Origin of the sequence: Bradyrhizobium sp. Arg237L (assembly GCF_029990105.1) — a bacterium.
In the GTDB taxonomy this organism is placed as follows: Bacteria; Pseudomonadota; Alphaproteobacteria; order Rhizobiales; family Xanthobacteraceae; genus Bradyrhizobium.
Genome location: NZ_JAQMIL010000061.1, coordinates 1 through 57278, shown reverse-complemented (window position 1 = coordinate 57278; position 57278 = coordinate 1). Strand labels below are relative to the sequence as shown.

Genomic DNA, 57278 nt, shown 5'->3' with positions numbered 1-57278 from the left:
ATAATAGAGCGGCAGGTGCACCGTCAGCCCGACGATCGCGCCGAGCGCGCAACTGCCTGCGACGATCGCGAAAGGAACGACCGTTCCGCTCAGGAGCGACAGCGGCAGGAACGGCTCGTCCGCCCTGCCCGCGTGCCACACGAAGCTGGCGGCGAGCACAAACGACGCGCCGACCATCGCCATGATCACTGGCGACAGCCAGGCAAACCGGCTGCCGCCCCAGGTCAGCACCAGCGTGACCATGACGGCGGAGGCCATCAGGAGGATGCCGCCAAGCCAGTCGACCTTGCGCTTGCGGTGGAACACCGGGATCTTGCCCATCCTCGGCAACAGCAGCGCGAGTGCGGCAAACGACAGCGGCAGGTTGATCCAGAAGATCATCGACCAGTGCAGATGCTCGGCGAACACGCCGCCGATCACCGGCCCCGCGATGCCGCCGGCCATCCAGACGCCGCTGAAATAGGCTTGGTATTGGCCACGCTCGCGCGGGCTGACCACGTCGGAGATGACGGTCTGCACGACAGGCAGGATGCCGCCGCCGCCAAGCCCCTGCAGGCCGCGCGCCAGGATCAATACCGGCATGTTGGGGGCGATCGCGCACAGGATCGAGCCGACGATGAACAGGCTGAGCGAGGTGATGATCATGGCGCGCCGGCCATAGATGTCGCTCAGCGTGCCGAATACCGGCGCAACCGCGGTCGATGCCAGCAGATAGGCCGTAATCACCCAGGACAGGTTGGAGACGTCCTGGAACTGGCGGCCGATGGTCGGCAGCGCGGTCGCCACAATGGTCTGGTCGAGCGCCGCCAAAAACATCGTCAGCATCAGGCTGATCACGATGGTGCGGACTTCGTCAGGGGCAAGCGGAGCCGGCGGCGCCAGCGGTGGCGCGTCGGTGAGGTCGATCACCTCGGTCGGCAGGCGGGACAGCTCTTCGGCTACGTCTGCAGGCAACGCCTGTCGGTCGGCAGGTTTGCTGCTCTGCCGTTCGAACTTGTTCATCTCGGGCGTAATTTCTCGCTGCGGCGCAACGCCACAATGGAATCGTTCTATGAACTGCAATGTAGGCAGCAAATTCCTGTTGAGGCAGGCGGCTCAGCGCATAGGCGCATTCCGAGGCCGCGTCATCCCAATGATGTGATTTTCGCGCTTGGACAAGACGTTACGATTTCGGCCGGTTTTTCAGCCGCGCCCGCTTCGGCAGCAGCGCCGGCCACCGCACGATGTGGTCCTCGAGCTCGGCATCGGGGATCTCGTCCTCGGTGCCCTGCACCCGGCCGCGCACAGAGACACCGGCCTCGTGCACGGTGTTCGGGTCGCCGGAAATCAGCGGATGCCACCAATAGAGATCGCGGCCCTCCGCGACCAGCTTGTAGCCGCAGCTCGGCGGCAGCCAAGTGAGGGTACGGACGTTCTCCGGCGTCAGCCGGACACAGTCCGGAACCTTGTCGGACCGATTCTGATAGTCCTTGCAGGCGCAGCGCCCGGCATCCAGCAGTTTGCAGGAGACGTGGGTGAAGTAGATTTTTCCGGTGTCCTCGTCCTCGAGCTTCTCCAGGCAGCAGCGCCCGCAGCCGTCGCACAGGCTTTCCCATTCGACATTGGACATTTGCTCCAACGTCTTGGTTTTCCAGAAAAATCCCTCCTGGCTAGAGGCACGTTTGGGCGGTGCGGTCATGAAATCGGAGAATTTGGTTTAAGTCGGTTCGCAACCCATCTAGGGGCTGTAGTGGCAGGTACGCAAGCGGGCCCATCTGCGGGCCAGCGAACGAGTTCACAAACAGGTTCAGCCTGACATTAAAATCGCAAGCAACACCATTGGTTTATAGCCCCCGCTCAGATAGAAACGATAACCGAGTCTCCCACTTGGCGCGAGCAGCGCCTTGGGTTTGCCACAACATGGAATCAAGACGCTCGACCGGTGCCCAAATGGATGGGCACGCGAGCGGTTTCTAACCGAGCAAGGGCCCCGGTGCGCCAGATCCTACCGCCGCAGTGGACGACCAAGCTCCGGAACTTCTTTCTGGACCTGGATGCGCGCATCGACTCCACGCTGTTCTCCTCCGGCAGGGGCTTGCGCGAGCTTTATGAGCGCTATTCCACCTTCATGGACAACTTCTATGTCGGCCGCTGGAAGCGCTGGGTGTTCATCGAGCCGCTGTCGGAGGCCGCGACCATGGGGCTCGGCGGCATGGTCGTGCTGCTGGCGCTCGCGATCCCGGCGTTCCGCGAAACCGCCGATGACGACTGGCTGAAGAAGTCCGATCTCGCGGTGACCTTCCTCGACCGTTACGGCAATCCGATCGGCAGTCGCGGCATCAAGCATAACGACTCGATCCCGCTGGAAGACTTTCCCGACGTCCTGATCAAAGCCACCCTCGCCACCGAAGACCGGCGCTTCTACGACCATTTCGGCATCGACATCGCCGGCACCGCACGCGCCCTCGTCACCAACGCGCAGGCCGGCGGCGTGCGCCAGGGCGGCTCCTCGATCACGCAGCAGCTTGCCAAGAACCTGTTCCTGAACAATGAGCGCACCATCGAGCGCAAGATCAAGGAAGCATTCCTGGCGATCTGGCTCGAGCACCGCCTCAGCAAGAACGAGATCCTCAAGCTCTATCTCGACCGCGCCTATATGGGCGGCGGCACCTTCGGCGTCGATGGCGCCGCGCATTTCTACTTCAACAAGTCGGCGCGCGACGTCAACCTGGCGGAATCCGCGATGCTCGCCGGCCTGTTCAAGGCGCCGACCAAATACGCGCCGCACATCAACCTGCCGGCCGCGCGCGCCCGCGCCAACGTCGTACTCGACAACCTCGTCGATGCCGGCTTCATGACCGAGGGCCAGGTGTTCGGCGCCCGCCGCAATCCCGCGGTCGCGGTCGACCGACGCGACGAGAATTCGCCGAACTACTATCTCGACTGGGCGTTCGACGAGATGCGCAGGCTGGTCGACACCTTCCCGAAATCCTATACCGAGCGCGTGTTCGTGGTCCGCACCGCCATCGACATGAACGTGCAGCGCGCCGCCGAGGAAGCGGTCGAGAACCAGCTCCGCCAGTTCGGCCGCGACTATCACGCGACCCAGGCGGCAACCGTCGTGTCCGATCTCGACGGCGGCGTGCGCGCGATGGTCGGCGGCCGCGACTATGGCGCCAGCCAGTTCAACCGCGCGACCGACGCGTACCGGCAGCCCGGCTCGTCGTTCAAGCCTTATGTCTACACCACGGCGCTCCTGAACGGGTTCACGCCGAACTCGAAGATCGTCGACGGCCCGGTGTGCATCGGCAATTGGTGCCCGCAGAACTATGGCCACTCTTATTCCGGTTCGGTGACGCTGACGCAGGCGATCACGCGCTCGATCAACGTCGTGCCGGTGAAACTCTCGATCGCGCTCGGCGGCAAGGAAGGCCCGAAGGCCGGCCGCGCCAAGATCGTCGAAGTGGCGCGCCGTTTCGGCCTCAAGGCGCCGCTGCCCGATACGCCATCGCTGCCGATCGGCTCCGACGAAGTCACCGTGGTCGAGCATGCGGTCGCCTACGCGACGTTCCCGAACAGGGGCCGGTCCGTCACGCCGCATGCGGTGCTGGAAGTCCGCACCGGCGCCGGCGACCTGGTCTGGCGCTGGGACCGCGACGGGCCGCAGCCGCGGCAGGCGATCCCGGCCTCCGTTGCTGCCGACATGGCGGGGATGATGAGCCATGTGGTGAGCGAAGGCACCGCGCGCCGTGCTGCGCTCGACGGTATTCCGACCGCCGGCAAGACCGGCACCACGAACGCCTATCGTGACGCCTGGTTCGTCGGGTACACAGGCAACTTCACCTGCGCGGTCTGGTACGGCAATGACGACTACTCGCCGACCAACCGCATGACCGGCGGCTCGCTGCCGGCGCAGACCTGGCACGACATCATGGTTGCCGCGCATCAAGGCGTCGAAGTGCGGGAAATTCCCGGCGTCGGCATGGGCCAGAAACTGCCGAAGGAGCCGGCGACGCAGGCGAACGCTGCCGCGAACGCCGCGCCCAAGATACTCGAGACCAAGCCCGGACCGCCGCCGGTGCTGACCAAGCGCGGCGCCGATATCCTGGTGCGGGTCGAGAAAATGCTCGACGATGCCGCCAGGACCTTGGGCAAGACGTCGTCCAACGCGCCGGCGAAATCGGACAAGCCGTCATCCAGCGCACTGGCCTTCCCCGAGAATTACGTCACGGCGGCCGGCGACCAGGCGGCGGCACCGACGCCGCGAAAAAACTGATGCCGGTGATCGCTTCGGAGCTGTAGGGCCGTGCGGCTGATCCTCATCACCTTGCTCGCGCTGATCGTTGCTGCCGGGATCGGGCTCGGCTCGACCTATGTGGCCGCGACGCGCGGCACCAATATCGGGACGCTGAAGATCGGCGCCTGGACCGCGCGGCCGAGAAACGGCACATCCGACATCGATCCTTACAACCGTGCGACCATCGCCCGCTCCGGCGAATTGCCTGTCGGCACCGGCGACGGCATCGGCTTCACCGCCACCACCGATGACAAGAAGAAGCCGCTCGACGGACGTTGCGACGTCGTCGTCAGCGGCGTCACCCCGCCGGCGCGGTTCTGGACGCTGACGCTGTTCGACAGCAAAGGCCGTCTGGTGGCGAATTCGCTGCAGCGCTACGGCTTCACCAGCCAGGAGATCATCCGCGGCTCCGATGGTACGTTCGAGATCCGCATCGCCTCCCGCTCGCGGGCCGGCAACTGGCTGCCGACGGGCGGCATCGAGCGTTACGCGCTGATGCTGCGGCTCTACGACACGCCGGTCGGGGTGGCGACGCGGACCCAGCGCGATGCGCCGATGCCGATGATCTCGACGGTGGGCTGCCCATGATCCGCCTCGCCTTCACGATCATCGCCGGCGTGCTGCTGGGCGGCGTGGTGCATCTCGTCAGCGTGCTCGCCTTGCCGCGGATCGCTTCGCAGGACGCCTATTCGCGGCTGACGCCGATCACGCAGCTCAACGCGGTCACGGCACTGCCATCAGCGGATCCCGGCAATTCGCTGATGCCGTTCATGGACCCGGCATTCGCGATGGCGATCTGCCGCTACGATCTCTCGACCGGGCCGATCAAGCTCACGGTGCCGGTGAGCCAGGCCTATACCTCGGTGTCGTTCTACACCCGCAACGAGCTCGCCTATTACGCCATCAACGACCGCTCCGCAGGCAAGAAGGTGATCGAGCTCGATTTGATGACCGAGGCGCAGCACAACGAGCTGCCGGAGGACGAGGACATCACCGCCGCCGACCGGCTGATCATCGATTCCCCGACCACGACCGGCCTGATCCTGTTGAAGGCGCTGGCGGCCGAGCCCGGCCTGATGCCGCAGGCACAGGCCTCGCTCGCGGCCGCAAGCTGCAAGGTGCAGACCGAGCCGCCGGCGCCCAAGCAGGCCGAAATCCCGCTCCCCGCCCCTGCGCCCGCGGCACGGCCTTCGAAACGCTAGCCCTTGACGACCGTGGCGTGCCCGATCACCGGCGGCTGCGCGGCGACCGGCGGATTGGCGGTCAGCACGGCGAGCTCGCCGATCAGGCGATCCGCGTCAGCCGCGACATTGTCCGGGGCCTGGATCACCAATCGCTCCAGCGCCCAGCGATAGGACGAAATCCGCCGCTCCAGGCATTGCTGGACCCATTGCACGATCAGCGTGTTCTCCTCCATCCGGGCAATCGCGTCAGCGCGCTCCCGCGGCGACAGGTCCGACACCATGCCGAGGCTGGCATTGCGCTTGCGGTCGAGCTCGATGACGCGCCAGGCGGTCGCAAAGAACGGCTCGAAGCGTGTGATGTCGTCGCGCACGTCGTCGATCAGTTGCATGTAGCGGGAGGTGTGCGCGCGGTGCGGCTCGTCGATCAGCGCCCGTCCGTAGGCGGTGCGGTCGAACACTACCTTCTGCCGCCATGGCGAGGGCAACGGCTGATAGTCGCCGAACACGCTCTTCCAGGCCGGCCGCGAATGCGGCGGCTCGATCAGGGGATAGGCGAGATCGCGGAGCTGGCGCTCGTTTTCGGTAAGCTCGAATTGCGAGGGCCTCATGCCGATGCTGCCAGTCGCTTCCGCGCCGAGCCAGCGGTGCATGTCGTCGTTACGGAAGTCGGCACGCGTGCGGCCGAAATCGCCGCCGCTGCAGCCGCCGAGCGCCGCGCCAATCAGCAGCAGCGCCAACGCCGAGCGTGAACGCCGGCGTCCGGTGCTCCGGCTCGGAAGACACCCCTCCCGCATTTCAAACGTCCAATCGTCAGGTGCGCCGACGGCGACGGCGACGAGGCGCTGTACCTTCTGCCGGCCCGCGTCCACCGTCGCTCTGCTCGATTACGCGCTCAATCCGGATAACGGGAAGGATCAGAACAGTCCCCATGCCATCGCTTGCAGCGCCACCCATGACCGCGCCCGGCCGCCGCGATGCCGCATCCGCCGGAAACTCAATGATGGTGCCCATTTCTGTTCTCTCTGCCTGCCGCGCGGTGATGATTTGCGAGGCGACGTCCGGATTAAGAACCGCACGTGGTTAATGACCTCTTAATCGGAGCCGCCGGTCGGTTACCGATGTGGCGAGTGTGCCTTATTCGCCAGATCGCTTCCGTCAGATAGTTCACATTTTAACGGATGCCTTCACGGCTCGTTTTCCTTAACCGGCTCTTAAAGCCGCCGACATAGGCTGGCGTCCGAACGTTTTGCGCATTTTCGAAAGTCGCGTACGCCTTCCCATGAGCGCAGCTCCAGTCATTCCAGGCCTCGATGGGCTGATGACCCTGTCACGTCGCGAGGGCGTCGACATTCGCCCGACGCTGCTGCGCGTACTCACCGACCTCTATGTGCAGGCCAAGGCTCATTCCGCCGATGAGGAGCGGCAATTCGTCGAACTGGCCTCGCGCCTGATCGACCAGGTGGACGATGCGACGCGCGCAGCGGTGCGGGCGCGGCTCTCGGTCTATCCGGCAACGCCGGAGGAGCTTCTTGGCAAGCTTAGCCTGCGGCGCACCGACCCGGACCAGCCGTTGCCGGCCGCCGCTGAAATCGCTGGGCCGCCGTCTCCGCCGCCATCGGTCAAGCCCCCGACCGAGGCGCAGCTTCGGATGGCAGCGAGCCTTGCAATGCGGCCCAACGATGCCGCAGAGATCACCGACATGTTCTTTGCCGCGACGGCCAGCGAGCGGGTCCAGATCCTGCAGAACATTGTGCAGACGCCGCTCAAGGCGTCGGTGCGGATTCCTGCGCCGCGCGCCGCGCGCGCCATCGAGATCCTTGAAATGGCGGCCTTCGCCGAAGACATCGAGAATTTCGCGCGCGAAGTCGGCGAAGCGCTGATCCTGCCGTCGCGCATTGCCGAGCAGGTGGTGAATGATCCCAGCGGCGAGCCGCTGGCCTGCGCGGCGAGAGCGCTGAACATGCCGAGCCCGGTGTTCCAGCGGGTGCTGATGTTCCTCAATCCGGCGTTGGGTTCATCGGTGCACTACGTGTTTCGCCTGTCGCGCATGTACGATCGGCTGAGCGAACGGACGGCGCTCATCATGCTGGCGGCGTGGCGAGGCTCGACCATGGCGGTCGCGCGTGCCAAATATCGCCCCTCGCTCTACGATGACGAGCGCCATCGCGCGCGCTCCACATCCGCTGAGAGGCGGCCGACCGGTCAGCCGGGTGATGCGCCCGCGATCCGCTCGCAGAGTTCCGGACGCTAACTCTTCGCCAGGTCCAGAAAGTGCCGCCCGGCCTTGTCTTCGGTCTCGACGACCCAGACATCGGGATCGAAGCGGATTTCCTTGGCAAGCCGTTGCTCCACCGATGATTCCGGCACCGGCTCTTGCGTCATCGGCACGAAGATGCGGTCGAACGGCCGGCTGTCTTCATAGGCTGTCTGCGGCGCGGGCGTGTAAAGCATGGCGTTGCCGTCGAGCAACGCCACCTTGACGAACACCGCCCCCGCCTCCTCCGCACCGCGCCGGCGCACCGCACCGAACACGCCTTCCTTCTGGCAGCGCCGCAGATATGCGGACACCCAGATGCTTGATTTCAATCGCATTGCATAACGATAAGCCGGCCGCGAGATCAGCGCCAGTGCCTCTCCGCGCGCCTTGTGCGAGGCATCCAACCGGACCGGACGGGCCGGCAGCGTCGCAAGAGCCGACCGAATTGCCAACTTTTCCACAAGACGTCAGCACTCCGCGACTCTTTGTCACGCAATTCGAACCAGCTCAATTTCCAGCGAAAACTGGCACGATCCGCCGCGGATGAGCGAACTCTTCGCCGCAACGATTGCAACTTCATCCCGATGTCGCGCGACCGTCACGGCCGCTTGGTTAACGGACCGGGCTACGATCCATTATCCAGGGGAAAGCAATGTCAGGACGTCATCAACACAATCACACACATCACCACGGCGGTCCGTTCGGCAAGAAGCTGTTCGGAACGACCAGCGACGACGATCTTTTCGGGTCGGACCGCAATGACATCATCTTCGGCCTTCGGGGCGACGATCTGATCGATGGAGGCAAAGGCAACGACACGCTGTTCGGTGGAAGGGGCAACGATGCTCTGATCGGTGGCGAAGGCAACGACCGCCTGTTCGGCGGCCCCGGACGGGATCTGCTGCTGGGCGGCGCCGGTCGGGACGAACTCAGCGGCGATGACGGCAACGACAAATTTCTGTTCCGCAAGGGCATGGGCGTCGACACGATCGAGCATCTCGATCGCGGCGACCGCATCGATATCCGTGACTTCCAGGTCGCCTCTTTTCAGGCGCTGATCGACTCCGCCCGACAGGTCGGTCACGACGTTCAGATCAGCTTCGGCAATGGCGACAAGCTCGTCATCGAGAATACGCGCATTTCGAACCTTCACTCCGAACAGTTCATCATCGCAGATGAGGTCAAGGGTCCGTCAAGCTCACAGACGCCCTACCTCCTCAGCAGCGATTCCCATGTCTACACTCAGTCACTGCTGACGGCGGGTGACAGCGTGGGCGGCTACAAGATGGCCGGTATTCCCGACGGCCTTGGCGCATTCGACAATGGCGACGGGACCTTCACCGTGCTGATGAACCACGAACTCGGCGGAAACCTGGGCGTTGCGCGCGCTCATGGCGCCACAGGCGCGTTCATCTCGGAATGGGTGTTCGACAAGACCACGCTGCAGGCGGTGTCGGGCAAGGACCTCATCCACGACGTCTGGCTCTACGACGCGACGACCAACAGCTATGTCGACCACAACGCCAGCAACAGCCCGGTGTCGTTCAACCGCTTCTGCTCCGCCGACCTTGCCGATCAGGGCGCGTTCTACAGCGCGGAAACCGGTCTCGGCTTCAACGGCGGCAGGATCTATCTCAACGGTGAAGAGTCTGGTGTCGAAGGGCGGGCATTCGCCCATATCGTGGGCGGCGCGCAGGACGGCAATAGCTACGAACTCGCCGGGCTCGGCAATATGGCCTTCGAGAACGTGGTCGCCAGCGCGCATACCGGCGACAAGACCGTGGTCGCGGCGCTGGACGATGGACAGAACGGCCAAGTCTATTTCTATGCCGGCGACAAGAAGGCGACCGGTAACGCCGTCGAGAAGGCCGGCCTGACCGGCGGCCATTTCTTCGGCATTCACGTTAACGAGTTCGAAGGCACGTTGAACAACAACGAACCGAACACCGCCTCCCCGCTCGGGACGGACGAGAAGTCGACCTTCTCGATCATCGATCTCGGCGACGTCAGCGGCATGACAGGTGCCGAGATCGATGCGGCGAGCGAGGCTGCCGGCGTCACCAGCTTCCTTCGTCCGGAAGACGGCGCCTGGGACACGCTCAATCCGAACCGCTTCTACTTCGTGACGACGGACGCCTTCAATGCGCCGAGCCGGCTGTGGGCACTGGATTTCAACGATTCCAGCAACCCGGCCGCGGGCGGCACCATCAAGCTGCTGCTGAACGGCACTGAAGGCCAGCAGATGTTCGATAACATGACCGTCGATGCCAACGGCAAGATCGTTCTCTGCGAGGACGTCGGCAACAATGCGCATCTCGGCAAGGTCTGGCAGTACGATCCGGCGACAGACAAGCTGACGCAGCTCGCCGAGCATGACCCTAGCCGCTTCACTTCGGGCGGTGCGAACTTCCTGACCCAGGACGAGGAATCGTCCGGCGTCATCGACGTCTCGCACATCCTCGGCAACGCCGGTGAGAACGTCTACCTGATCGATACCCAGGCCCACTTCGCGGTCGGCGGCGAACAGGTCGAGGGTGGTCAACTGCAGTTGATCCACCAGTATCTGGTCTGACGGCGATCAAGATGGGCGGGCTCTACCCGCCCATCACCGAGACTTGACTGCGGAGGTGCGGCTCCCCCGTCACCTCCGCATTCATGCATTCAAGCGTGGTCCGACACATCGCTGTCAAACAGTGGCCGCTCACCTACAATCTGCGGAGCAACTCCCCGTGATGTCAATCGCGCAAGCAAACCGTCCTGCCGCACCTCCTGGCGCGGAATCGGACTTGCACATGGCTCTTGCATCCTGCCGCGCCGCGCTGATCGCGATCGCGATGTTCAGCGGACTGATCAACCTGCTCAGCCTGACCGGCTCGCTGTTCATGCTGGAAGTCTATGATCGCGTGCTGCCGAGCCGCAGCGTGCCCACGCTTGTCGGTCTCAGCATCATCGCGGCCATGCTGTTCGTCTTCCAGGGCATCCTGGAGCTGACGCGTGGACGCATGCTGCTTCGGATCGGAAACCAGATCGACTGGCGTGTCAGCGACCGCGTCTATGATCTCGTGATACGTCTGCCGCTCCGCACCCGCGGCGGCGGCGATGGGCTGCAGCCGGTCCGCGACCTCGACACCATTCGGTCGGTGCTATCAGGGGCTGGCCTGCCGGCGCTGTTCGATCTGCCATGGCTGCCGATCTATCTCGCGATCTGCTTTGCGTTCCACCCGCTGATCGGCGGCACCGTGCTCGGCGGCGCGCTCGTGCTGGTGATCCTGACGCTGCTCACTGATCGCCTGTCCCGTCGCTCGGTGCAAAGAGCGTCAAACCATGCCGCCGCGCGCAACCGGCTCGCCGAGGCGAGCCGACGCAACGCGGAAGTCCTGGTTGCGATGGGGATGTCCGCGCGTCTGCTCGCGCGCTGGCGCGAGCTCGGCGATGCCTATCGCCGGCAGCAGAAAATCGCCGGCGACATCTCGGGCGGCTTCGGCGTCGTCGGGCGAATGCTGCGGATGATGCTGCAATCAGCCGTCCTTGCGGTCGGCGCCTATCTCGTCATCCACCAGGAGGCATCCGGCGGAATCATCATTGCCAGCTCGATCCTGACCGGCCGCGCGCTCGCGCCCGTCGACCTCGCAATCGCCAACTGGAGGAGTTTCGTTGCGGCGCGCCAGAGCTGGCGGCGTCTCGAGAAACTGCTGGCAGTCATCCCCGCGCCCGCGGCCCAGGTACCGTTGCCCGCACCGAGCCGCACGCTGCTTGCGGAAAAACTGTCCGTCACCGCTCCGGAGTCCGAAAGGGTGCTGGCCGCCGACATCAATTTCGTCCTCAAGGCGGGCAGCGCGCTCGGGATCATCGGCGCCAGCGGATCGGGAAAATCCTCGTTGGTTCGAGCGCTTGTCGGCGCATGGCGACCGTCGCGCGGTGTCGTCCGACTGGACGGCGCGGCGCTGGAGCAATGGTCCCCCGAGGCGCTCGGAAATCACATCGGATACCTGCCGCAGGACGTCGAACTGTTCGAAGGCACCATCGCCGAGAATATCGCGAGATTTGTCCCAAGCCCGCCGATGGAAACGGTGCTCGCGGCGGCAAACGCGGCCGGCATCCATCAGCTCATCGTCGGCTTGCCGGAGGGATACAACACCCAGATCGGCGAACAGGGCGCGCGCCTCTCCGCCGGCCAAAGACAGCGCGTTGCACTCGCCCGCGCGCTGTATGCCGATCCCTTCCTCGTGGTGCTGGATGAGCCCAACTCAAATCTGGACGCCGAAGGCGAAGAGGCGTTGACCCGCGCGATCCTCGCGGTTCGGTCTCGCGGCGGCATCGTCGTGATCGTCGCGCACCGCTCCAGCGCACTCGCCGCCGTCGACTTCGTGATGACGATGCTCAATGGCAGGCAACAAGCCTTTGGCCCCAAGGATGAAGTGTTCTCGATGCTGACACGACGGGAGTCACCCCCAGCGGGTCCATTCAAGGTCGTTCCTCAATCCGCGGCATCGGCATGACCGAGAGCGCATTTCAAGGCGAAGCCCGCAGCTTGCGCCATCACCTGATCGGCGGAATGGTCGTCGCGCTCGTGCTGACCGGCGGCATCGGCGGCTGGGCCGCCACCACGGAATTGTCAGGCGCAGTCACGGCGTCCGGATCAGTCGTCGTCGATTCCAGCGTCAAGAAAGTCCAGCATCTGACCGGCGGCATCGTTGGAGAATTGCTGGTCCGCGAAGGCGATCATGTCCGTGCCGGAGACACGCTAGTGCGGCTCGATGAGACTGCGCTGCGGGCGGCCCTTGCCATCTACGCCAAAGGATTGGATGAGATGCGCGCCCGCAAGGCGCGCCTCAGCAGTGAACGCGATGGCGCCGAGCACATCGTGGTCCCACCCGAGCTGCTCGATCGCCCCTCGCCGGAGTTCATCACGGCGCTCGACAGCGAACGCAGATTGTTCGAGCTCAGAGCCGCCGCGCGCAGGGGGCAGAAGTCGCAGCTTCGCCAGCGCATCGCGCAGCTCGAAGATGAAATCCGTGGCTACGCCGCCCTGCGGGAGGCCAAGGCGGAGGAGATCGAGCTGATCCAGCGTGAGCTCACGGGCGTGCGGACGCTGTGGGAGAAGAACCTGATCCAGATGAGCCGGCTAACGGTTCTCGAGCGCGAAGCCGCGCGCCTCAAAGGCGAGCTTGCGCAGTCGATTGCCGCGACGGCGCAAGTGCGTGGCAAGGTCACCGAAATCGAATTGCAGATCATCCAGATCGATCAGGATCTGAGCAGCGAGGTCGCCAAGGAGTTGCGCGAGATCGACGGCAAGATCGGAGAATTCATCGAACGCAAGGTCGCAGCGGAGGATCAGCTCAAGCGGGTCGACATCCGCGCCCCGCAGAATGGGATCGTGCACCAGCTCAGTGTCCACACGGTCGGCGGCGTGGTCAGCCCGGCCGAGCCGGTCATGCTGATCGTTCCGGAGGCCGATCTTCTCACCGTGGACGCCAAGATCTCGCCGGCTGACATCGATCAGCTCCATGTCGGACAGGCGGCGAACCTGCGCTTCTCCGCCTTCAACCAGCGCACCACGCCGGAAATCCAGGGCACGATCAGCCGCATCTCGGCCGACGTGACATCGGACCAGCGCACCGGCCAGAGTTTCTACACCGCGCGGGTGGCAATCACGCCCGAGGAGCTGGCGCGACTGGGAGCAGCGAGACTTCTGCCGGGAATGCCAGCCGAGATCTTTGCCAAGACCTATGATCGCAGCGTGCTGTCTTATTTCGTCAAGCCGCTGTCCGACCAGATCGTGCGGGCTTTCCGCGAGCGCTGAACAATCTTGCTGACCGGTTCAGCGCAGTAGCCGAGCCGGGCGATTCGCGAGGCATCGGTCCGTCGTGCAGGCCCTACTCGACCGGGTGTCCGATCATCGCCGAGAGTTCGCGGACGACCCGATCCGACATTTGGCCGGTCACCGGCAGCTTGCGGTCGCGCTCGAACTTGGCGATTGCGGCCTGGGTATCGGAACCGATGGTGCCGGTCGGCTTGAGCTGGCCGTAGCCATATTCGGTGAGCGCGCGCTGGACCGCGGCGATGCGCTTCGATGCCGCACTCTGGGTGGTCTCGCCGCGCGAGGGGATCGGCGCGGGCGGCCGGATGACATTTGCCGGAGCCGGCGGGGCCGACGTCGACTTCAGGACGAGATTGGTCATCGGGTCGGAAGTTTTAGAATCGGAAGTCCTGGAATCGGAAGTCCTGGAATCGGAAGTCTTGGAATCGGACGCCCTCGGTTCCGCTCTGGGTTCGGCGGGCTTCGCGGGCTCGGCGGGCTTCGCTTCCACAGGCTGGGGTTCAACGGGACGCGCAGCCGCCTCGACCGGCCGCGGACGCGGCAGCAGACTGGTGACGGCAGGCGCCGGCGGCGGCAGCGTCACGACCGAACCGAACATCGGTGATGGATGGCGGCCGGCCTGCAGAAACAGTGCATTGGTGATGATGGCAATGACGGCGCCGGCCGCGAGCACGCCGGCGACCGTGTCCTTCGGACTGTGCAACAGCACGCGCATCAGGACGCCGCGCTCTTCCTCGGCTTCGATCGCAACCGCCTGCGCGCCGCGACGGCGGCGGCGCGGCATCTCCTCATCATCGGCGACTTTTCTAGGCACTCTTCTTCACCTGCTGGGCTTGTTCCTGTAATCCGGATCGCAACGCGGGCTTCAGCGTCGCGATCTTGCCGGAAGGCTCCTGCACCGCCGGCGGCGCAAACGAGAGCGGCAGCGTCACGGTCACAGTGGTGCCTTCGCCAAGCTTGCTCTCTACACTCATCTCGCCCTGGTGCAAGCCGACCAGACCCTTCACGATCGACAGTCCAAGTCCGGTGCCCTCATGACGGCGCTGATAGGTCTTGCCGGCCTGGAAGAAAGGATTGCCGATCTGTTTGAGATCGTCGGCATCGATGCCGACACCGGTATCGGTGACATCAAGCATCAGCCGGGATCCCTCGACCGCAGCCGACACCGTGACGCTGCCGCCGCGCTCGGTGAACTTGATGGCATTTGATACGAGATTGAGCGTGATCTGCTTGAAGGCGCGCGGATCGCCGTTCATCATGGGCAGATCCTCCGGCGCGCGGGTGATCAAGTCGACGCCGTTCTCCCGCGCCTTCAGCGCCAGCAGGTTGCAGCAGTTGAGCAGCGCCGGGCGCGGCGCGAAGGGCTCGGGCGCGATTTCGAAAGTGCCCGTTTCCATCTTGGACATATCGAGGATGCCGTTCACCACCGACAACAGGTGCTGGCCGGAATCACGGATGAGCTGCGCATACTCCTTGCGGCGCGCCGCATCGAGCATCAGCACATCTTCCTGGGCGATCATGTCGGAGAAGCCGATGATGGCATTCAGCGGCGTGCGCAATTCGTGGCTCATGGTGGCAAGGAACCGCGTCTTCGACGCGTCCGCCTGTTCGGCGGCGTTGCGCGCCTGCTCCAGCGCCTCCTGCTGCATCTTGCGATCGGTGACGTCGCGAATCACGGCGACGACTTCGCCCTCGCCAGCGACCTGATCGAGCGGCCGGCAGCGCATCTCGACCCAGATGAAATCCGCCGACTGCATCAAACCGCGCGGCGCCTCCCGCCGCAGGCGGAATTCGACGCTGCGTCCCTCGCCGCCCCGCGCTGCGTCCGACAGCGCAGTGAGATAGGCCGGACGATCGGCGACATGGACGCGATCGAACAGGCCGTGCCCCATCAGCCGCGGCGGCGGCACGCCGAGCATCGCTTCCGCCGCCGGCGAGATGAATTGCACCGCCCCGTTGCGGCTGTGGCGCGACAGCACGTCGCTCATATTGTGCGCCAGGAGACGGTAGCGCTCTTCCTCGCGATAGAACAGCGCCACGCTGGTGCGCGCGAGCGACTCGGCGCCGAAGGCAAGGCCCGCGGCATAGAGCGTTGCTGAAACGACACCGAACCCGATCAAGGCGCCCTGCAATGGCGCGCTCAGATTTGACGGCGGCAGCAGGTGGAAATGGCCGAGCACGATCAAGGCCGCCGCACATGACATCGCAAGCGCAAAAGCGAACGCCACCACGCGGCGCGAGGCCGACAGCGCCGCCTCGATCGGAACGACGATGAGCCAGACCGCGGCAAAGGATGCGATCCCGCCGGTGGCCGCCGCCACAATCATGACGAAGCCTGCAAGCGCCAGCGACGACAGCACATGCGCGCCTTCATAGCGGCCAGTGCGCGACAGGAACCAGGACAACAGGATCGGCGCGATCAGCCAAGCGAAAGCGGCAACCTCGATCGCGGTCGGCGCGCCGCGCAGCGCCAGATAGACGGGAAATGCAGCGAACGCCGCCAGGCTGCCGAGCAGGCGCGGCGCCATGAAGGCGCGATGCCGCGCCCGCGTCAACGCATCATATCTCGCCGACGGATGCAGCAGGGCATCGAGACAATCGCGGATAATACTCAAAACACTCACGGCTTTCGCGCTTTCCGATCCTGCGTCAAAGACGAGTCGGAACGCCCCCTTCATCTTGGACTCACCGTGTCAGAGTGAACTTAAGCGAACGCTAAGGCACAGCGCCCGGCCGCCGGACTCTGTGCCTTCGCACGGCTTTTGCACATCGCAACGGGCGCATTTGGCGCGGATGGTGAACGCGAGGTTTCCGCGATCGATAATCTTATGGTTTCGAAATGGTGGACGAGCGGGGCTCGCGCATCTTGCCGCAGCTCGCTGGCATCAATCGAAAATTTACACCGAATCGAGACGCGTGCGGATTTTGGCGCGCATTTTCCGCGAATTTTCGACGATTTAACTTCAAGGCAAACACTTGCGTTTTATTGACCGCTGCTAGTCACGTGCGAATTGCGGATCAACCGCAAACGAAGATGACGGGGTCGCGAGATGTTTTTCCTGCTGCGCATGGCATTCTGGCTCGGGCTCGTGCTCGTGCTGCTGCCAAGGGACAAAACACCTGAATCGGAAAAGCTGCCGCAGATCGGCGCCGCCGAAGCCGTGCAGGCGGCGACCGCTGCTGTCAGCGACATGGGCCAGTTCTGCAAGCGCCAGCCTACGGCCTGCGAGGTCGGCGGCCAGGCAGCGACGGTGATCGGTCAGCGTGCCACCGACGGTGCAAGGAAAATCTATCAGATCATCATCGACAAGAAGTCGCCGGACCACACCGGCTCGATCGGCTCGCCTGGGGATGCCGAGGTCTCCCTGGTCGCGTCCCGCGACACCCTGACGGCCGACGACCAGGCCATCGAATGGCGGCCGCCGCCCGCGCCGTGACCGCAAAATAAGCCGGAACCGGCTGCATTTTCATCGCATTCGGCCGCCCGCGACCCTATATAACGATTGGAGTGATGGGACGCGGGTGATGATGACGATCGACGAAATCAGGGAGAATTTCTCGCTGCTCGACGAGTGGGACGACCGGTACCGGTACGTCATCGAACTCGGCCGCACCCTTGCACCGATGCCGGAGGAAGAGCATTCCGCAGTCAACAAGGTGCAGGGCTGCGCGAGCCAGGTCTGGCTCTCCAGGAAGATCGACCGCGCCGGCAACGACGAGCCGCGGCTGCATTATCTCGGCGACAGCGACGCGCATATCGTGCGCGGGCTGATCGCGATCCTGCTGACGCTTTATTCGGACCGCTCGCCCAAGGAAATCCTGGCGACGGATGCCGCCGCGATTTTCGATGAGTTCGGGTTCCGCGAGCACCTGACGCCACAGCGCTCCAACGGATTTCGCTCGATGATCGAGCGTATCCGCTCGGATGCCCGCGAGACGCTCGCAACCGCCGCTTCCTAGCTCGTGTATTTGACGCGTTTTATTCAGGCGAACCGGAATCCACTTCGCTCGAAAACGCTATGCTACTTCCGCTTCCGCTGCTGCTGGCCGAGGCCCATCTTCTTGGCGAGCTGTGAGCGCGCTACCGCATAGTTCGGCGCGACCATCGGATAGTCGGCCGGCAGCCCCCATTTCTCCCGGTATTGTTCCGGCGTCATGTTGTACTGCGTGCGCAGGTGGCGCTTCAGCGACTTGAATCGCTTGCCGTCTTCCAGGCAGACCAAATATTCTGACGTAACCGATTTCTTCACGGGCACCGCGGGCTTGGCCGGCTCGAGCGGCGCCTCGGTCCGTCCGCTGGCGACCCGCATCAGCGCGGCATGCACCTGGCTGATCAGGTTGGGGATATCCGAGGCCTGGGTCGGATTGTTGCTGAGATAGGCCGATACGATGTTGGCGGTCAGTTCGACAGGGCTTTTGCCGGTGGCATCGGTCATCGCGCAACCTTCTCTTGAGGCTTGGACGTTGGCAACGGGGCGGGACCGCGGACAATATCGGCGCTACGCCAATACATCAGCGGAGCCCCGCATTACTTGCTAATATGCGCGGACTACCAGGAATCTAGCAAGAACTACGCGGCTTTATTTTTCAAGACGCGCGATTGCAAGTATTTCCCGGTCTACGACGAACGCTGCTCGAGATGCGCCCGCAGCTCGTCGATGGAGGCGAAGCGCATCATGCCTTCCGGCATCTGCGCCTCGATCGAGCCGTCGGAATAGAGCGAATAGGCCATGCCGTCGACGACGCCCGATTTCAGCACCGTCACCGGCGGCTGCTCCTGCGGCTGCGGCGGACGACGGTCGGCCACCGGCGCGCTGGGGCTCTCGCCTGGGGTCAAGGGCGTGCGCGGCACGCGGCGCGGCGGAAGGTCGGAGGGCCGTTGCCGCTCCGGCCTCGGCCACGTGTCATCGAAGTTCCCCTGCTGCGACTCGCCCGATTCGGCGGCCGGCGCCAGTGGATTCGAACGCGGCTCCGGCGAGAGCATGTCGGGGGTCAAAGGCTCGCCTGCGCGCGCCGGGCCCCGTTCGCGCTCCTTGCGCGTGGAAGAGAACATCAGGTTGCGCCGCTTGGGACCTGCCGGGCCAACCTCCGACGGTTCCGCGCCTGGCGGAGTGACGGGCGGCACCTCGTTGCGGGCACGATCGCGCGCGGCGGCCTCGTGATACCAGGGCGGCGGGGTCGCACCAGCCGCCGCCGGTACCACCGGCTCGCCGTCCCCAGAACCTTCTGCCGCTGGTTGACCGCGCCTGAACGGGAATCCACCCTCGGACGCAGCCGCGGCACGCGGTGCAACGGGTGCGTCCGGCGGCAGCGAAAATTCGTGGGGCTCCTCTGCAGGCATCCCGGTACCCAGGCGCCGGGCGAGATTCCGCAGCTCCCGGACGTTGAGCCAAAGGCCGAACATGATCAGGCCGGTGCAGAAGCCGAATACACCGGAGAGGATCAGCGTGCTGCCGACGCTGAATTCCTTGTATTGAATGCCATAGCCGATCGCCAGCAGGCCTGCCAAAAGCAGGCCAAAACCCGCGACCAACATCCCGACCATCATCAAACTCACCCCCGAAAACCGCGCCAAATCTATGCGCCGGCCCCTTATTCCACGATACCGTCATATTATGTGCATCGCCAACCAACAATTCCGGAGACGGTTCCTATCCGGATCTTGAACAGGATTACCGCTCCGTTCGCTTCTCAGGGCAGCCGCCGCCAACGCGTCCCCCCGTAGATCTACCGGCTACGAATTGATGCCAAATTGCTGCGACGCATCAGTAAATTACGCCACAATTCCCAATTACTCGTTAGTGGAACTGCGCTATATGGATGCCGGGGAATGAGGCCCTAAAGCGCCATCAGGGCCGAGGGACGCCGGGTCACCAATAGCCATGTCATCCATTACGACTTCTGCCATCGAAACGCCCGCGCGGCGCTCGGTGGAAAAGACTTGCGACGATCTTGCGATCGTCGTGCTAAGCGCGGTCGCCCTGATCGCAGGCCTCACGTTCCGCGATTACGGGCTGGGCTGGGACGATTACACCCACGCCGAATACGCCGACCTGCTGCTGCGAATGTACGGTTCCGGCTTCAAGGACACCGGCGCGCTGTCATTCGCCAATCTCTACATGTATGGCGGCGGTTTCGACATGGCCGCGGCGCTCCTGCACAAGGTCATCCCGCTCGAATTGTTCGAAACCCGCCGGCTGCTCGGCGCCGTCGTTGGCGTGATCGGGCTTGCGGTGAGCTGGCGGCTCGGCCGCCGCGTGGGCGGCCCGCTGGCCGGCCTTGCCGCGCTGCTGTTGCTCGCGCTGTGCCCGACCTTCTACGGCCACATGTTCATGAACCCGAAGGATGCGCCATTCGCAGTGGCGATGATGATCCTGCTGATGGGTCTTGTGCGCCTTGCCGAGGAATATCCGGCGCCTTCGCCGCGCACCATCCTGATCGTCGGGTTTGGCGCCGGGCTTTCGCTCGGCTGCCGGGTTCTCGGCGGTCTGGCATTGATCTACGCTGCGGTGGGTTTCGTGCCGTTGCTGCTTGAAGAAGTCCGCAAGCAAGGCCCGCGCGAGGCGGCGTATCGCTTCGTCCATGTGGTCTACGTGCTGCTGCCCGGGCTGATCTTCGGCTATCTGGTGATGGGCCTGATCTGGCCGTGGTCGATCATGGAACCGGGCCACCCGCTCGAGGCCGTCACCTATTTCTCGCACTTCTTCGAGAAACCCTGGAAGGAGATGTTCGACGGCGCGCTGGTCTCGGTGCCGGACATGCCGTGGTCCTATCTGCCGACGCTGTTCGCGCTGCAGCTCCCCGAGGTGCTGCTGGGCCTCCTGGTTGCAGCGGTTGTCATGAGCTTGATGTCGCTGTCGCGCGCCGACGTCGCCGCGCGGCGCAAGACCGTCCTGCTGATGCTGACGCTGGCGGCAACGTTGCCGCTGGTCATCGCAATGGTGAAGCGGCCGGCGCTTTATAACGGCATCCGCCATTTCATTTTCGTGATCCCGCCGATGGCGGTGCTGGCGGGCTTTGCCTTCGCCCGCACCATGGACTGGCTCGGCGAAAAGCGTCGGAGCTGGCAGCCGGTGGCGCTCGCCGTCTTCACCTTCGGCCTGCTGCTGCCGCTCAGCGAGATGATCCGGCTCCATCCTTACCAATATACCCACTTCAACCATATCGCCGGCACGGTCCGCGGTGCCGACGACCTGTTCATGCTGGACTACTGGGGCCTGGCCCTGAAGCAGGCTTCCGATGGCCTGCGCGAGCAATTGATCGAGCGGCAGGAAATTCCGCCGCTTAACGGAAAATGGAAGGTCGCCGTCTGCGGCCCGCAGCGCCCGGCGCAGGTTGCGCTCGGCCCGGACTTCACCATCGGCTGGGACAGCCAGTCCGCCGATTTCGCCATGACGCTCGGCGAGTTCTACTGCAAGGGCCTGACCGCGCCCGTGCTGGTCGAGATCAAGCGCGACGATGTCGTGTTCGCCCGCGTCTACGACATCCGCGGCCGCAGCATCTCGAGCCTGCTCGCGATCCCCGCCCCGTAGTCTGGCTTTCGCCGGTACCGCATATCAGGCACCCCGAACTTGCCTTGCTGCCGGCTGGCGGCAAGGTTACGCTTCCCGTTGACAAATCGACACATGGGAGAAGCCGGTCATGTCGCCAGCGGAAGCTCGCTTGAAGGAAGTGCCGTCGGATATGACGGATGCCGAGTGGCAACAGCGCGTCAACCTCGCCGCCTGCTACCGCCTCGTGGCGCTGTACGGCTGGGACGATCTGGTCGACACCCACATCTCCGCGCGCGTGCCGGGGCCGGAGCATCATTTCCTGATCAATCCGTATGGCCTGATGTTCGAGGAGATCACGGCCTCCAGCCTGGTCAAGGTCGATCTCAACGGCAATCTGCTGTCCAAGACCGACTACAACATCAACCCCGCCGGCTTCACCATCCATTCCGCCATCCACGAGGTGCGCGAGGACGCCGGCTGCGTGCTCCATCTGCACACGCCTGACGGCACCGCGGTCTCGAGCTGCCCGGAAGGGCTGCTGCCGCTGAACCAGACCGCCCAGCTCGTCACCCATGATCTCGCCTATCACGACTATGAGGGCATCGCGCTCGATCATGACGAGCGCCCGCGGCTGCAGCGGGACATCGGCAACAGGAACCACATGCTGTTGCGCAACCACGGCACGCTGACGGTCGGCCGCTCCGTCGCCTCCGCCTTCGAGCGCATGTACCATTTGGAGAGGGCCTGCACCATGCAGGTGCGCACCCGCATGCTGGGCCCGACCGTCTACCCGGTCGAGCAGTCCGTGATCGACAAGAACACCACGCTGCTCTCCAATCCAGACCGCGCCGAACTGCGCTCGACGACGCTGGTGTGGCCACCCCTGCTCCGCAAGCTCGACCGCATCGACCCGAGCTTCCGCAATTGAATTTTCGGGATTTTGGTGTAAGGTTGCTTCCAACAACCTCTGCACGACCGAATAAAAACGCCGCCCAATTCCGGGCGGCGTTTTAGCTTTTAAGGGTGATGCCGGTAGGGTGGGCAAAGCGACTTCTTGCGCCGCCGTTCAAACGAACGCCGGCGGAAGCGTGCCCACCATCAGCACTCCGCTCGCAATGGTGGGCACGCTTCCGCCTGTGCTCGTCTATACATTGGCGCGTGTAGGCGCTTTGCCCACCCTACGCCTACGCCGTGCTGAAACTATTTCTGCTCCGCAAGCGCGGCCAGGATGCGGGCCCAGGAGCGGATGCCCTTGTGGAAGCTCTTGAGGTCGTATTTCTCGTTCGGCGAATGGATATTGTCGTCGTCGAGCCCGAAGCCGACCAGAAGCGAATCGAGGCCGAGTGTGCGCTTGAAATCGGCGACGATCGGGATCGATGCGCCTGATCCCATGAGAACCGCTTCCTTGCCCCACTCTTCCGTCAGCGCGCGCCGGGCGCCGGCGAGCGGCTTCATGTTCCAGTCAAGCGCGATCGCGGGCGCGCTGGAATGGTCGCCGAACTCGACCGAACAATCGGCCGGGATCCGCGAGGTCACGTAATCGCGGAACGCCTTTCGGATCTTGGCGGGATCCTGCCCTTCGACCAGGCGGAACGAGATCTTGGCCGAGGCGAGCGACGGGATCACCGTCTTCGAACCCTCGCCGATATAGCCGCCGACGATGCCATTGATGTCGCAGGTCGGGCGCGAGGAGATCTGCTCGATCAATAGACGATCCTTCTCGCCGGCCGGCACCGAGAGCCCGATCGGCTTCAGGAAACTCTCGGGCGTCAGATTGAGCTTCTTCCACTGCGCGAGCACATCCGCCGGCAGGTCCTTCACGCCGTCATAGAAGCCGGGAATGGTGATGCGGCCATTGTCGTCGAACAGGCCGCCGAGAATGCGGGTCAGCACGCGGATCGGATTCTGCGCGCCGCCACCGAATACGCCGGAATGCAGATCGCGGTTGGCAGCCTTGATCTTGACCTCGTCATAAACGAGGCCACGCAGCGAGGTGGTGATCGCCGGCGTGTTCGGATCCCACATGCCGGTGTCGCAGACCAGCGCGAAATCGGCCTTGAACTCCGACTTGTTGGCTTCCAGGAAGGGCACGAAATTCTTCGAGCCCACTTCCTCCTCGCCCTCGATCAGGATGGTGATATCGACCGGCAGCGAACCCGCGACCTGCTTCCAGGCGCGGCAGGCTTCGATGAAGGTCATCAACTGGCCCTTGTCGTCCTCCGCGCCGCGCGCAACGATGATCTTGCGGCCGTCGGCATGGTCGGTGACGACGGGCTCGAACGGCGGACGGTGCCAGAGATCGAGCGGATCGACCGGCTGCACGTCGTAGTGGCCGTAGAACAGCACATGCGGCCGGCCATCCGTGCTGCCATTGGCCTTGGCGACGATGGCCGGATGGCCCGCGGTCGGCCTGACCTCGGCCGCGAAGCCAAGCGTCGCGATGTCCTTGGCGAGATGCTCGGCTGCCGCCTTGCAGTCAGCCGCAAAGGCCGGATCGGCCGAGATCGATTTGATCCGCAGGAGCGAGAACAGCCGCTCCAGGCTGTTGTCGAAATCGGCGTCGATGCGGTCGAGGACGGCTTGAAGCTTTGGACTGGACATCGCTGAATTCCCTAGCTGTGGGCGCTGTTGTCACCGAGTTTTAGCCCGCCTGCCGCCGGAGGCAAAGCGCCGGCGGCATCGGCCGCAGGCGAATGCCGCATATGCCAGACCAATCCACCCGCGAGCACGATGGTCGCCACGAGATTGTTACCGTAGGCCTGCACATCGATCGGAAACAGCGGCAGCGACAACAGGAGCAGGCAGCCGGCGACGGCCAGCAGGATCCACGTCCCGGTCCGGACCGCCGGCCGCGGATCAAAGGCGGCGCGGTGCATCAGGACCGTCATCGGGAAGAACAGCCAGAGGAAGTAGTATTGCCGCGCCAGTGGCGAGGCGACCGTCATCAGGCAGAACAGGATGCCGATCTCCTCCGCATCGGACTTTTCAGTCCGGCGCGACGCCGGCGGCATCACCGCGATGTAGCCGAGACCGAGCGCGAGCGAGATCGCCAGCACGATGAGGTTCGACGTCTTGAAGTCGAGATCGACGATGTTCATGTACCGCGCCGGCTTGGCCTTGAACGGATCGTCCTGGTTGTAGTTGACCGGACGCGTCAGCCGATGCGTCATCGCGATGATCGACTGGTTCACCCAGGACCAGTTCTGCTCGTCGCGTTGGCCGAAGCCCTTTTCCGAGCTCGAGCCGACCATGCCCTGATACCAGGTCTTCAATTCCGTGACGTTGTGCTGGAAGCCGCGGAACGGCGCCGGCAGCACGAACAAGAACACGGCGAGAAACACCAACGTACTCGCAACCGCCGTCCAGTGCCTGCGCCAGATCAGATAGGGCAATACTGCTATCGGAAACACCTTGATCGCGGTCGCCAGCGCAAACATGCTTCCCGCGAACCACGGCCGGCTCAGCCGCAACAGCCAGAATCCGTACAGCATCATCGCCAGCAGGATCAGATTCGGCTGGCCGAGATCGAACATATCAAAGACAAATGTGAGCGTGACGAGGCCGGGCAGCGCCTCCAACAGCCAACCCGGCTTGCGGCCCGATCCCGCCATCGCGTGCGATAGCTGCGCCGTCATCCACCAGGCGATGATGTTGAGCAGGGAGAGCGCGAGATAGAGCGCGACCTTGCCGAAATAGCTGGGCACAGCGAGCAGCACCGCCGGCAGCGGCGGGTAGATGAAATCAAAATAGGTATGGGGATCGGCGGGATAGAGATCCTTGCCCTGCAGCACCTGCTGCCCGGCCCAATACCACAGCGGATAATCCTTGGTCTTGCCGTGCCCGAAAATCTCGGGAACGAGCACATCGGCGGTCAGCGCGATGCAGCCGAGGAAGAACAGGATGTCGAGCGGTGCCCGAAGCGATGGGTATCTCAGCACAAGCTCGTTCCAGACATCAGCAAGCCGTTGATCCTTTTCATTTCGTGATAACGCAGGGATTGCTTCGCGGAGCCTGTCATCCGGCGGCGCTTCGCGCCGACCGGGTGGCTCGCAATGACAGCGGCTGGAGCGGGGAGCCCCCCGTTCGTCATTGCGAGGAGCGGAGCGACAAAGCAATCCATCCCTCGTCACAATCTGGTGTCGCAGCGACACTACCGCCGCAACAGGCCGCCAAGCGCGCCGCGCACCAGTGCACGTCCGATCGAGCCGCCGACCTGACCGCCGACCGATTTGCCGACGTCGGCCACGATGCCGCCGATCACCTTGTTGGTGACCGAGCGCGTGACGTTGCGCGCGATGACCTGACCGGTCGACAGCCTGCCGCGCCTCACATTGGTGCCAAAGATCGTGGCGGCAATATCGCCGATCTGGCCGAGAATGCCACCGCCTCCGCCAGCTTCCGAGCCGTCCGCCGGCGGCGCCGTCCCCTCGATCCGCTTCTGCAGTATCTCGTAAGCGGATTCGGAATCGATCGCGGTATCGTATTTACCCTTGAACGGGCTTGCGTCGATGATCTTCTTGCGCTCCTCCGGCGTAACCGGCCCGATCCGTGCTGACGGCGGCCGGATCATCACGCGCTCGACCATCGACGGCGTACCGCTTCCTTCGAGGAAGGACACCAGCGCCTCGCCCTTGCCGAGTTCCATGATCACGCGGGCGGTATCGAGCTTCGGATTGGGCCGGAACGTTTGCGCGGCGGCCGCGACCGCCTTCTGGTCGCGCGGCGTGAAGGCACGCAACGCATGCTGCACGCGGTTGCCCAATTGCGCGAGCACCTTGTCCGGCACGTCGATCGGATTCTGGGTGACGAAGTAGACGCCGACGCCCTTGGAGCGGATCAGCCGCACCACTTGCTCGATCTTGTCCAGCAGCGCTTTCGGCGCATCGTTGAACAAGAGATGCGCCTCGTCGAAGAAGAACACCAGCTTCGGCTTCGGCAGGTCGCCGGCCTCCGGCAGTTCTTCGAACAATTCTGAAAGCATCCACAACAGGAAGGTTGCATAGAGCCGCGGGCTCTGCATCAACTTGTCGGCAGCGAGGATGTTGACGATGCCGCGGCCGTCGCTGTCGGTCTTCATGAAATCCTTCAGCGTCAAAGCCGGCTCGCCGAAGAATTTCGCGCCGCCCTGATTTTCCAGCACCAGGAGCTGGCGCTGGATGGTCCCAACGGTCGCCTTGCTGACATTGCCGAAGCTCTGCGCTGCTTTGCGGAGCGGCTCCAGCGGATCTTCCTCATCATCGGCGGCTTTCTTGCCGCCAGACGGCACAATCGCATCCAGAAGCGCGCGCAGATCCTTCATGTCGATCAGTGCAAGTCCGTTCTCGTCGGCGACCCGGAACGCGACGTTGAGAACACCTTCCTGGACGTCGTTGAGATCAAGCATCCGTGACAGCAACAGCGGTCCCATCTCGGTGACGGTCGCGCGCACCGGATGCCCCTGCTCGCCGAACACATCCCAGAACACCGTCGAGAACTGGTCCGGCTGGAATTTCAGCCCCATCTCGCTGGCGCGCTTGACAATGAAGTCCTTGGCCTCGCCGACTTCAGCGATCCCGGACAGATCTCCCTTGATATCGGCGGCAAAGACCGGAACGCCAGCGCGCGCAAATCCTTCCGCCATCACCTGCAGTGTGACGGTCTTGCCAGTTCCCGTTGCGCCGGTAACAAGTCCGTGGCGATTGGCGAACGCAAGTGTCAGCCACGCCGCTTGTTCGCCCTTACCGATAAAAATCTTCTCGTCCGTATCGGCAATCTTGTTGTCGGAAGTCGCCATCGCATCGCCTCTTCGCGCGTATCGGGAAGGCATCTTCGCCGAACACACCCATCATATTGCATCTTGCCCGTCGATTAAAACTGTCAAGCGCCGCCAGCGCTTTTTTGCCGCCCGGACGTCACACTTCTCATCTTCTCTTTCGCTTGCGAGCCGTTCAAAAAACGATGACGCAACGCGATAGAACAGCGCGATTAGCATATGTACTCTTGTATTACTGCAACACTTCGCCTGTGATGAGGACGAAAAGTGGGATCATCTGCGCTCGTCGCTTGTAATTCGCAACACAGGCGCTCAAGATCAATTCCCAAGCAAGGTCCGGCGGCAAGCCGGCAGAGGGCGGGGCAAGATGGACGAACTGGTTGGACGGCTGGCCGCCGAGGCCGGCATCGATAGCGCTGTCGCCGAAAAGACCGTCGGCATCGTTCTGGGTTTCCTCCGTCGGGAGGGGCCATCCAGCCAGGTTGAAGCGCTGATCGGCCAGATTCCGGGCGCGGAAGCGGCGATTGCGGCCGCGGACAACAGTGCAGGTCTCGTGCGATTGATGGGCGGCGGATTGATGGCTGTCGGCACCAGGCTGATGGCGCTCGGCCTCAGCATGAATGAGGTTCAGAAGATTGCGCGTGAACTTTTCCGGTTCGGGCGCGACAAACTCGGAGCGGATCAGATGGGCGAGATCGTCGCGGGGACGCCAGGACTCAGCCAATTTGCTTGAACGCACCCTCAGGTTGAGTCATTCAATACCAGACATCATGACATATCCACTTTCCGAGATCGATGGTCTGAGCGCCTATTGCGCCTCGAAATTGAAGGCTCAGGGCATTCGCACCACGGACGCGCTGCTCGAAGCCGCCCGCACCGTCAAGGGACGCAAGGTGCTCGCGGCTAAGACCGGCATCAGCGAACAACAATTGCTCGAATGGGCCAACGTCTCCGACTACATGCGCATTCCCGGGATGGGTAAGGCAAAGGTCGGGTTGGTCCGCGCCGCCGGCGTCACCACCGTTCGCGAACTCGCGCTGCGCAATCCGGCGCGGCTTGCACAGAACATGAAGGACGTGAACACCAAGCGTAAGCTCGTCCGCGTCCTGCCCTCGGAGAAATCGGTCGAGCTCCTGATCGAGCGCGCACGCAAATTGCCGCCCAAGATCACTTACTAGATCATGATCCGATTAGACGGAATCGGATCATGATCTCATCTCTTTGTTTGAGCATGATCTTTTCGGAAAACCGGTTTCCACTTTTCCGGATCATGCTCTAAGCCCGTTCGCTATTCCCAGCTTGACTCGCCGGTGCGGGACGCGCAAATCGACCGGCATGATTGCTGCGATGCAAAGGGACGTCCATTCCGGCGGGACTTCGGTACTGCCGGCGCTGCTATCCCGGCCCTACCCGGCCGTGATGGGCGTGCTCAACATCACCCCGGATTCTTTTTCCGACGGCGGCCGGTTTACCGCGCCTGAACAGGCGCTGGCGCAGGCGCGCAAGATGGTCGCCGAAGGCGCCGACATCATCGACATCGGCGCCGAATCCACCCGCCCCTACGGTTCCCAGCCGGTCTCGGTGGAAGAGGAGTTGCGGCGGTTGCAGCCCGTGCTGGCGGATGTCGTCTCGCTCGGCGTGCCCGTATCGATCGACAGCATGAAATCGGACGTCGTGGCCTGGGCGCTCGATCACGGCGCGCTCATCGCCAACGATGTCTGGGGCCTGCAGCGCGATGCCGGCATGGCGCCCTTGGTCGCGGCGCAGCACGTGCCTATCATCATCATGCATAACCGCGACCAGGCCGATCCCTCGATCGACATCATGAAGGATGTTTCGGCCTTCTTCGCCCGTTCGCTCGACATCGCCGCCAAGGCTGGCATTTCGGCCGACCAGATCGTGCTCGATCCCGGCATCGGCTTTGGCAAGACGCCGCAGCAGAGCATGATGGTGCTGGCGCGGCTCGCAGAGCTTCGCGCGTTCGGCCTGCCGCTTCTCGTCGGCGCCTCGCGCAAGCGCTTCATCAGCACCGTGACGCCGTCGGAGCCGCACCAGCGCATCGGCGGCTCGATCGCGGCGCATCTCATCGCTGCACAGAGCGGCGCGCAGATCATCCGCGCTCACGATGTCGCGGAAACAGTGCAGGCGTTGCGGGTGGCGGCAGCGATCAGGGAGCAGGAATGACCGATACGATCTTCATCACCGGCATCTTCATCCATGCCCGTCACGGCGTGATGGAACACGAGAGCGAAGTCGGGCAGCGCTTCGTCATCGATCTCGAACTCTCCGTGGACCTCTCCGAATCCTCGCGCACCGACAAGCTTGCCGACACCGTGTCCTATTCCAACGTGGTGGCGACCGCGACCGAGGCATTCAAGGATACCAATTACAAGCTCCTGGAGCGAGCCGCGGGCGCGGTGGCGGACGCGGTGCTGTCGACCTTCCCTCGCGTCAGCGCGGTCAAGGTCACCGTGCACAAGCCGCACGCGCCAATCGCCGCGATCTTCGAGGATGTCGGCGTGGTGCTGACGCGCACGCGGCAAACGGCCGCGCATGGCTAGCGCGCTGATTGCATTGGGCGGCAATCTCGGCGACGTCCGCGCGACGTTCAACAAGGCCATTCCGCAAGTTTGCGGCATGACGCAGGCCGCGCTGGTGGCCCGCTCGGCGGATTATGCCACGCCTCCCTGGGGCGACGAGCAACAGCCAGGCTTCGTCAATGCCTGCATCGAGATCGAAACCAGCCTCGATCCCCACGCACTCTTGTTCTGCCTGCAGAAGGTCGAGACCAAGTTCGGCCGCGACCGCTCCCCCGAACGCCGCTTCGGCCCGCGCACGCTCGATCTCGACCTGATCGCCTATGACGATGTCAGGATCGACCGGCCGGAATTGACGCTGCCGCACCCTCGCCTGTTCGAGCGCGCCTTCGTGCTGGTGCCGCTCGCGGAAATCGCGCCCGACCGTGTCATTGCGGGACGCAGGATCAGGGATGCGCTGGCGGCGGTTTCGACCGACGGTATCGTGCGGCTCCCGGATTTCGGTGGGTGACGCGTAGCCCGGGTGGAGCGGAACGCGCAACCCGGGATACCTGCATCAACGTTTGCGAGCGGCCCCGGGTTACGCTAGCGCTTCACCCGGGCTACGGTACCCCAAACTAGGGTTTGGCTTGGCGGCTTCGGCGTGGCAATTTCCGGTCAAACGGCGAGGAAGACTTGAGGAACGATAGGGCGGATGACGACCACGACTGACGATCTGCGATTGGCGGCCGATTTTGCGCCGGCGACTTACGAGGACTGGCGCAAGCTGGTCGACGGCGTCCTGAAGGGCGCGCCGTTCGAGAAACTGGTCGGCAAGACCTATGACGGGATCAAAATCGAGCCGATCTATCGCCGCGCCACCAATGCCAGCCCGATCGCCGGCCGAGGCCAGGCTGCGCCCTGGCAGATCATGCAGCGGATCGACGATCCCGACCCGCGCCGCGCCAATGCGCAGGCGCTGCATGATCTCGAGAATGGCGCCACCGGCCTCGCGCTGGTCTTCGCCGGCGGCAGTGGCGCCTATGGTTTTGGACTAGAGCCAACGGCCGAAGCCGTCGACAAGGTGCTCGACGGCATCTACCTCGATGCCGGTATCGCGCTGGATCTCCAGATCGGCCCGCAATCACGGATGGCCGCGATCCACGTCGCGGAATATGTGAAGCGCAGGGGATTTGATCCCGCCAAGTGCGACATCCGTTTCGGGCTCGATCCGCTGGCGGCCTGTGCGGTCTGGGGCTTTAGCCCCTATGAGTGGAGCGAGATCGTGCCGGCGGTGACCGGCGCCGTCAAAGGCCTGGCGGCGCTCGGATTCAAGGGGCCTTTCGCCGCTGCAGATGGGCGGGTGATCCATGATGCCGGCGGATCGGAGGTGCAGGAACTCGCCTTCGTGCTGGCAAGCGGGGTCGCCTATCTGCGCGCCCTCGAACAAGCCGGTGTCGCGCTCGAGGATGCCCAAGGCATGGTCTATGCGCGGCTCAGCGCCGATACCGACCAGTTCCTGACGCTGGCGAAATTCCGCGCGCTGCGGCTCTTGTGGGCGCGGGTCGAACAGGCCTGCCGACTGACGCCACGACCACTGTTCATCGCCGCCGACACCGCCTGGCGGATGCTGACGGAGCGCGATGCCTATGTGAACATGCTGCGCGCCACCATGGCCGCCTTCTCGGCGGGGCTTGGCGGCGCCAACGCCGTCACCGTGCTGCCGCACACGCTCGCGCTGGGACTGCCCGACGACTTTGCCCGCCGCGTTGCGCGCAACACGCAGCTCATTCTCTTGGAAGAGTCCAATCTTTCGAAAGTATCCGATCCAGCGGCAGGCTCCGGCGGCATCGAGGCGCTGACAAAGGAGCTTTGCGAAGCGGCCTGGTTGTTGTTCCAGGAGATCGAAAGAGCCGGCGGCATCTTTGCGGCGCTTCAACAGAACCTGATCCAGCGCAAGGTCGCCGCTACGCGTGCCGCGCGCGAGGCCAACATCGCCAAGCGTCGTGACGTGCTGACCGGCGCCAGCGAGTTTCCGAACCTGCACGAGGCCGATGCAACGGTGCTGGAAGCAAAGCCGGTTGTGCTGCCACCCTATGGCGAGGCCAAATTCAAGTTCGACGCGCTGTCGCCGATGCGGCTCGCCGAACCCTTCGAGGCACTGCGCGACAAATCCGACGCAAAGCTGAAGGCGAGCGGGGCGCGTCCAAAAATCTTCCTCGCCAACCTCGGTACGGCCGCCGACTTCACCGCGCGCGCCACCTTTGCGAAGAGCTTCTTCGAGACCGGCGGCATCGAGGCGCTCGACAGCGAGGGATTTTCCGATCCTGCTGCGCTTGGGAAGGCTTTCAAAGCGTCGGGCGCCGCGATCGCCTGCCTGTGTTCCTCGGACAAGGTCTACGCGGAACACGCGGTTGCAGCCGCCAAGGCCCTTCAAGCCGCCGGCGCAAGGCATATCTATCTGGCTGGACGGCCGGGGGAGCTGGAAGCCGCACTGCGTGCGTCCGGCGTGACCGATTTCATCTTTGCCGGCTGCGACGCGCCGGCGACGCTGCAGGAAGCCTATCGGCGGATGGAGTGAGCATGACGTCGAGCCAAAAACCCGTTCTGACCGGCGGCTGCCAATGCGGCGCGATCCGCTTTGCGGTAACGGCGGCGCCGACGCGTATCAGCATCTGCCATTGCCGGATGTGCCAGAAGGCCTCCGGCGCGCCGTTCGCCTCCTTCGCCGACATCGACCATGCCAATTTCGCCTGGACCCGCGGCAAGCCGGCCTCGTTCCGCTCCTCTTCGATCGCCGAGCGCGATTTCTGCGCCGCCTGCGGCACACCCTTGAGCTTCCGCCGTATCGACGGCCCCCGCATCGAGATCATGACCGGCACCTTCGACCGGCCCGACATGGTGGCGCCGACGCGGCAATACGGCACTGAATCCCGCCTCGGCTGGGTGGTCGGCATCGCCAACCTGCCGAGCCAGACCACGCAGCAGAATTACGGACCGGAGAAGATGGCGACCATCGTCAGCCACCAGCATCCGGACCATGACTGAGGTAGCCACCACTTTCGATCGCACATGCTATAGTTGATGACCATGAGCCGCATACCTGACTTCGCCGATATCGCGTTTGAGAAAACCGTGTCCGTCGCGCCCACCGGCAGTACAGACCCTTGGCTGACGCCAGAGGGCATCCCGGTAAAGCCCAGCTATAGCGAGACCGATCTTCAAGGCATCGACTTTCTCGAGACCTGGCCGGGCATCGCGCCCTATTTGCGCGGCCCCTACCCGACGATGTACGTCAACCAGCCCTGGACCATCAGGCAATATGCCGGCTTCTCCACGGCGGAGGACTCGAACGCCTTCTATCGCCGTAACCTCGCGGCAGGGCAGAAAGGCCTCTCGGTCGCCTTCGACCTTGCCACCCACCGCGGCTATGACTCGGATCATCCGCGCGTCTCCGGCGACGTCGGCATGGCCGGCGTTGCCATCGACTCGATCTACGACATGCGCACGCTGTTCGCTGGCATCCCGCTCGACCAGATGAGCGTGTCGATGACCATGAACGGCGCGGTGCTGCCGGTCCTTGCACTGTTCGTGGTGGCCGCCGAGGAACAGGGCGTGCCGCCGGAGAAATTGTCGGGCACCATTCAGAACGACATTCTGAAAGAGTTCATGGTGCGCAACACCTACATCTATCCGCCGACGCCCTCGATGCGGATCATCTCCGACATCTTCGCCTTCACCTCGCAGCGGATGCCGAAGTTCAACTCGATCTCGATCTCCGGCTATCACATGCAGGAGGCCGGGGCGACACAGGATCTCGAGCTGGCCTATACGCTCGCCGATGGCGTCGAATATCTGCGCGCCGGCCTTGCCGCCGGCCTCGATGTCGACCGCTTCGCGCCGCGGCTGTCGTTCTTCTGGGCGATCGGCATGAACTTCTTCATGGAAGTTGCCAAGATGCGCGCCGCGCGGCTGCTCTGGGCCAAGCTCTTGAAGCCGTTCAACCCGAAGGACCCGCGCTCGCTGTCGCTGCGCACGCATTGCCAGACCTCGGGCTGGTCGCTGACCGCGCAAGACGTCTTCAATAACGTGATGCGCACGACCATCGAGGCGATGGCGGCAACGCAAGGACACACCCAGTCGCTGCACACCAATGCTCTCGATGAAGCGCTGGCGCTGCCGACCGACTTCTCCGCCCGCATTGCGCGCAACACCCAGCTCTTCCTGCAGCAGGAAAGCGGCACCAACCGGATCATCGATCCCTGGGGCGGCTCCTACTATGTCGAGCGGCTGACCCGCGATCTCGCCGCCAAAGCCTGGGGCCACATCCAGGAGGTTGAGGAACTGGGCGGCATGGCGAAGGCGATCGAAGCCGGCGTGCCGAAGCTGCGCATCGAGGAAGCGTCCGCCAAGACCCAGGCGCGGATCGATGCGGGTAAGCAGGCGGTGATCGGCGTCAATAAGTACAGGCCGGAGAACGAGGCGCCGATCGACGTCTTGAAGGTCGACAATACCAACGTGCGGCGGCTGCAGATCGACAAGCTGAAGCGGCTGCGGCATGAGCGCAATCAGAAGGACGTCGAGCAGGCCCTGGCGGCGCTGAGCCGTTCGGCCTCCGAGGGCAACGGCAACCTGCTGGCGCTCGCCATCGACGCCGCGCGTGCCAAGGCGACCGTCGGCGAGATTTCGGACGCCATGGAAAGAGTGTTCGGCCGCCATCGCGCCGAGATCAAGTCCATCACCGGCGTCTACAAGCGGGAGGCAGCCGCCATGTCCAACCGGGTCGAGAAGGTGCAGGCGCTGATCGACGCCTTCGAGGAGGCCGAGGGCCGCCGGCCGCGCATCCTGGTGGCGAAGATCGGCCAGGACGGCCACGACCGCGGCCAGAAGGTGATCGCATCGGCCTTTGCCGACATCGGCTTCGACGTCGATATCGGGCCGTTGTTCGCCACCGCCGACGAAGCGGCGCGACAGGCGGTGGAAAACGACGTGCACATCCTGGGCGTCTCCTCACTCGCCGCCGCGCATCTGACGGCGGTGCCGGAACTGAAGGCCGCGCTGAAGAAATACGGCCGCGAGGACATCATGATCATCATCGGCGGCGTGGTGCCGCCGCAGGACTATGAGGCGCTGTACCAGGCGGGCGCGGAAGCGATCTTCCCGCCGGGCACCGTGATTTCCGACGCCGCCGAAGAGCTGATCCACAAGCTCAACGCCCGGCTCGGCCATAGCGAGGCGGCGGAGTAGTTGATAGACTACTAGCGAAGCCGCTGAGAGTTGTGCGATGACGCGTGACGAAATCATTGCTGCGATACGGAAGAACACCGACGCCATAAAGGCGACGGGTGTGTCGAAGCTTGCCATTTTCGGCTCTCGCGTACGCGGCGACAATCGGCCTGACAGCGACATCGATGTGCTTGTCGAGATCGAGCCAGACGCCTCGTTCTCGCTCCTTAACTTGATTAATGTTGAGCATATCATAGAGGATGCGACCGGATTGCAGGCGCAGGCTACCACGCGACGCTCCCTCACTCCCCGCTTCGCGCAGCGCATAGCGGACGATATCGTCGAAGTGTTTTGACGTGCGCCCAACCCTCGCTGATCGAATCGATCACATCGTCGCGGCGATCGACCATATTCGACACATGGTGGCTGGGCACACGCGCGAAAGCTTTGCCGCTGATCTGCTGGCACGACTAGCGACGGAAAGATTGCTTGAAATCATTAGCGAAGCGTCTCGGTCTATTCCGACGGAATTGAAGGCGAGAGAACCTGGTATCAATTGGCGAGGTTTGGCCGACCTTGGAAATTGGCTGCGCCACGCTTATCACCGAACTGACGCGGATTTGCTATGGAACATGGTCGAGCGCGATCTCGAACCTCTGAAGCGCTTCGCCGGACAAATTGCCAAGGAAGTCAAACCTTGACCTTACTGAGCAAATTAAGCATCGCGCTGGCATTGAGCGTCATATGTCTCCAGCCGGCCTTCGCCGATCCGAAGCCGGACGCTTTGGTCAAGAACAGGAGCATCGAAGCCACCGTCTATCTCGACGACAAGATCAAGGCCGATCCCGCGCTATCAGCCAATTGCCTTGCCGAAGGCAGGAAGTGGGTCGACAAGAGCGCGGCCGAAGCGGCATCCACACGGAAGCAGGATCCGCAACTGTTCGACCGTGGCGGCTGGACCTTCGAGCGCAAGTACAATGTCCGCTCGGTGGTCGGTGGCCATTACGTCAGCGTCCTCCGCAACGACTACATCAATACCCACGGTGCGCATCCGAACTCTGACGTCAACACGATCCTGTGGGATTCCATCGACAAGAAGCGCATCAGCATCCGCCCCTTCTTCACGGAGACCGCCGACGACGGACCGACCATGAAGGCGATGCTGGAGGCAGTTATCGCTTCGTTGAACACCGAGAAGAAGAAGCGCGGCACCGGCGAGACGGCGACCGCCGAATGGTACAAGGAACTGAAACCGACGCTGATCAAGATCGGCGCGGTGACGCTGGCGCCTTCGACCGAGACGGGCAAGAGCTCCGGCCTGACCTTCCATTATCCGCCCTACGCGGTCGGCCCCTACGCCGAGGGCCAGTATGTCGCCTTCGTGCCGTGGGAGACGCTGAAGCCATATCTGACGGCGGAGGGTGCCAGGATTTTCGGGGGATCGCGGCCAAAAGCGGATGAAGACGATCAGCAATGAGCGGCACCAAAGCGCTCGACATCAACGCCCTCGCCCATGACCTGCGCGCCGGCAACCGCGCAGCGCTGGCGCGTGCGATCACGCTGATTGAAAGCCGTCGCGCCGACCACCAGGCGGCGGCGCGTGATCTGGTGCAGGCGCTGCTCCCGGAGACCGGCAAGGCTTTTCGTGTCGGCATCACCGGCTCGCCCGGGGTCGGCAAGTCGACCACCATCGACGCGCTCGGCATGTACCTGATCGAGCACGGGCACAAGGTCGCGGTGCTGGCGGTCGACCCGTCGTCGGCGCGCACCGGCGGCTCGATCCTTGGCGACAAGACGCGGATGGCGCGGCTCTCGGCGTCCGAGCAGGCCTATATCCGCCCCTCGCCTTCCTCCGGCACGCTCGGCGGCGTCGCGGCAAAGACGCGCGAGGCGATGCTGCTCTGCGAGGCGGCCGGCTTTGATGTGGTGCTGGTGGAGACCGTCGGCATCGGCCAGTCCGAGACCGCGGTCTCCGACATGACCGATTTCTTCCTTGCGCTGATGCTGCCCGGCGCCGGCGACGAGCTGCAGGGCATCAAGAAGGGCCTGGTCGAGCTCGCCGACATGATCGCGATCAACAAGGCCGACGGCGACAATCTCAAGCGGGCCAATGTCGCGGCGGCCGACTATCGCAGCGCGCTGCATATATTGGCACCGCGTTCGCAACACTGGCACCCGCCGGTCGAGACCTATTCGGCGCTGACCGGTACGGGCATCGACAAGCTCTGGCAGAAGATCGTCGAGCATCGCACCGCGATGAACGCCTCCAGCGAGTTCGCGGCGCGACGGCGCGAGCAGCAGGTGAAATGGATGTGGTCGATGCTGGAGCAGCGGATCATGGCGCGCCTGCGCTCGGACCCCGCCATCCGCGCCAAGGTGAAGAAGACGGAGGCCGAGGTCGCCGACGGCCGTATCTCGCCGGCGGTGGCGGCCGAGCAGATCGCGGAACTGTTGCGATGAGCGAAAAGCTCTCCGTGCTCGTCACCGGCTTCGGTCCGTTTCCCGGCGCGCCGTTCAATCCGACCATGCCGCTGGTGAAACGGTTGACGCAGCTTCGCCGTCCCGCCTTCGATGACGTCAAGCTGACGAGCCACATCTTCCGCGTCACCTACGACACCGTCGATCGCGAATTGCCGGAGCTGATCGCGCGCGTCCGTCCGCGGGTGCTTCTGATGTTCGGGCTTGCCAGTCGCACCGCGCATCTGCGGATCGAGACCCGCGCCCGCAATGCCGTCACCACGCTGGTCGCCGATGCCGGCCGCCGCCGCGCGCGCAAGGGCTCGATCGTCGACGGCACTGACCCGACAATGTTCGGACCGCACACCGCAAAATTGCTGCGCGCCGCGCTCGCGACCGGCGTCGACGCGCGCGCTTCCCGCGACGCCGGCAGCTATCTCTGCAACTACCTAAGCTGGCGCGCAATCGAGGCGGTGGACAAGACCGACGGCCTGCAGCTCGCCGCCTTCGTGCATGTGCCGCTGATCCCGCGTCACGGCACGTCGCTGCGCAAGGGAACCGAGCGCATCACGCTGGAAGATCTCGTCGATGCCGGCGAGGCGCTGCTGATGGAAATGGTGAAGCTGGCGCGGCGGCCGACCATAGCTGCGTAGGGTGGGCAAAGCGACTTGTCCGCCGTAGCTCGAAGAGCGAAGGCGGAAGCGTGCCCACCATCATGAGCGGAGTGTTGATGGTGGGCACGGCGCTAACGCGCCTTTGCCCACCCTACGCATTGCCGCTCCACCGCGGATTAACCCTACCTGCAACAATCGCGTCCATGCCCCCTCGCGCTCACCGTGCCAGGCTACAGTTCTGCGTTACGACCTGCCTCGCGAGGACCAAGCATCATGGACGTCAATCGCCGCCATCTCATCGGAGCTTCCGCAGCGGGCGCCGCAGGCGCGCTGGCGCTGTCGGCGGACGCTGCGCGCGCGGCACCGCTCACCTCCGCGCTCGGCCGCGACGCCACGCAATATGGCGTCCGCCCCGGCAGTGCCGACGACCAGACCAAGGCCCTGCAGCGCGCGATCGATGAGGCCGCGCGCGCGCAAGCGCCGCTGGCGCTGCCGCCGGGCGTCTATCGCACCGGCCTGCTCCGCCTGCAGCGCGGCTCGCAACTCGTCGGCGTGCGCGGCGCGACCAAACTCGTCTTCAACGGCGGGCTGTCGATGTTTCTTGGTGAAGGCGCCGACAACATCGGCCTCTCCGACCTCACGCTGGACGGCGGCAATGTGCCGCTGCCGACACGTCGCGGCCTCGTGCATTGCCTCACCGCGCGCGATGTCCGCATCACCGGATGCGAGATCAAAGGCAGCGGCGGCAACGGCATCTGGTTCGAGCAGGTGTCGGGCGACGTCAGCGGCAACATCTTCACCAACATTGCAACCACCGCCATCGTCTCGTTCGACGCGCTGGGCCTGATGGTCTCGCGCAACACGATCTCAGGCACCAACGACAACGGCATCGAGATCCTGCGCACCGCCATCGGCGATGACGGCACGATCGTTGCCGACAACCGCATCGAGGACATCAAGGCTGGCCCCGGCGGCTCCGGCCAGTACGGCAACGCCATCAACGCCTTTCGCGCCGGCAATGTGATCGTGCGCGGCAACCGCATTCGCAATTGCGATTATTCGGCCGTGCGCGGCAATTCGGCGTCGAACATCCATATATCAGACAACAGCGTCAGCGATGTCCGCGAGGTCGCGCTCTATTCGGAGTTCGCCTTCGAGGGCGCCGTCATCGCCAACAACACGGTCGACGGCGCCGCCGTTGGCGTCTCCGTCTGCAATTTCAACGAGGGTGGCCGCATCGCGGCGGTCCAGGGCAACATCATCCGCAACCTGATCCCGAAGCGACCGATCGGGACCGCGCCGGACGATGACGCCGGCATCGGCATCTATATCGAGGCGGACACCGCCGTCACGGGCAACGTGATCGAGAATGCGCCCTCCTTCGGCATCGTTGCCGGCTGGGGCAAATATCTGCGCGACGTCGCTATCACGGGCAATGTGATCCGCAAGGCGTTTGTCGGCATCGGCGTCTCGGTGGTGCCGGGCGCCGGGATCGCGCTGGTCAACAACAACATGATCTCGGAAGCGCCGCGCGGCGCCGTGGTCGGGCTCGACCATGCGCGCGTGATCACGACGGACCTGTCAGTCGCCGGCGCGCAGCAATACGCGCAACTCGTGCTCGGCGGCAACGCGGTGCGAAGATAGCTTTCAGAGCGTTTTCAAGCGAAGTGGGGACCGGTTCGCGTAAAGAAAACGCGTCAACGAAAAGCTTTCTAGAGCGTGTTGCGCAGCAGCGGATAGCGCGCCTGCATGGCGGCGAGGTCGAGCAGCGGCAGCGGCGCCTCTTCCGGCACCGGCGCCTCCTCTTCCACAGCCTGCACGAGCGCGACAACCTCGACCGGCGGCTCCGGCGGCGCCACTGGTGCCGGCCGCTCGACCGGTCGCTGCTGCAGCCGTACCGGAGCCGGCAGCGGCGTCACGCGGCCGCGGCCGAGCCAGGAGATGTCGATCGGCGAATTGTCCAGCGAGGCCTCGCGCCGCAACAGGTCGCGCCAGGTCTCGACCGCCTGCTTGGCCTCCTGGACGTTCTCGAGGAAGGACACATCGCTGTGATAGCGGCGCCAGCGCCCGGATTCGAACAGTTCGGTGAGGTGTTCCAGCCGTGCTTCCGCCAGCGCGCACCAGCGCGCCACGATCTCGCGGCCTCTGGCCGCGTCAGTTCGATTTGTCATTAAGACAGCCCGTAAAGAGAGAAACGGACGCAGGACGCAACCGAACCGAATCAAAATATGACGGGGATATTCTGTGGAAAAGGTTAAAAAAGTCTAACACCTTTTCGTAAACGACTCGGGGCACGCAGAGAAGTCCGCAGGAATACTGGATTATTGGGTTTGCGGCTCTTAGACGGTCGACGCGACACCTGCATGACCGTGCGTGCGACAAGGAAGCGCTGTCCCCAAAAATGAAGACCCGTCCGGGGGGACAACCGGACGGGTCAAGCCATATGGGCGCTTGGGGTGGATGGGCGCTCGCGCCTAATATAGCCAATGGGGAGGAATGGATCGCTCCCACACTTTATTGGTCGCGACATCCAGCGCCACGTTCAAAATCCTCGTTCGATTTTTTTAACCTTCCGCGGCGACGGTCTGCGGCCCGAAAGCGCGGGAAACTCACTGCGCGGCGGGGCTTTTCACGTCATTTTCGGCCGATTTGTCCGCGGCCATGGCTGGCGCCGACTGTTCCATCGCCCGGCTCACAGAAGTGTTATCCTGCGCGGGCGCAGCCGGTGCGTGCTTGCCGGAGGCGAGAGGAACTGCCGCAACGGCGGATACCGCCGCGAACGCATCGGCCTGCCCCGCCCCAAACAGATCGTCACGTCCGGGGGCGCCGAGATCGCGCGCCGTGCCGGTCAGGATCGAACGCACCTCGTTCGGTTTCAGCGCAGGATTGCGCTCCAGCACCAATGCCGCAATGCCGCTGACGAAGGCGGCGGAAAACGACGTGCCCGAGGTGATCTGGTATTTGCCGTCCGGCGCCGGCAGGAAGATATCGGCGCCGGGCGCGGCGAGCGCGATGTAGTTGCCCCGGTTCGAGGCGGAGAACAGTTTCTCCTGCGCATCGGTGCCGCTGACCGCGATCACATTCGGGTTCGCGGCGGGATAGAGCGGCGCCGAATTCGCCCCGGCATTACCGGCGGCGGCGACCAGCAAGATGCCGCGCGCCGCACTCGCAGCGACCGCCCGCTCGATCAGCGGATCCTTAGGGCCGGCAAAGCTCATATTGATGATCTGCGCGCCGTGCAGCGCCGCATAATCCAGTCCCTTCAGGATCACATAGGACGAGCCCTGCGCCCCGTTCGCGGTCGCGCCGAACGCGCGGATCGCGAGAATGCGCACCTCCGGCGCGCTCCCCATCAGCCTGGCATGGGCGGCGATCGCCCCCGCGATGCCGGTGCCGTGCGCATGCGGCCCTTCATTGCTGCCGATCGCATCGAACGTGTCGGCAATCGTATTCGCCAACTCGGGATGGTTGGCATCGATGCCGGAATCGATCACGGCAATGGTCACGTTCATGCCGCGGACCAGCGTGTGCGCCTGCGGCAGGCGAAGCTGCGCCAGCGCGTATTGCGCCGGATCGCCCTCGGTCGGTGCCGTCTTCTGGTCCTGCAGCAGGTAGCGGAAATTGAGCTGCACCGAGCGCACACGGCCGTCGCCGGCCAGCGCCCGGCGCACCACGTCCACCGGGCGGCGATCGGTGATGCGGAACAGGCCGATAGTGGAGCCGAGCAACGGGACGTTCTGTATCTCCAGCCGCGCCAAGCCATGACGCCGCGTCAGCTCCTCGATCTGCGCGTCGGTCAGCGCACCATCGATCTCGGCCACGAGTTCGTTGGGCACCGCGCGGAGATCAACCGCGGTTTGCGGCGCGTTGTTGCGCGATCCGCCCTTGGCCTTCCTGCCGGCCGCCTTGCCGCCGCTGCCGCCATCCGCAGTGGAGACGGGGCGGTCGAGGCACTCGCCGTCGCTGCCGCGATAGGCAGCGTCGCAGGCGCGATGGAGGTTGGGCGAATAGCGCGCGGAGGGCAGCGTCGAGTGCACGCCAATGCGGGGCATGGTGGTGACGCTGATCCGCGAGGGGGTCCGCGCAACCGCCGCCCCGCCGATATTGGTATTGACCCGCGGCCCGACATTCGTGCTGACGCTCGGCACCCGCGGCGCGACGCGGATTTCCGGCGTGCGCATGATGCTCTGCGCCGCGGCCGGACCTGTGGAACCGATAAACAGCGCCGCAATCAGCGCCAACGACGTCTCGATCCGCCATTTCGAGCGTTCACAGGCCATGGCGTCTCGCGCTAGCGCGTCATGGGGAGGTTTATGACGGGTTGCGTCTTACGGCGTTTCCACCGCGAGGCTGACGATCTTTTCCTTCTGCAGCCTGCCGAGCAGCGCGGCAACGTCGTTCTTGCTCATCGCGCTATTGCCGAACTGGATGCGGAACATGCCCTCGCGGGCCCCGCCAATGATCGAGGCCTGGTAATTGTCGAGCAGCGCCGTGATGTCGGAAATCCGGGCGTCCGGCGCGAATCGCACCAGCGCGCGCGGCGGGCTGGCCGCCGCACCAAGGTCGCGGGTGATCGGGGCCGCGGATCGCAACTCCGGTGCAGCCGCCCGCGGCTCCAGCGTTAGCGACGCCGTCTGGAACGAACTGCCCTGGCTCTTCATCATCAGCACCGCGCCGATCACGCCGGCCTGCAGCAGCAGCACGATCGCGCCGACGCCTGCCGACCACGCCAGCGTCCGCGGCGACAGGCTTGCGAAGAATTGCGAGATTCGCCTCGAAAGGCTCACCGAAGCCGGCCGTGTGCGCACCGGCTCCTGGTCGATCTCGGCGAACAGCTTCTGCATCGCGCGCATGGACGGCGCGCCCAGGCTCTCGTTGAGGCGGATGGTCTCGGCATATTCCTCGCGGATCACGGCGTATTGCCCGGCGAGTTCCGCATCGCTGGCCAGCGCCTCCTCGACACGCCGCGCATCGCGCGCGTTCAACGTGCCCGTGGCATGCCAAGGCAGCAGCAGTTCGACGTCGCTGGGCTCCTCCAGCATCTTCCTTCTCGCCGCCATCATGGCCAACCTCGCTCTATGCCGGCTGCCTTGAGCAGTTCGGCCAATTTCTTGCGCGCATAGAACAGGCGCGTCTTCACGGTGTTCTCCGGAATACCAACGATCTCGGCCACTTCCTCCACGGACTTCTCGTGGTAGTAGACCAGATCGACAATCTCCCGGTGCTCCAGCGAAAGTGCCGTCAGACACTTGCGCAACGCTTCACCCGTATCCTTCTTCTGCACCGCCACTTCCGGATCGTCGGACGCATCCTCGATCGCGTTCGCGGCGTCCTCGTCCAGTTCAGCGTCCTTCCTGCGCCGCAGCGCAGACAGGGCCTTGAACCGGGCGATCGCCAACAGCCAAGTTGAGACGGCAGATCGTCCTTCGAATTTGCCGGCCTGGCGCCAGACATCGAGAAACACCTCGCTGATGAGGTCTTCCGCGACCTGTTCGTCCCGCACAAGCCGGAGTCCGAAACGGTACACTCTGACGTGGTGCCGCCCGTACAGCACCTGCATGGCGAGCCGGTCGCCTTGAGCGATCCGGGCGATCAGAACCTCGTCTGAAGCCGCCTGTGTCGCGCTCAATGGCCGTCTCGCAAGATTGGTCGAGAGGGGGTGGGGGCTGGTTCGATGGCGAGAGCAGAATTCTTCACATTACCGCAATGTGCAGAACGCATGTGTGAGCCATCCCACAAACTCCGAATTCCGTGTGAACTCCGCACTCCCGCCCCCAAATTAGGTATTATGGTAGGGGCAAGCTTCCCCGAGACCATGCCGCCTGCTCGCGACCTTAGCAAGAGTCGGCGCATAAGGCAGTCCTCCCGCCAACTCCCACCCGTCGCGCCCGGCACTCGTCCGCCGCGATTGCCTTGTCAGGGTTCGCCCGATTTTCACCTGCGAAAACAAGGGAGATGGCAGGGTTCTACGGACCAGAATCGGGGCCGAAAGATACCAAACCTAAAGGCTTTTCCCCGTAGATTTTGCGAGTTTTCCTCTCGATGGCGAGCGCATGGGCATCGCGGCGTCCTCATTTCTGAACCCGGTTGCGGGCGGATTGAATGGCCGCGGCTCACGGCTGGCTGCCACGAAGCCGTTGCGCCGCGCCAGACGTCGGCGCCAGATCCAGGCGATGATCGGCGTCTGCTACGTTTTCGACGCCCTCGTGCTCCTGGTCTATGCGAGCGCCGGCACAATCCCGATGGCGATGGGCATGGCCTACGCGCTTTGCGGGTTGGGCCTGTGCGCCGTCTACGTGCTGCTTTCCGAGCTCGGCTTCCACGATCGCTTCAGGGATCACTATCTGGTCGCGCCGCAGTCGGCCCTCCACATGGCGAACCAGCTCGCATTCACCTACATCGCGCCGCAAGTCGGCGTGCTGTTCCTGTGCAATCTGTTCGTGGTGTTCGGCTTCGGCGCGCTCAGGACCTCGGCGCGACAGACCGCCCTGATCTGGACGGTGATGGTGCTCGGCCTCGCCGCACTGTTCCTCCTGACCGACAAGCCGATCTCGATGCCGCATGGCAACACCCTGGAGCGGCTCGCCACGATGCTGGTCTTTGCGCTCACCATCGGGCGCTGCATGTTCTTAGGGATCCTCTCCAGTTCGATGCAGCAATCGCTGTACCAGAACGGGCAGAAGCTGAAGGAAGCCTACAAGCGCATCGAGGAGCTCGCCGAGCTTGACGAGCTGACCGGCGCATTCAACCGGCGCAGCATCATGCGGACGCTGGACGAGGAGATCGTCCGCTCCGAGCGCACCGGCGCGCCCTGCTCGGTCGCACTGATCGACCTCGACTGGTTCAAGCGCGTCAACGACGTCTATGGCCACCCGACCGGCGACGAGGTGCTCAGGACCTTCGCGATCTCCATGTTCGCCAACATCCGCAGCATCGACCGCTTCGGCCGCTACGGCGGCGAAGAGTTCCTGCTGATATTGCCCGAGTTGAACGAAGATGGCGCCACGCGCGCGCTGGACCGGCTGCGGGTCATCATCGCCGAGCTCGACTGGAGCGCGTTCTCGCCGGGCATGAAGGTGACGATTTCCGCCGGCATCGCAACGCTGCGGCCCAACGAGGGCCCGGACACGCTTCTCGCGCGCGCCGACAGCGCGCTTTATGCGGCCAAGGCACGGGGACGCAATCGCATCGTCAGTGCATGAGCAAACGAATTCGCTTCCACCGTCGGAGAATCCGGCGCGGTGGCATCGCCAATACTCCAGGACAGAGTCACAGTCATGAATTTGAAACCCGCAATTGCCCCCGAGAACTTGCTTGACGAGTTGCAGGCAACGCTCGCGCATGGAACGGTGGCGCGCCGGGTCGAGACCCTGCGCCGCGTGACCGATCTTTTCGTCAACGGCGCGGTGGACTATTCGGACCAGCAGATCGCGCTGTTCGACGATGTCTTCCAGTGCCTGCTGCTTCACATCGAAGCCTCGGCGAAGGCGCTATTGTCCAACCGGCTGGCGCCGATCGACACCGCTCCGCCGTTGACCGTCCGGACGCTTGCCTTCGACGACATGATCGAGGTCGCCGGCCCCGTGCTGACGCAATCGAGCCGGCTCGACGATGACACCCTGATCGAGACCGCACGCAACAAGAGCCAGGCGCATCTGATGGCGATCTCGGCGCGCAAGACGCTGAGCGGCGCCGTCACCGACGTGCTGGTGCTGCGCGGCAATGACGAGGTGATCCAGAGCACCGTCAACAATCCCGGCGCCGAATTCACCGAACGCGGCTTCACGCGGCTGATCAGCCGCGCCGAAGGCGATGACGACCTTGCGACCTGCATCGGGCTGCGTCCGAGCATGCCGCGGCATCTCTATCTGAAACTGCTGGCGAAGGCATCGGACACGGTGCGGCATCGGCTCGAAACCGCCAACCCGCAGCAGGCCAAGGAGGTGCCGAGCGCGGTGCGCGAGGCGACGCGGCGCGCTCGCTCCTCGCCCTCGGCGGTCACGCGTGATACGGCGATCGCCCATGCGCTGGTGAAGTCGCTGTATGAGGATGGCCGGCTCGACGAATTCCAGGTGGCGGCGTTCGCCGACGCCGGCAAGTTCGACGAGACCAATGCCTCGATAGCAGCTCTTGCCAATGTGAGTCTGGCCGTTGCCGAGAACATGATGATCGAAACCCGCGCCGAAGGCGTGATGATCCTGGCCAAGGTCGCAGGCTTCTCGTGGTCGACCGTGCGCTCGATCATCAACCTGCGCGACGAATTGTCAGGCGGCGAGCCGACCGATCTCCTGGCCTGCATGGAGACCTACGAAAGGCTCCGGCCATCGACCGCGCAGCAGGTCTTGCGCTTCCACCGCATGCAGCAAACCGCGCCCGCCGCGTAGCCTTCACACTCGTCATTGCAAGTCCCGTAGCCCGGATGGAGCGAAGCGTAATCCGGGGCCGGCTCGTTCAGTGGCGGCGCGCTGGTCCCGGATTGCGCTTCGCTCCATCCGGGCTACGGATCGCAATTCACTGTCAATATCGAAGCACCTTCGAGCCGATCACTGCGCCGATCGCGGCGACCAGCGCGGTCCCGATCGTGTACCAGGTCGCCACGAACAGCGGTGAATCATCGGCGCAATGCGATGCGTAGAGCGTTGCCGCCAGCCCCGCCGCCACCAGGCCTGCGATGGCGCCGGCAACTGCCGGACGCGCCGGCGCGCCATGGCGCAGGCCGAACAAGGCGGCCGCGAGCAGCGGGAGCGACATCAAGGGAATCGAGATCAGGCATGCCCGCGAATTGTTGCCGACGAGCCGCGTCATCATCGGCGCGCGCTGAGGCATCATCATCTCGCCGCTGATCCCGGCCACGAGCAGCCCGGCCGGAACAAGCAGCCACCAGCCAAAGCCGCGCAGCGAAGCCTCGGGCCGCGATAGATGCAGGCTGACGGCGATTGCCGAAGCGGCGAGCGCCAGCGTCACCGCGAACTTCATACCGAAGAACGGATTGTGCATCGCGGTCATGACATCGGGCCTGACGCCGAGCTCGGTGAAGAACATCAGCAAGGAAATCGGTGCGGCGGCGAGCAATGCCAGCATCAGGACAAAGCCCACCGGCTGTGCGCGCTTGACGTTGTCGGCAGCGAGCGTGCGAATGAGCTGATCGGTATCCATGCTCAACTCTCCCGCAGTTTCGCCGTCAGGTTGGCGAGCCCGCGATGCAACGCCACCCGCACGGCGCCCTCGCTCATCGAGAATTTTGCCGCCGTATCCTTGATCGAGGCGCTGTCGACGGCGATCGACTGCAGCACCTCGCGCTGCCGCGCCGGCAATGCGTTCAGATGCGCGGCGATTTCGCTCGCGGAGGCCCTCTCCTCCTGCGCCTCACCGGGCAGGGTCTCGGCAAAATCGTCGATGTTGACGAACGCCCGCTTGCCCCGGCGGCGCAGTGCATCGATCAGCTTGTTGCGGGCAATTGCGAACAGCCAGGGCGCAAACGGAGCGTTTACGTCCCATGTGTGTCGCTTCGAATGCACCGCCAGCAGAATGTCTTGCACGATATCCTCGGATTGATCGATCGGTTGGCCCGCGCGCGCCAAGCCACGGCGCGCGGCCGCCCGCAGGACCGGCGTGATCGCCTTCAGCAGGCGATGATACGCCGTGCTGTCGCCTGAAATGGCCGACCGCATCAGGCCGGTCCATTCGTCCTCACGTTCGCGCACGCGCGCTCCCACAACGCAATTCGGTCGATCCTTCAATTTGTTACGCCGGGAGCGAATCTATCACAAAATCGTGAAACGGCGCCCGGGCGACAGAATCTCAAATCCGGACCAGCGTAAGTCGATTGGGCCGTTCGAGATCCGCAGCGCTCTTAACATCGATTGCCGGAGCTCGCACCGGTGGAACGCAAGCACAGAATTTTGCCTGGAGGAAAATCGACGCTGTGCCCGAAAGCAGCCGTTTTGGCGCAACAGTGCCGCCCCGTTTTGGCCCGGCAAAACCCGAAGATTCCCTTTTTCTGCCCCGCTGAGGACACGCCTCGGGGTCTCATTTCGCCCCTCAGGGGCGGGCAAATGGGGAGATTGTCAGATGATCACCAAAGCCAGCGGGCTTCTGGCGGTGCTTGTGGCCGCAGGGCTGTTTGCATACGTCGCCGCGCCGTCCCCGGTCGAGGCGGCAGGTTCGGGCAGCACGACTGCCTCGGACTCTGATAGTGCGGCAAGTGTTAAGAAACAGAGTACGCGTCACGCAAAGCGCGACAAGTCGGCCAAGACCGATTCCAAATCCTCCGAATCCAAGTCCTCCGAATCCAAGTCGTCCGAGGCCAAGAAGCCGGATAGCGCCGAGACCGCCGACGCCGCAGCCGTGTCGCTTCCGGCATTGGTCGCCAATGCCAAGGCCGAACTGACCCCCAACGTCCCTGCCGACAATGCGAGCGCGATGTCGGCGAAGGCCAACACGCTGCTCGCCGAATCCGACAAGCCCGACGAGACAAAGGCGCCCGGTGATGCCGACGTCGTCGCCTCCGACCAGCTCAACGAAGTCGATCGCGCGCTGCAGGACAGCCAGCAGCAGAATCAGCCCGCCGCACAGCCGCAGCAGTCTGCCCCGGCAGTCGCGATGACAACCGCTCAGGCGGCGCCGGTCGCCAGCGCCGACGACTCGACCTGGGACCGGACTTCCCTGATCGGCAAGATGTTCATCGCTGCGGGCGCGTTGCTGACCATGGCGTCTGCTGCCCGCATGTTCATGGCCTGACGTCCCCTTGTGCCCGGACGCGCGGCGCAAATTGCGTCACACCGCGTCCGGGAGCCCACTTGAAGCCCACCCCGTCAGCGGGCACATTGCCGCTAGATCAGGAAAACGGGGTGGATCATGTCGACGTTTGAACACATCATTGTCGAGAGCAAGGGCGCGGTCGGCATCATCAAGTTGAACCGTCCCAAAATGCTCAACGCGCTCTCCTTCGGCGTCTTCCGCGAGATCGCAGCCGCAGTCGACGACCTCGAGGCGGACGACGCAATCGGATGCATCGTGCTGACCGGCAGCGAAAAGGCCTTTGCCGCCGGCGCCGACATCAAGGAGATGCAGCCGAAAGGCTTCATCGACATGTTCACCAGCGACTTCGCCGCGATTGGCGGCGACCGCGTCGCCAGATGCCGCAAGCCGACGATTGCGGCGGTGGCGGGATATGCCCTTGGCGGCGGCTGCGAGCTTGCCATGATGTGCGACATCATCATCGCTGCCGACAACGCGAAGTTCGGTCAGCCCGAGATCACGCTCGGCACGATCCCCGGAATCGGCGGCACGCAGCGGCTGACGCGTGCGATCGGCAAGTCGAAGGCGATGGATCTCTGCCTCACCGGACGGATGATGGATGCCGCCGAGGCCGAACGCTCCGGCCTCGTCAGCCGCATCGTGCCCGCTGACAAGCTGATGGACGAAGCACTCACCGCCGCTGAAAAGATCGCGTCGATGTCGCGCCCGGCGGTCGCGATGGCCAAGGAAGCCGTCAACCGCGCCTTCGAGACCACGCTGTCGGAAGGTCTCAACGTCGAGCGCAACCTGTTCCACTCGACCTTCTCGCTCGAAGACCGTTCCGAAGGCATGGCCGCCTTCATTGAGAAGCGACAGCCTGCGAATAAGAACAGGTAAGTTCCCCGTCTTCGGGCGAAGAAGTTGCGCGCCCAGAATCCGTTCGTCCGCTTTCGCAAGCGGCGAAATGGATTCCGGGCTCATCGCGCAGCGCAATCCTTCACGACCGTCATTCGCCTGTGACGAACCGGCAACAGACAAGCACTGATTCGATGTGCAGATGTCGCGCGACCGTTTGTCAGTAGCGATACCATCCCCTAAACGGTAGATGTGACCCAGTCGACGGGGGCGGACAGTCGGGGTGGTTTGCGGGTTATTATGATCGGACGTGCCGCTAGAGTTAGCGACGTGAGAAGGCGTTTGCTTCAGACGGGCATTTGCCTTGGCGTTATGCTTTGTGTCGATTTCGCCGCCTCGGCGGTCCATGCGGAGGGCCTCCCTGAAGCGCTCGCCAAAGCCTACCAAACCAATCCGGCACTGAATGCCGAGCGGGCGCGGCAACGTGCGACCGACGAGAACGTGCCGCAGGCGCTGACCGGCTATCGTCCGCAGATCGCCGCAACCCTCTCCGCCGGTTTGCAGGCGGTGCGCGACCTCTTGCCAAATAACGTCGTTCAGACCGCGAACCTGAAGCCGTGGCAGATTGGCCTGACGGTGACGCAGACGCTGTTCAACGGTTTCAAGACCGCCAACAGCGTGCGGGTGGCGGAACTGCAGGTGCAATCCGGCCGCGAGGCGCTGCGCAATGTCGGCCAGGGCGTGCTGCTGGACGCGGTGACCGCTTATACCAATGTGCTCGCCAACCAGTCCTTGGTCGAAGCGCAGCGCGCCAACGTCGCGTTCCTGCGCGAAACGCAAGCCATCACGCAGAAGCGCCTCAATGCCGGCGATGTCACGCCGACCGACACGGCGCAGGCCGAAGCGCGACTGAACCGCGGGCTTGCCGATCTCAACGCCGCCGAGATCAGTCTCGCGATCAGCCAAGCGACTTACGCACAGGTCATCGGCAATGCGCCCGGGCAATTGCGGCCGGCCGAGACCACCGACCGCCTGCTGCCGCGCAACCGCGAGGACGCAATCGGTCTCGCCTTCAAAGAGCACCCGGCGGTGATGGCGGCAAGCTACGACGTCGACGTCGCCTCGACCACGATCCGCGTCGCTGAAAGCAGCCTGATGCCGAATGTCACGGTGCAGGGCAGCGTGAGCCGCAGCCGCGACTCCGACCCGACGCTCGGCACATTCGGAACCGATCAGGCTTCCATCATCGGCCAGTTGAACCAGCCGATCTATGACGGCGGCATGGCGGCGTCCCAGACCCGGCAGGCCAAGGAAGTGGCGGCGCAGAGCCGGCTGGTGCTCGACCAGGTTCGTAACCAGGCGCGGACCGCTGCGATCAGCGCCTGGGTCGCCAACGAAGGCGCCAAGACGGCGGTCTCCGCTTCCGAGTCCGAAGTCCGTGCCGCGAACGTTGCGCTGCAGGGCGTGCAGCGCGAGGCGGCCGGCGGCCAGCGCACCACCGTCGATGTGCTCAATGCACAACAGGATTTGATCTCGGCCAGGGCCCGGCTGATCGGCGCGCTGCGCGACCGCGTGATCGCCTCCTACAGCCTGCTCAGCGCCATCGGCCGGCTCGACGTCAAGACACTCAATCTCAACACGCCGGATTATCTGCCGGAAGTGCATTACCACCAGGTGCGCGACGCCTGGCACGGGCTGCGCACGCCGTCCGGACAATGATCCCGGTATAGGCACCGCCGCCTTCCCGCCCGCACATTCGCCCTGTAACCTCGCTCAACCAGCGGCTGATAACGCTGGGGCGCAGCAAGCGCCGATCAAATGAGGAAACGCAGGGAGAAGACCAATGCTGACGCGACGCAGTATGATGCTTGCCTCCATCGCGGCCGGAGTGATGATGAACAACAGAGACGTCCACGCCAAGGCAGCGCAGCCATCGACGCCGGTGAATTTCGACGTGCCGGCCGGCGCCTGCGACTGCCACACCCACATCCATGGCGATCCCCAGAAATTCCCGTTCTTCACCGGTCGCGTCTACACGCCGGAGCCGGCCTCGCCGGAGGAGATGAGCGCGCTGCACAAGGCGCTCGGGATCGAGCGCGTGGTGATCGTGACGCCGAGCGTCTACGGCACCGACAATTCCGCGACCCGCTTCGGCATGATGGCGCGCGGCGCGACCGCACGGGGGGTGGCTGTCATCGACGACAAGACGCCGGAAAGCGATCTCGATGCGATGCAGAAGGACGGTTTTCGCGGCATCCGCCTCAATCTCGCAACCGGCGGCATCAACGATCCCAATGTCGCCCGTGCCCGCCTGACCTCCGGAATCGACCGCGTCAAGGCGCGGGGCTGGCATGTGCAGGTGTACACAAACTTGCCCCTGATCCCTGCGGTCAAGGACCTCGTCGCGGCATCGCCCGTGCCTGTTGTCTTCGACCATTTCGGCGGCGCGCAGGCCGCGCTCGGCGTGGAACAACCGGGTTTTCCGGACCTTGTCGAACTGGTGAAGTCCGGCAAGGCCTATGTGAAGATCTCCGGCGCCTACCGCGCCTCCAAGCTCGCGCCCGACTATCAGGACGCAATCCCCCTCGCCAAGGCCCTGATCGCGGCAAATCCCGACCGCATCGTCTGGGGCACCGACTGGCCGCATCCCGATACGGTTGTCCCACCCGGAAAGCAGGTCACGGATGTTGTTCCGCTGTACCAGATCGACGACGGGCGGCTCCTCAACCAGCTCGCGGTGTGGGCGCCGGACACAGCGACGCGCAAGAAGATCCTGGTCGACAACCCGGCTCGGCTCTACGGCTTCACCTCCTAGAGTCGCGCCGCGAGAAATAGGAGATCAGGACCGGCAGCGTCACGAGGATGACGAGCGGCGCCAGCATCATGCCGGTCACGACCACGACTGCCAGCGGCTTCTGCACCTGCGAGCCGATCCCTTCCGACAGCGCCGCCGGCAATAGCCCGACGCCGGCGACGACGCAGGTCATCAACACCGGGCGCAGTTGCAATTCACCGGTGCGGACCACGGCCCGCATCCGGTCGTAACCTTCATCGATGAGCTGGTTGAACTGCGACAGGATGATGATGCCGTCCATCACGGCAATGCCGAACAGCGCGATGAAGCCGATCGCGGCCGAGACGCTGAAGGGAATGCCGGAGACCAGCAGCCCGAGCACGCCGCCGAAGATCGCCATCGGGATCACGCTCATGGCGAGCAGCGTGTCGACCATCGAGCCGAAATTGAGGAACAGCAGGATCGCGATCAAAGCGAGGCTGATCGGCACCACGATCGACAGCCGCTTGATCGCGTCCTGCAGATTGCCGAACTCGCCGACCCATTCGATACGCGATCCCGGCGGGAGCTTGACCTGGTCCGCGACCTTCTGCTGCGCCTCCTGGATCGCGCTGCCGAGGTCGCGCTCGCGCACCGAGAATTTGATCGGCAGATAGCGTTCCTGCTGCTCGCGGTAGATATAGGCGGCGCCCGAGATCAGCTTGATCGAGGCCACTTCGCTCAGCGGGATCTGCGTGATCCCGCCGTTCGGGTTGGCGACGCCGATGCGTAGGTTCTGGATCGCTTCGGCGCTCTTGCGGTATTCCGGGGCGAGCCGCACGATGATCGGAAAATGCCGGTCACTGCCGGGCTCATAGAGATCGCCGGCGCTGTCGCCGCCGACCGCGACCTTGATCGTGGCATTGATGTCGCCCGGCGACAGGCCGTAGCGCGCGGCGCGGGCGCGGTCGACGTCGATCTGGATCGTCGGCTGGCCGAGCGAGGTGAACACGGCAAGGTCGGTGATCCCCTGCACCGTCGAGAGCACCGACTTGATCTGATTGGCCGTGTCGGTCAACGCCTGCAGGTCGCTGCCGTAAAGCTTGATCGAGTTCTCGCCCTTCACGCCCGAGACCGCTTCGGAGACGTTGTCCTGCAGATATTGCGAGAAGTTGAATTCGACGCCGGGGAACTTGTCCTGCAACTGCGCCAATAGCTGCGCGGTGAGCTCATCCTTGTCGTGCGTGCCGGGCCATTCGCTTGCCGGTTTCAACGGCGCGAAGAACTCGGCGTTGAAGAGACCGGCTGCGTCGGTTCCGTCGTCGGGGCGGCCGTGCTGCGACACCACCGATTCCACCTCGGGACGGGCGCGGATCATCCGGCGCATCTCGTTGACGTAAGCGTTACCCTCCTGCAGCGAGATTGTGGGCGGCAGGGTGGCACGGATCCACAGATTGCCCTCTTCCAGCTTGGGCAGGAATTCGAGCCCGAGCAAGCGCACCGACAGCGCGGTCAAGAACACGAGGGCGACAGCGCCGGCCATCACCACTCGCCGGTTGGCGATCGCCCAGTTCAGGACGGGCAGATAGATGCGATTGAGCTGCCTGACGATCCAGGTCTCGGTTTCCTCGATATGCGCGGGCAGGATGATCGCGCTCAGCGCCGGCGTGATCGTGAAGGTCGCAAGCAGACCGCCGGCCAGCGCGTAGGCATAGGTCCGCGCCATCGGCCCGAAGATGTTGCCCTCGACGCCGCTCAGCGTGAACAGCGGCAGGAAGGCGGCAACGATGATGGTGGCGGCAAAGAAGATCGAGCGCGATACGTCGGCAGACGCCGACAGGATCGCGTGGCTCTTGATGCCCATCATGGTTTCGGCGGAGATATGGCTCTGCTCGGCTTCAGAAAGCGGAGTGGTCTGTGACAGGCGGCGGAAGATCGCCTCCACCATGATGACGGTGGCATCCACGATCAGCCCGAAGTCGATCGCGCCGACCGACAACAGATTGGCGGATTCGCCGCGCAGCACCAGGATGATCACGGCGAAGAACAGCGCGAAGGGAATGGTTGCGCCGACGATCAGCGCGCTGCGGAGGTCGCCGAGGAATATCCATTGCAGCAGCACGATCAGGAGGATGCCGACCACCATGTTGTGCAGCACGGTGTGAGTGGTGAGATCGATCAGGTCCTTGCGGTCATAGACACGCTCGATCCGCACCCCCGGCGGCAGGATCGAGGAATTGTTGATGGATTTGACCAGTTGCTCGACGCGGGCGATCGTCGGCGAGCTCTGCTCGCCGCGGCGCATCAGCACGATGCCCTGCACGATGTCATCGTCATTGTCGATGCCGGCAATCCCGAGCCGCGGCTTCTCGCCGATGGTGACCGTCGCAATATCCCTCACCAGCACAGGGTTGCCGCCGGACTGCGACACCATGGTGTTGTTGAGATCGTCGACCGAACGGATCAGGCCGACGCCACGCACCACCGCGGACTGGCTGCCGATATCGACCGTGTTGCCGCCGACATTGATGTTGGCGTTGCTCACCGCCTGCAACACCTGCGGCAAGGTCAGGCCGTTGGCGACGAGCTTGTTGAAATCGACCTGCACTTCATAGGTCTTGGTCTTGCCGCCCCAGCCGGTGACGTCGATCACGCCGGGCACGGCGCGGAAGCGGCGTTGCAGCACCCAATCCTGCAATGTCTTCAAATCGAGGACGCTGTAGTTGGGCGGGCCGACCAGGCGGTAACGAAAAATCTCGCCGATCGGGCTGAGCGGCGAGATCGTCGGCTGCACATTGCCCGGCAAAGGCGGCAGTTGCGCGAGGCGGTTCAGGACCTGCTGCAGCGCCTCGTCATAGGTGTAGTCGAAGGAGAACTGCAGCTTGACGTCGGAGAGGCCGTAGAGCGAGATCGTGCGGATCGTGCGCAGGTTCTTCAGCCCGGCGACCTGGGTCTCGATCGGAATCGTGATGTAGCGCTCGATCTCCTCCGCCGACAGGCCCGGGCTTTGCGTCACGATGTCGACCATCGGCGGCGTCGGATCGGGATAGGCCTCGATGTTGAGGTGCTGGAAGGCGATCAGGCCACCGATCATGACGGCGGCGAAGATGCCGACCATCAGATAGCGGCGGCTGACTGCGAGAGCGACGAGGCGATCCATTTCAGATCGAAGCTTTCAATAATCCGGGAATGTCAGGTACCGGAGGCGGCGCGGTCGATGAACAGGCTGCCCTTGGTGACGATCTGCTCGCCTGGCCGTAGATTGCTGACGATCTCAACGAGATCGCCATTGGTGATCCCCGGCTTGACCTGGCGCAGTTCGATCGTTTTGTCCGGATGCGCGACCCAGACGCGCACCTGGTCGCCTTCATAGATCAGCGCCTGCTTGGGCACGCCGACCGCGGGATGGTCGCCCGGCGAATAGAGTGTGACATTGGCGAACATCTCCGGCTTCAGCGCGCCATCCGCGTTGTCGATGGTGGCGCGGACCAGGAGCCGGCGCGTCGTCGGATCGATCGCTGCGGCGACATAATTAATGCGCGCGGTCAGCGAGCGGCCCGGCAGCGCCATCACGCTGAAGGTGACGTCCTGCCCGACCGCGACCTTGGCGGCGTCGCTCTCGCGGACGAAGGCGAGCAGCCAGACGGTCGAGAGATCGCCGATGACATAGACGGGATCGCTGGCGCCGGAGGAGACATATTGCCCGGGGCCGGCCTTGCGCTGCACCACCGTGCCGCCGATCGGCGCGAAGATCGTGATCTCCGGATTGATGCCGCCCTTCTGGCGCAGCGCATCGATGTCTCCGTCGCCGAAGCCCAGGATGCGCAGCTTGTTGCGCGCGGCCTCCAGCGTCGTCTGAGCCGAGCGCAGATCGTTCTGCGCCTGGACCAGCGTGGCCTGGCTCTGCTGATAGTCCTTCAGCGGCACGGCCTTGCCTTCGAACAGGCTCTTGGCGCGATCGTCCTGGATCTGCGCCAGATCGACCGCGGACTTCGCCTTGTTCACGCTGGTCATCGCCGAGATGTAGTCGTTCTGCGCCTGCACGGTGTCGGCGGCCTCGATCACGAAAAGCGGCTGGCCCTTGACGACGCTGTCGCCGGGCCGCGCCAGGAGCTTGGTGATGCGGCCGGTATAGGGCGAGAACACCGGGGTGGAGCGATCCTCGTCGATGCCGATCTTGCCCTCGGTCACGTATTCGGCACGGAAGGCACGCTCGGAGACCGGCTGCAGGCTCAGGCTTGCCCATTCGGCAGGGGTCGGCGTGTAGCGTTGCAGCCCTTTGCGGGATTGGCTCGAAATCTCCGAATGGCCGCCATTTGCCCCCTTGGTGTGCAGGGATGCGTAAGCCATGCCGCCGGCAACCGCCAGCACGGCCACGACCAGCGCCACGTGCTGACGGCTAAGGGTCTGCAATCGCTTGGTAATGTCTTTGACCATGGGCCGTGGCTGATGTCGGAGGTTCCGCTGCGCGCTAATAGTGCCCAATTACCGGTTCAGACAACCAAAAAAGCGACAATTGGACGCAGGTCTCCGGTTTATCTTTGGACAGTGAGGCATGAACGCCGGGTGAATGCCAAGCCCCGGGCAATTCCGGGGTGGCGGCCGGCGAAACTAAAGCGGGCCGTGTGACAGGCCCTGCCGTGCGCAGGCAGATCCTGCCTGACGATCCCTCCTGTTTTGACGATGCCGACCGCCTGCCTTTTTCGGCATGGTTGAACCGGTCGCGCTTCGGCATTCCCTCAATCTTGTGCCCAAGAGCAGTGCCCGAACTGGGAAGGAGTTGCAATGGCCATCAATCCCTTGACCGCCGCCGCCGTGGTGCTGGCGACGGCCGCAACCGATGCGGTCTACGTCATGTTCACGTCCGCCGTCGTTGCGCGCAAGCGCGTGCCGGCTGCAACCTGGAGCAGCGTCTGGTACGTGCTCTCGTCCTATGCGGTCATCAGCTATACCGAAAACTCGATCTACGTGTTGTTCGCCGCGATCGGCTCCTGGATCGGCGCCTACGCAACGATGACGTTCTTGCATCGACCTCCCGGCGGGCCGCCGGTCGGGGCGGCGGTGGAGTGAGGCGGATGTGCGCAGATAGTGCGTAGGGTGGGCAAAGGCGCACTTGCGCCGTGCCCACCCTACGGCGTCGCCGCGACTTATGATTCAAATTTCAAACAGCGGAGGGGATGTGAGTCCGTATTCTCGCGGCGTGATGCGCCCGAGGTTTGCTTCACTTTCCACCCTCCTCGATGTCAGAGGGCGCAGGGAAAGCCGGGTGCTGGTTGCACCCGTGGGTCCCGTGCAACAAAAAGCACGGGGGTAG

The 57278-nt window shown here is 64.1% G+C and carries 52 protein-coding genes (1 of these 52 running past the window's edge); 32 read left to right on the top strand and 20 right to left on the bottom strand.

The window, feature by feature from the left end; all coding sequences use genetic code 11:
• Window positions 1-1002 carry the 5' portion of an MDR family MFS transporter gene (locus OZ411_RS30790; protein ID WP_282530975.1) on the bottom strand. 579 nt of this gene lie to the left of the window's left edge, so only the first 1002 of its 1581 coding nucleotides appear in the window; the start codon lies at window positions 1000-1002; its stop codon lies off the left edge, out of view.
• 160 nt (window positions 1003-1162) lie between these two features.
• Window positions 1163-1678 (bottom strand): YcgN family cysteine cluster protein, encoded by a 516-nt coding sequence (locus tag OZ411_RS30785; protein ID WP_282530974.1) that lies wholly within the window; start codon window positions 1676-1678, stop codon window positions 1163-1165.
• 294 nt (window positions 1679-1972) lie between these two features.
• Between OZ411_RS30785 and OZ411_RS30780 the strand changes: the two genes are divergently transcribed.
• Genes OZ411_RS30780 through OZ411_RS30770 form a run of 3 tightly spaced genes read left to right on the top strand, consistent with a single transcriptional unit; the run spans window position 1973 to window position 5478 of the window.
• Window positions 1973-4255: a PBP1A family penicillin-binding protein gene (locus tag OZ411_RS30780; protein WP_282530973.1), complete on the top strand. Its 2283-nt coding sequence runs from the start codon at window positions 1973-1975 to the stop codon at window positions 4253-4255.
• 30 nt (window positions 4256-4285) lie between these two features.
• Window positions 4286-4864 (top strand): DUF1214 domain-containing protein, encoded by a 579-nt coding sequence (locus OZ411_RS30775; protein ID WP_130582564.1) that lies wholly within the window; start codon window positions 4286-4288, stop codon window positions 4862-4864.
• Window positions 4861-5478, top strand: a complete 618-nt coding sequence (locus OZ411_RS30770) for a DUF1254 domain-containing protein (protein WP_130582565.1) — start codon at window positions 4861-4863, stop codon at window positions 5476-5478. The genes OZ411_RS30775 and OZ411_RS30770 overlap by 4 nt, the downstream gene beginning before the upstream one ends.
• On the opposite strand, the gene OZ411_RS30765 is transcribed toward OZ411_RS30770, so the two are convergent.
• Together OZ411_RS30765 and OZ411_RS30760 are read right to left on the bottom strand one after the other, a co-directional pair.
• The gene (locus OZ411_RS30765) at window positions 5475-6254 is read right to left on the bottom strand and encodes a hypothetical protein (protein WP_282530972.1); all 780 of its coding nucleotides are present in this window, start codon (window positions 6252-6254) and stop codon (window positions 5475-5477) included. The genes OZ411_RS30770 and OZ411_RS30765 overlap by 4 nt on opposite strands.
• Before the next feature lie 16 nt (window positions 6255-6270).
• Window positions 6271-6471, bottom strand: a complete 201-nt coding sequence (locus tag OZ411_RS30760; protein WP_282530971.1) for a hypothetical protein — start codon at window positions 6469-6471, stop codon at window positions 6271-6273.
• Between the two features lie 307 nt (window positions 6472-6778).
• Here OZ411_RS30760 and OZ411_RS30755 point away from each other — a divergent pair, with 307 nt between their 5' ends.
• The gene (locus OZ411_RS30755) at window positions 6779-7711 is read left to right on the top strand and encodes a DUF2336 domain-containing protein (protein ID WP_282530970.1); all 933 of its coding nucleotides are present in this window, start codon (window positions 6779-6781) and stop codon (window positions 7709-7711) included.
• On the opposite strand, the gene OZ411_RS30750 is transcribed toward OZ411_RS30755, so the two are convergent.
• Window positions 7708-8052 carry a DUF1491 family protein gene (locus OZ411_RS30750; protein ID WP_282530979.1) on the bottom strand — a complete coding sequence of 115 codons (345 nt, stop codon included), beginning with the start codon at window positions 8050-8052 and terminating at the stop codon, window positions 7708-7710. The genes OZ411_RS30755 and OZ411_RS30750 overlap by 4 nt on opposite strands.
• Window positions 8053-8369: 317 nt before the next feature.
• Here OZ411_RS30750 and OZ411_RS30745 point away from each other — a divergent pair, with 317 nt between their 5' ends.
• From OZ411_RS30745 to OZ411_RS30735, 3 genes are all read left to right on the top strand, one after another.
• The gene (locus tag OZ411_RS30745; protein WP_282530969.1) at window positions 8370-10289 is read left to right on the top strand and encodes a hypothetical protein; all 1920 of its coding nucleotides are present in this window, start codon (window positions 8370-8372) and stop codon (window positions 10287-10289) included.
• Window positions 10290-10509: 220 nt separating this feature from the next.
• Entirely contained in the window at window positions 10510-12216 is a 1707-nt protein-coding gene (locus tag OZ411_RS30740) for a type I secretion system permease/ATPase (protein ID WP_282530968.1), read from the top strand.
• Window positions 12213-13520 (top strand): HlyD family type I secretion periplasmic adaptor subunit, encoded by a 1308-nt coding sequence (locus OZ411_RS30735; RefSeq protein ID WP_282530967.1) that lies wholly within the window; start codon window positions 12213-12215, stop codon window positions 13518-13520. The genes OZ411_RS30740 and OZ411_RS30735 overlap by 4 nt, the downstream gene beginning before the upstream one ends.
• A gap of 73 nt (window positions 13521-13593) precedes the next feature.
• Here the strand turns inward: OZ411_RS30735 and OZ411_RS30730 are convergent, their stop codons facing one another.
• Together OZ411_RS30730 and OZ411_RS30725 are read right to left on the bottom strand one after the other, a co-directional pair.
• Window positions 13594-14352 carry a peptidoglycan-binding protein gene (locus tag OZ411_RS30730; RefSeq protein WP_282530966.1) on the bottom strand — a complete coding sequence of 253 codons (759 nt, stop codon included), beginning with the start codon at window positions 14350-14352 and terminating at the stop codon, window positions 13594-13596.
• Window positions 14345-16162, bottom strand: coding sequence for an ATP-binding protein (locus OZ411_RS30725; protein WP_282530965.1), 1818 nt, complete (start codon window positions 16160-16162; stop codon window positions 14345-14347). Before OZ411_RS30725 ends, OZ411_RS30730 begins: the two co-directional genes overlap by 8 nt.
• Before the next feature lie 426 nt (window positions 16163-16588).
• Here OZ411_RS30725 and OZ411_RS30720 point away from each other — a divergent pair, with 426 nt between their 5' ends.
• Together OZ411_RS30720 and OZ411_RS30715 are read left to right on the top strand one after the other, a co-directional pair.
• Window positions 16589-16975 carry a DUF5330 domain-containing protein gene (locus OZ411_RS30720; protein ID WP_282530964.1) on the top strand — a complete coding sequence of 129 codons (387 nt, stop codon included), beginning with the start codon at window positions 16589-16591 and terminating at the stop codon, window positions 16973-16975.
• A gap of 91 nt (window positions 16976-17066) precedes the next feature.
• Complete coding sequence (locus OZ411_RS30715) at window positions 17067-17498, top strand: SufE family protein (RefSeq protein ID WP_282530978.1); 432 nt, start codon at window positions 17067-17069, stop codon at window positions 17496-17498.
• Window positions 17499-17560: 62 nt separating this feature from the next.
• Here OZ411_RS30715 and OZ411_RS30710 read toward each other — a convergent pair whose 3' ends face one another.
• Window positions 17561-17974 carry a MucR family transcriptional regulator gene (locus tag OZ411_RS30710; RefSeq protein ID WP_282530963.1) on the bottom strand — a complete coding sequence of 138 codons (414 nt, stop codon included), beginning with the start codon at window positions 17972-17974 and terminating at the stop codon, window positions 17561-17563.
• Between the two features lie 182 nt (window positions 17975-18156).
• On the bottom strand, window positions 18157-19083 hold the full coding sequence (locus OZ411_RS30705) for a DUF308 domain-containing protein (RefSeq protein ID WP_349017047.1): 927 nt from the start codon (window positions 19081-19083) through the stop codon (window positions 18157-18159).
• 337 nt (window positions 19084-19420) lie between these two features.
• On the opposite strand from OZ411_RS30705, the gene OZ411_RS30700 reads away from it, so the two are divergent.
• Window positions 19421-21070, top strand: a complete 1650-nt coding sequence (locus OZ411_RS30700) for a glycosyltransferase family 39 protein (protein WP_130581094.1) — start codon at window positions 19421-19423, stop codon at window positions 21068-21070.
• A 109-nt stretch (window positions 21071-21179) separates the two neighbouring features.
• Window positions 21180-21959 (top strand): class II aldolase/adducin family protein, encoded by a 780-nt coding sequence (locus tag OZ411_RS30695; protein WP_130581095.1) that lies wholly within the window; start codon window positions 21180-21182, stop codon window positions 21957-21959.
• Between the two features lie 272 nt (window positions 21960-22231).
• Here OZ411_RS30695 and OZ411_RS30690 read toward each other — a convergent pair whose 3' ends face one another.
• From OZ411_RS30690 to OZ411_RS30680, 3 genes are all read right to left on the bottom strand, one after another.
• Entirely contained in the window at window positions 22232-23632 is a 1401-nt protein-coding gene (locus OZ411_RS30690; RefSeq protein WP_282530961.1) for a M20/M25/M40 family metallo-hydrolase, read from the bottom strand.
• Between the two features lie 11 nt (window positions 23633-23643).
• Window positions 23644-24969, bottom strand: coding sequence for a glycosyltransferase family 87 protein (locus OZ411_RS30685; protein ID WP_245476459.1), 1326 nt, complete (start codon window positions 24967-24969; stop codon window positions 23644-23646).
• A 212-nt stretch (window positions 24970-25181) separates the two neighbouring features.
• Window positions 25182-26804: a helicase HerA-like domain-containing protein gene (locus OZ411_RS30680; protein WP_282530960.1), complete on the bottom strand. Its 1623-nt coding sequence runs from the start codon at window positions 26802-26804 to the stop codon at window positions 25182-25184.
• A 346-nt stretch (window positions 26805-27150) separates the two neighbouring features.
• Here OZ411_RS30680 and OZ411_RS30675 point away from each other — a divergent pair, with 346 nt between their 5' ends.
• The 14 genes from OZ411_RS30675 (at window position 27151) to OZ411_RS30610 (ending at window position 39240) form a co-directional block, all read left to right on the top strand.
• Entirely contained in the window at window positions 27151-27516 is a 366-nt protein-coding gene (locus OZ411_RS30675; protein ID WP_130581098.1) for a DUF2267 domain-containing protein, read from the top strand.
• 37 nt (window positions 27517-27553) lie between these two features.
• Window positions 27554-27961: a DUF4332 domain-containing protein gene (locus OZ411_RS30670; RefSeq protein WP_130581099.1), complete on the top strand. Its 408-nt coding sequence runs from the start codon at window positions 27554-27556 to the stop codon at window positions 27959-27961.
• A gap of 169 nt (window positions 27962-28130) precedes the next feature.
• Window positions 28131-28967 (top strand): dihydropteroate synthase, encoded by an 837-nt coding sequence (gene folP, locus OZ411_RS30665; RefSeq protein WP_282530959.1) that lies wholly within the window; start codon window positions 28131-28133, stop codon window positions 28965-28967.
• A complete protein-coding gene (gene folB / locus OZ411_RS30660; RefSeq protein ID WP_130581101.1) occupies window positions 28964-29344 on the top strand; it encodes a dihydroneopterin aldolase in 381 nt (126 codons plus the stop codon). Before folP ends, folB begins: the two co-directional genes overlap by 4 nt.
• The gene (gene folK, locus OZ411_RS30655; protein ID WP_282530958.1) at window positions 29337-29831 is read left to right on the top strand and encodes a 2-amino-4-hydroxy-6-hydroxymethyldihydropteridine diphosphokinase; all 495 of its coding nucleotides are present in this window, start codon (window positions 29337-29339) and stop codon (window positions 29829-29831) included. The genes folB and folK overlap by 8 nt, the downstream gene beginning before the upstream one ends.
• 183 nt (window positions 29832-30014) lie before the next feature.
• A complete protein-coding gene (locus tag OZ411_RS30650; protein WP_282530957.1) occupies window positions 30015-31880 on the top strand; it encodes a methylmalonyl-CoA mutase subunit beta in 1866 nt (621 codons plus the stop codon).
• Window positions 31881-31882: 2 nt separating this feature from the next.
• Complete coding sequence (locus OZ411_RS30645) at window positions 31883-32347, top strand: GFA family protein (protein ID WP_282530956.1); 465 nt, start codon at window positions 31883-31885, stop codon at window positions 32345-32347.
• Between the two features lie 42 nt (window positions 32348-32389).
• Window positions 32390-34546 (top strand): methylmalonyl-CoA mutase, encoded by a 2157-nt coding sequence (gene scpA / locus OZ411_RS30640; protein WP_282530955.1) that lies wholly within the window; start codon window positions 32390-32392, stop codon window positions 34544-34546.
• Between the two features lie 37 nt (window positions 34547-34583).
• A complete protein-coding gene (locus tag OZ411_RS30635) occupies window positions 34584-34880 on the top strand; it encodes a nucleotidyltransferase domain-containing protein (protein ID WP_130581106.1) in 297 nt (98 codons plus the stop codon).
• A gap of 1 nt (window position 34881) precedes the next feature.
• A complete protein-coding gene (locus OZ411_RS30630) occupies window positions 34882-35226 on the top strand; it encodes a HepT-like ribonuclease domain-containing protein (RefSeq protein WP_282530954.1) in 345 nt (114 codons plus the stop codon).
• Entirely contained in the window at window positions 35223-36002 is a 780-nt protein-coding gene (locus tag OZ411_RS30625) for an RsiV family protein (RefSeq protein ID WP_282530953.1), read from the top strand. Before OZ411_RS30630 ends, OZ411_RS30625 begins: the two co-directional genes overlap by 4 nt.
• Window positions 35999-36985, top strand: coding sequence for a methylmalonyl Co-A mutase-associated GTPase MeaB (meaB, locus tag OZ411_RS30620; protein WP_282530952.1), 987 nt, complete (start codon window positions 35999-36001; stop codon window positions 36983-36985). Before OZ411_RS30625 ends, meaB begins: the two co-directional genes overlap by 4 nt.
• Window positions 36982-37635: a pyroglutamyl-peptidase I gene (locus OZ411_RS30615; protein ID WP_282530951.1), complete on the top strand. Its 654-nt coding sequence runs from the start codon at window positions 36982-36984 to the stop codon at window positions 37633-37635. The genes meaB and OZ411_RS30615 overlap by 4 nt, the downstream gene beginning before the upstream one ends.
• A gap of 234 nt (window positions 37636-37869) precedes the next feature.
• Window positions 37870-39240 (top strand): TIGR03808 family TAT-translocated repetitive protein, encoded by a 1371-nt coding sequence (locus tag OZ411_RS30610; RefSeq protein WP_282530950.1) that lies wholly within the window; start codon window positions 37870-37872, stop codon window positions 39238-39240.
• A gap of 68 nt (window positions 39241-39308) precedes the next feature.
• Here OZ411_RS30610 and OZ411_RS30605 read toward each other — a convergent pair whose 3' ends face one another.
• The 4 genes from OZ411_RS30605 to OZ411_RS30590 form a co-directional block, all read right to left on the bottom strand.
• Window positions 39309-39767, bottom strand: a complete 459-nt coding sequence (locus OZ411_RS30605; protein ID WP_130581020.1) for a TIGR03809 family protein — start codon at window positions 39765-39767, stop codon at window positions 39309-39311.
• A 438-nt stretch (window positions 39768-40205) separates the two neighbouring features.
• Window positions 40206-41777, bottom strand: coding sequence for a S8 family serine peptidase (locus OZ411_RS30600; protein ID WP_282530977.1), 1572 nt, complete (start codon window positions 41775-41777; stop codon window positions 40206-40208).
• A 147-nt stretch (window positions 41778-41924) separates the two neighbouring features.
• Window positions 41925-42659, bottom strand: a complete 735-nt coding sequence (locus OZ411_RS30595; RefSeq protein ID WP_282530949.1) for a hypothetical protein — start codon at window positions 42657-42659, stop codon at window positions 41925-41927.
• A complete protein-coding gene (locus OZ411_RS30590) occupies window positions 42656-43225 on the bottom strand; it encodes a sigma-70 family RNA polymerase sigma factor (protein ID WP_282530948.1) in 570 nt (189 codons plus the stop codon). The genes OZ411_RS30595 and OZ411_RS30590 overlap by 4 nt, the downstream gene beginning before the upstream one ends.
• 424 nt (window positions 43226-43649) lie before the next feature.
• On the opposite strand from OZ411_RS30590, the gene OZ411_RS30585 reads away from it, so the two are divergent.
• Together OZ411_RS30585 and OZ411_RS30580 are read left to right on the top strand one after the other, a co-directional pair.
• Window positions 43650-44798, top strand: a complete 1149-nt coding sequence (locus OZ411_RS30585) for a GGDEF domain-containing protein (protein ID WP_282530947.1) — start codon at window positions 43650-43652, stop codon at window positions 44796-44798.
• A 75-nt stretch (window positions 44799-44873) separates the two neighbouring features.
• Window positions 44874-45980 carry a DUF2336 domain-containing protein gene (locus OZ411_RS30580; protein ID WP_282530946.1) on the top strand — a complete coding sequence of 369 codons (1107 nt, stop codon included), beginning with the start codon at window positions 44874-44876 and terminating at the stop codon, window positions 45978-45980.
• A 133-nt stretch (window positions 45981-46113) separates the two neighbouring features.
• Here the strand turns inward: OZ411_RS30580 and OZ411_RS30575 are convergent, their stop codons facing one another.
• On the bottom strand, window positions 46114-46752 hold the full coding sequence (locus OZ411_RS30575; protein WP_282530945.1) for a DUF1109 domain-containing protein: 639 nt from the start codon (window positions 46750-46752) through the stop codon (window positions 46114-46116).
• Between the two features lie 2 nt (window positions 46753-46754).
• Window positions 46755-47300: a sigma-70 family RNA polymerase sigma factor gene (locus OZ411_RS30570; RefSeq protein ID WP_282530944.1), complete on the bottom strand. Its 546-nt coding sequence runs from the start codon at window positions 47298-47300 to the stop codon at window positions 46755-46757.
• Between the two features lie 367 nt (window positions 47301-47667).
• On the opposite strand from OZ411_RS30570, the gene OZ411_RS30565 reads away from it, so the two are divergent.
• The 4 genes from OZ411_RS30565 (at window position 47668) to OZ411_RS30550 (ending at window position 52006) form a co-directional block, all read left to right on the top strand.
• Window positions 47668-48336: a hypothetical protein gene (locus tag OZ411_RS30565; RefSeq protein WP_282530943.1), complete on the top strand. Its 669-nt coding sequence runs from the start codon at window positions 47668-47670 to the stop codon at window positions 48334-48336.
• A 117-nt stretch (window positions 48337-48453) separates the two neighbouring features.
• Entirely contained in the window at window positions 48454-49233 is a 780-nt protein-coding gene (locus OZ411_RS30560; RefSeq protein ID WP_282530942.1) for an enoyl-CoA hydratase, read from the top strand.
• Between the two features lie 330 nt (window positions 49234-49563).
• The gene (locus OZ411_RS30555) at window positions 49564-50910 is read left to right on the top strand and encodes a TolC family outer membrane protein (protein ID WP_282530976.1); all 1347 of its coding nucleotides are present in this window, start codon (window positions 49564-49566) and stop codon (window positions 50908-50910) included.
• A gap of 124 nt (window positions 50911-51034) precedes the next feature.
• Window positions 51035-52006 carry an amidohydrolase family protein gene (locus OZ411_RS30550; protein ID WP_282530941.1) on the top strand — a complete coding sequence of 324 codons (972 nt, stop codon included), beginning with the start codon at window positions 51035-51037 and terminating at the stop codon, window positions 52004-52006.
• On the opposite strand, the gene OZ411_RS30545 is transcribed toward OZ411_RS30550, so the two are convergent.
• Together OZ411_RS30545 and OZ411_RS30540 are read right to left on the bottom strand one after the other, a co-directional pair.
• On the bottom strand, window positions 51996-55124 hold the full coding sequence (locus OZ411_RS30545; protein WP_282530940.1) for a CusA/CzcA family heavy metal efflux RND transporter: 3129 nt from the start codon (window positions 55122-55124) through the stop codon (window positions 51996-51998). The genes OZ411_RS30550 and OZ411_RS30545 overlap by 11 nt on opposite strands.
• A 32-nt stretch (window positions 55125-55156) precedes the next feature.
• Window positions 55157-56401 carry an efflux RND transporter periplasmic adaptor subunit gene (locus tag OZ411_RS30540; RefSeq protein WP_282530939.1) on the bottom strand — a complete coding sequence of 415 codons (1245 nt, stop codon included), beginning with the start codon at window positions 56399-56401 and terminating at the stop codon, window positions 55157-55159.
• 348 nt (window positions 56402-56749) lie between these two features.
• Here OZ411_RS30540 and OZ411_RS30535 point away from each other — a divergent pair, with 348 nt between their 5' ends.
• Complete coding sequence (locus OZ411_RS30535; RefSeq protein WP_282530938.1) at window positions 56750-57034, top strand: hypothetical protein; 285 nt, start codon at window positions 56750-56752, stop codon at window positions 57032-57034.
• Window positions 57035-57278 lie beyond the last annotated feature (244 nt).

What these genes read in the sequence shown, in the direction of transcription:
- OZ411_RS30785 (WP_282530974.1), bottom strand. Translation starts at nt 1,678, where the DNA reads ATGACCGCACCGCCCAAACGTGCCTCTAGCCAGGAGGGATTTTTCTGG.
- OZ411_RS30770 (WP_130582565.1), top strand. Translation starts at nt 4,861, where the DNA reads ATGATCCGCCTCGCCTTCACGATCATCGCCGGCGTGCTGCTGGGCGGC.
- OZ411_RS30765 (WP_282530972.1), bottom strand. Translation starts at nt 6,254, where the DNA reads ATGCGGGAGGGGTGTCTTCCGAGCCGGAGCACCGGACGCCGGCGTTCA.
- OZ411_RS30760 (WP_282530971.1), bottom strand. Translation starts at nt 6,471, where the DNA reads ATGGGCACCATCATTGAGTTTCCGGCGGATGCGGCATCGCGGCGGCCG.
- OZ411_RS30755 (WP_282530970.1), top strand. Translation starts at nt 6,779, where the DNA reads ATGACCCTGTCACGTCGCGAGGGCGTCGACATTCGCCCGACGCTGCTG.
- OZ411_RS30750 (WP_282530979.1), bottom strand. Translation starts at nt 8,052, where the DNA reads ATGCGATTGAAATCAAGCATCTGGGTGTCCGCATATCTGCGGCGCTGC.
- OZ411_RS30745 (WP_282530969.1), top strand. Translation starts at nt 8,370, where the DNA reads ATGTCAGGACGTCATCAACACAATCACACACATCACCACGGCGGTCCG.
- OZ411_RS30740 (WP_282530968.1), top strand. Translation starts at nt 10,510, where the DNA reads ATGGCTCTTGCATCCTGCCGCGCCGCGCTGATCGCGATCGCGATGTTC.
- OZ411_RS30735 (WP_282530967.1), top strand. Translation starts at nt 12,213, where the DNA reads ATGACCGAGAGCGCATTTCAAGGCGAAGCCCGCAGCTTGCGCCATCAC.
- OZ411_RS30720 (WP_282530964.1), top strand. Translation starts at nt 16,589, where the DNA reads ATGTTTTTCCTGCTGCGCATGGCATTCTGGCTCGGGCTCGTGCTCGTG.
- OZ411_RS30715 (WP_282530978.1), top strand. Translation starts at nt 17,067, where the DNA reads ATGACGATCGACGAAATCAGGGAGAATTTCTCGCTGCTCGACGAGTGG.
- OZ411_RS30710 (WP_282530963.1), bottom strand. Translation starts at nt 17,974, where the DNA reads ATGACCGATGCCACCGGCAAAAGCCCTGTCGAACTGACCGCCAACATC.
- OZ411_RS30705 (WP_349017047.1), bottom strand. Translation starts at nt 19,083, where the DNA reads ATGGTCGGGATGTTGGTCGCGGGTTTTGGCCTGCTTTTGGCAGGCCTG.
- OZ411_RS30700 (WP_130581094.1), top strand. Translation starts at nt 19,421, where the DNA reads ATGTCATCCATTACGACTTCTGCCATCGAAACGCCCGCGCGGCGCTCG.
- OZ411_RS30695 (WP_130581095.1), top strand. Translation starts at nt 21,180, where the DNA reads ATGTCGCCAGCGGAAGCTCGCTTGAAGGAAGTGCCGTCGGATATGACG.
- OZ411_RS30690 (WP_282530961.1), bottom strand. Translation starts at nt 23,632, where the DNA reads ATGTCCAGTCCAAAGCTTCAAGCCGTCCTCGACCGCATCGACGCCGAT.
- OZ411_RS30680 (WP_282530960.1), bottom strand. Translation starts at nt 26,804, where the DNA reads ATGGCGACTTCCGACAACAAGATTGCCGATACGGACGAGAAGATTTTT.
- OZ411_RS30675 (WP_130581098.1), top strand. Translation starts at nt 27,151, where the DNA reads ATGGACGAACTGGTTGGACGGCTGGCCGCCGAGGCCGGCATCGATAGC.
- OZ411_RS30670 (WP_130581099.1), top strand. Translation starts at nt 27,554, where the DNA reads ATGACATATCCACTTTCCGAGATCGATGGTCTGAGCGCCTATTGCGCC.
- folP (WP_282530959.1), top strand. Translation starts at nt 28,131, where the DNA reads ATGCAAAGGGACGTCCATTCCGGCGGGACTTCGGTACTGCCGGCGCTG.
- folB (WP_130581101.1), top strand. Translation starts at nt 28,964, where the DNA reads ATGACCGATACGATCTTCATCACCGGCATCTTCATCCATGCCCGTCAC.
- folK (WP_282530958.1), top strand. Translation starts at nt 29,337, where the DNA reads ATGGCTAGCGCGCTGATTGCATTGGGCGGCAATCTCGGCGACGTCCGC.
- OZ411_RS30650 (WP_282530957.1), top strand. Translation starts at nt 30,015, where the DNA reads ATGACGACCACGACTGACGATCTGCGATTGGCGGCCGATTTTGCGCCG.
- OZ411_RS30645 (WP_282530956.1), top strand. Translation starts at nt 31,883, where the DNA reads ATGACGTCGAGCCAAAAACCCGTTCTGACCGGCGGCTGCCAATGCGGC.
- scpA (WP_282530955.1), top strand. Translation starts at nt 32,390, where the DNA reads ATGAGCCGCATACCTGACTTCGCCGATATCGCGTTTGAGAAAACCGTG.
- OZ411_RS30635 (WP_130581106.1), top strand. Translation starts at nt 34,584, where the DNA reads ATGACGCGTGACGAAATCATTGCTGCGATACGGAAGAACACCGACGCC.
- meaB (WP_282530952.1), top strand. Translation starts at nt 35,999, where the DNA reads ATGAGCGGCACCAAAGCGCTCGACATCAACGCCCTCGCCCATGACCTG.
- OZ411_RS30615 (WP_282530951.1), top strand. Translation starts at nt 36,982, where the DNA reads ATGAGCGAAAAGCTCTCCGTGCTCGTCACCGGCTTCGGTCCGTTTCCC.
- OZ411_RS30610 (WP_282530950.1), top strand. Translation starts at nt 37,870, where the DNA reads ATGGACGTCAATCGCCGCCATCTCATCGGAGCTTCCGCAGCGGGCGCC.
- OZ411_RS30605 (WP_130581020.1), bottom strand. Translation starts at nt 39,767, where the DNA reads ATGACAAATCGAACTGACGCGGCCAGAGGCCGCGAGATCGTGGCGCGC.
- OZ411_RS30600 (WP_282530977.1), bottom strand. Translation starts at nt 41,777, where the DNA reads ATGCGCACGCCGGAAATCCGCGTCGCGCCGCGGGTGCCGAGCGTCAGC.
- OZ411_RS30595 (WP_282530949.1), bottom strand. Translation starts at nt 42,659, where the DNA reads ATGATGGCGGCGAGAAGGAAGATGCTGGAGGAGCCCAGCGACGTCGAA.
- OZ411_RS30585 (WP_282530947.1), top strand. Translation starts at nt 43,650, where the DNA reads ATGGGCATCGCGGCGTCCTCATTTCTGAACCCGGTTGCGGGCGGATTG.
- OZ411_RS30580 (WP_282530946.1), top strand. Translation starts at nt 44,874, where the DNA reads ATGAATTTGAAACCCGCAATTGCCCCCGAGAACTTGCTTGACGAGTTG.
- OZ411_RS30575 (WP_282530945.1), bottom strand. Translation starts at nt 46,752, where the DNA reads ATGGATACCGATCAGCTCATTCGCACGCTCGCTGCCGACAACGTCAAG.
- OZ411_RS30565 (WP_282530943.1), top strand. Translation starts at nt 47,668, where the DNA reads ATGATCACCAAAGCCAGCGGGCTTCTGGCGGTGCTTGTGGCCGCAGGG.
- OZ411_RS30560 (WP_282530942.1), top strand. Translation starts at nt 48,454, where the DNA reads ATGTCGACGTTTGAACACATCATTGTCGAGAGCAAGGGCGCGGTCGGC.
- OZ411_RS30555 (WP_282530976.1), top strand. Translation starts at nt 49,564, where the DNA reads ATGCTTTGTGTCGATTTCGCCGCCTCGGCGGTCCATGCGGAGGGCCTC.
- OZ411_RS30550 (WP_282530941.1), top strand. Translation starts at nt 51,035, where the DNA reads ATGCTGACGCGACGCAGTATGATGCTTGCCTCCATCGCGGCCGGAGTG.
- OZ411_RS30545 (WP_282530940.1), bottom strand. Translation starts at nt 55,124, where the DNA reads ATGGATCGCCTCGTCGCTCTCGCAGTCAGCCGCCGCTATCTGATGGTC.
- OZ411_RS30540 (WP_282530939.1), bottom strand. Translation starts at nt 56,401, where the DNA reads ATGGTCAAAGACATTACCAAGCGATTGCAGACCCTTAGCCGTCAGCAC.
- OZ411_RS30535 (WP_282530938.1), top strand. Translation starts at nt 56,750, where the DNA reads ATGGCCATCAATCCCTTGACCGCCGCCGCCGTGGTGCTGGCGACGGCC.